Below are 57,671 nucleotides of genomic sequence, written 5' to 3'. Positions count from 1 at the left end.
CCAACCACCCATTTTTATGCGCAAATTCTTATTATTCCTATCAAAAACCGATACTTCAGTTATTGAAAAATGCAATGAAGCTACCAAAAATAGTCAAGCATCTTTAGGCTTTTTTGTGCTGTTAACTGGCGTTTTGGCTTTTATTTCGGGTAGTTTGGCTGTGTCTAATCTGTTTATTAATGCCGATGCAATAACTGGCAAACCGCAAATGGCAGTTGTTGGTTGGTTATTTTCTGGCATCATCGGTTTGGTGTATGCAACCTTAATAATGGCTATTGACAGAGAAATTGTGGCTGCCTCTACTAAATGGGCAGTGGTATTAAGAATTCCTTTGGCAATTATCATCAGTTTAGTCATTTCGGTGCCAATTGAATTACAATTGTTCGATGCCAGAATTACCAAGCGGTTGGTAGACAATATGCGTATTGAAAACAAACAAATGGCTGAAAAAGTACACCAAAAAATGGTGCCTTTTGAAAGTCGAAGAGATACTTTACAATCCATAAAAAATGCTGCATTAAGAGACCGTACCAATTGGGGTAATATTATGGATATTGAAGTGGTGGGCACTTTACGTGATGGTAAACAAAGACCAGCAGGTAAAGGCAACGCCTATAATTCTGCCAAAAGCAACAAGGAAGCAGCCGAAATTTTAATCAATAGAACGGATAGTGAATTGGTAAAAATTCAGCAACAAATTGCAGGGCTACAAACGCAAACTGATTCTACGGTAAAAGTGGATAGAATTGGCCAATCGTATGATTTATTATCAAAATACACTGCTTTGCAGGAAGTAAAAATGGTTGATAAAACTGGTGCTGCTAGTACGATGAGTTTGGGCATAACCTTATTATTTCTGCTATTTGAACTTATTCCTTCTATCATGAAATTGTTGCTGCCAAAATCAGAATATGATATTTTAATAGACATTAGACGAAATCTAAATATCAATACTGCCAATAAAATATTTAACGAAGCCAATGCAGAATACAACGGCTTAAATATTGATAGCATTACTGCAAGAAATCCTGTAATTATCAAAAAAGTGTTTCAATCGCAAGGCGATGTTGCGCCAAACGATTTACCAAAGGAAAAAGCAGCAACATCGGTCTAGTATTCTTTGTCTCATGCATCATTCTGTTCAAATACTCAATCTTATCGTAAGTCTATCGTTATCATTGCATAAAATTGAGTATTTCTGCGTAAAGCTATCGTCATATTGCTAGGTTGTTGTTTTGTTTGGCTAAATATAAATGCCCAATTATCTAACCTTACCACCAAAAAAATTGCAGCAAAAGGTGTGGTTAAAATTGATAATAAAACCATTGTACCTAATTCGGTTTTTATCAAAAATATTGATACTTCTTTCTATACTCTCAATGTGCAAAAAGGGGAATTAATTTGGCGTAAGAGCGTTGCTTCCGATAGTGTAACCATCACCTACAGAACTTTGTCATTGGCTTTTAATAGTACCGCAAGCAGGTTTAATTACGATAGTGTAAAAAACAATTTTTTAGCACCACAACCATTTATTTTCAATAAAAATAACCAGCAAAAAAATGGTAATGGTTTGTTCGATTTTGGCACCGTAAACTATAACGGTAGCTTCGGTAGAAGTTTAAGTTTTGGTAATAATCAGGATGCGGTTTTTAACTCGCAGTTGAATTTACAAATTAGTGGGTTTATAGGCGATAGCATACAAATTGCAGCTGCCATTACCGACAATAATATTCCCATACAGCCCGATGGTACAACGCAGCAATTAAATGAATTTGACCGTATTTTATTACAGTTTAAAAAACGTGATTGGGAACTGAATTTAGGCGATATTGATATCAGACAAACAAGTGCTTATTATCTTAATTTTTACAAACGCTTACAAGGCGTATCATATGCGCAAACAAGTAAAATAAGTAAACAAAGCACTAATAAATTACTAGTGAGCGCCGCCATTGCCAAAGGGAAATTTACACGTAACGTTTTTCAAGGGCAAGAAGGTAACCAAGGGCCGTACCGGCTTACAGGGGCCAATAACGAGCTATATTTTGTGGTTTTGGCAAATACAGAACGGATATTTATTGATGGTGAATTAATGCAACGCGGCGAAGATCAAGATTATATTATTAATTATAATACCGCTGAAATAACATTTACACCCAAGCGGATGATTACCAAAGACAAGCGCATTCAAATAGAGTTTGAGTATGCGGATAGAAACTATTTAAACTCGCTGCTTTATGCTAATGATGAATTTGAGTGGCAAAAAAAATTAAAGGTAAATATTGGAGTATACAGCAATAACGATGCAAAAAATTCGCCCATCAACCAAACCCTTGATACCAAACAAATACAGTTTTTAGCTAACCTTGGTGATAGTGTCCAAAATGCTTTTTATCCAGTAGCAAGCATTGATACTTTTTCGGCGTCTAAAATTTTATACGCCCGCATTAAACTTAGTGGTAGCAACGATTCTATCTATTATTATTCTACTAATAAAGATAGCGCCAAATACAGTTTAAACTTTATAGACGTAGGTACAAACAAAGGTAATTATATACCATTGCTAAATAATATTAATGGCAAAGCCTATCAATATATAGCACCAATTAATGGCATACCACAAGGCAATTATGAGCCTGCAACCTTTTTGATAACACCCAAAAAGCAGCAATTGGTTAATCTCTCTACACAGTATCAGTTGAACGACAAAACGGTGTTGAAAACCGATATGGCTTTGAGTAATTACGACGTTAACACCTACTCACAAAAAGATAAAAACAATAATACTGGCTACGCTACAAAATTTCAACTAGAGCGAAAAGGTGTGTGGCATATTGTGAATAAAAAAGTACAACTCAATACTAAACTTGGCTACGAATACAACGATGCCAATTTTAAGCCACTTGAGCGATTAAGAACCGTAGAATTTACAAGAGATTGGGGACTAAATTTGCTCAATAATGCTGCTTCAGAAAGTTTGCCATCGGCAACAATAGAAATAAAAGATGATAGTAGTAATACGCTAAAATACACCGCTGCTGGTTATTTTCGGGGGGATGGTTATAGTGGTTTTAGGCAATCACTTTTGCATCAACATAACATTAAAGGCTGGCAAATTACTAGTAATTTTAATTTAACCAACAATAATACTGCTATAAGCAAAGGCTTTTTTTTGAGACCAAGTATTGCTCTCAATAAATTAATACCTCACTTTAAAAATTTTCAAATTGGTGGCAGCTATGCATTGGAACATAATTTGCAAAAAAGTACTACCAGTGATACTGTGAATGCGGCAAGTTTTGCATTTGAAACGATTGCCGCATATATAAAAAGTGATCAGCAAAAAAATAATCGTTGGACGTTATCATATAATACACGTAATAATAAATTACCCTATAATCAAACCTTATTAGCTACAGATAGAAGTCATAATTACAATTTGCTAATAGAACTTTTACAAAATAAAAAGCATCAATTTAAAGGTAATATTACCTATCGGCAGTTGCAAGTAATCAACGAAAAAATCACTAATCTCAAGGCAGATAATAGCTTGCTAGGAAGAGTAGAGTATATCATTAACGAATGGAATGGTTTTGTAACTGGTAATACTTTGTACGAAATTGGTGCTGGGCAAGAACAGAAAAAAGATTTTTCTTATATAGAAGTACAAGCTGGCAGGGGGCAGTATACATGGAATGATTATAATGGCGATGGTATTCAACAATTAAATGAATTTGAAATTGCCCAGTTCCCAGACCAAGCGAAGTTTATACGAGTATTTACGCCTACGAATGTGTTTGTGAAGGCTAATTATACCCAGTTTAATTATAGTCTTTTATTGAGCCCGCGCGCATTGACAAATACCATAAAAAATAAGCACTTTAAAAATATCATTACGCGTTTTAGTGCACAATCTGCTTTGCAGGCGAGTAAAAAAATATTGGCGCAAGGCAATCCAGAGTTCAATCCATTTACAGGTAAAATTGCTGATACGGCTTTAATTAGCTTGTCGCAAGTATTCACCAATACACTATCGTTCAATCGCTTTAGCAGCAGTTGGGGTATTGATATAAGTAATACATCTAATTATTCAAAAAGCCTTTTAACCTATGGCTTCGAGAGCCGACAACTGAACGAGTGGACATTTAGAGGTAGGGTGAACATCAAACGGACCTATACAATAGAAATACTACAAAAAGTAGGTAGCAACAATTTGCTAACGCCCAATTTTGCCAATAGAAACTACGCCTTGAATACGTTTAGTAGCGAACCTAAATTTACTTATATTAATAGTACTAAATATCGTTTGCAAACAAGTTATCAATATTTGCAAAAAACCAATAGCGTTTTATATGGGGGCGAAAAATCTGTTACAAACTCACTTAATATAGAAGGTAAATACAATGCTGTGCAAAACACTAGCCTGACCGCCAAATTCACTTACAGCAATATCTCTTATTTAGGCGCAACCAATACTACTGTTAGCTACATTATGCTAGATGGATTATTGCCTGGTAAAAACTATTTGTGGAATATTGAATTTACCAAACGGTTGATTAATAACCTAGAAATAAGTTTTAGTTACGAGGGTAGGAAGCCTGGTGAAACACGCACTATTAATACTGGTAGAGCATCTATCAGAGCACTTTTATAATTATTTTTTGGGTGGTGCTTGGTACTCCAAAATCACTTTTGCATTTTTTTTATCATCTGAAGTGATGTTCACTTCATAACGCTTTTTCCCAGCAGTAATTACCATCAAGGCCGTATTCGGAGGCGTGTCGCCAAGGTTTTCAGCCACTGTAATCAGCTCGTATTTTGGGTTTTGCTCGTCTAAATGAACCATTAAAGTGAGTGGTTTTGTATCTAATCTACCTCTGTTTATAAGCACTTGGTTATTATGATAAACAGTAATGGTATCATTATCCACCTGACCATTGTCGTAGTAATCAATTCTCACTTCTTGTTGGTCTACAATCAAGGTTTTTTGGAGATTGTTTTCTCTTTCTAATAAAACTTTTGGCACTTTAGCAGCGGGTTCTATTTTTTTATTTTGCGGTATTATTGGCGCTACTACGCTTGGTTTAACAACCGTATCTACTGTTACAGATTTCTGAGTCGCTTTCAGAGTATCATTTTTAGCAATGACAAATCCTTCCGCGCCTGGTTTTATTTTGGGTAAACCCGATTGTGTACCATTTTTAAGTTCAACTTTAGTGGTTGTTTTTGGTGTAGTAGGCAAGTTACCAGATAATCCTTTTTTACCGTTTGCTGATGCGACTTCTGTTGATTTTTTTGTAGTAGCTGACGGTTCCTTTTTCTTCAATAAAAAAGGTTCTTTTTCAAATTCTGTGGTGGTAACTTTTTCTAAAAAAACAGTGCCAGAACCGCAATCTGTATTTTTTTCACTAATGCTGGTGTAAGTGCCTGTTAAAGTTTCTTTGCCATTCGTTTCTGAGTAATCTAAATAGCAAGTCATTAAACAGGGAGCGGTATTATTAGTAACTTTAAGTTCTAACATTTTCACCTCTTTTACAATGAGGTTCTTTGTTTTTTTGGTGTAAATGCCTTGTAATGCTGCTTTACCGTAAAATACGGTTGTTTTATACGAATAGGTAACCCCTTCAATACCATTATTGGCAAGATTATTTATTTGTATTTCATATTTATATCGATCTTCAGTAGGCCTGCCTTTAATAAGATCAAAATCCTTTTGGATAAAATGGCCACGCCAAATTCCAGTAAGATTTTGAGTCTTACCGGAAAAAAATGACAGTAAAAAAATGAGTGAAGTAAAAATTAATCTCATATACTTATTCGATGGTGCAAATTACATATCTGTTACATTAAAGAAGCGTTAAAGATTGTTAAAACATCGAAAAGTATGGGTAATTGGAAATAATATCATAATTCGTGTATTAAAAATTAAGTTGCCTTTTGTACAACTGTACCGCATTTTCATAACCCATGTACAAGGCATCGCACACCAACGCATGACCAATACTTACCTCATCAAGCCAAGGTATTGTTTTAGCAAAATATTGTAGGTTATGTAAGTCTAAATCGTGGCCGGCGTTTAAACCTAAACCTAACTCTTTGGCTTTTAATGCTGCCGATAAATAGGGTTCAATTACTTGTTGCCTTGTATCCAAGGTAGCTGCTTCGAAGCCTTTTGCATAGCCTTCTGTGTACAATTCAATTCTATCGGTACCGGTTTGCGCAGCGCCTTCAACCATTTCAATTATCGGGTCTACAAAAATGGAAACTCTGATACCTGCATTTTTAAAAACGTTTACAATATTTATTAAATAGTTTTTATGTGTAATGGTGTTCCAGCCGTGGTTACTCGTTATTTGCCCCAATGCATCTGGTACAAGCGTTACTTGATGAGGTTTTACAGCAAGTACTAGGTCTACAAATTTTTGCTCTGTAGGATTACCTTCTATGTTAAATTCTGTGGTGATGATGGGCATAATATCGTGCACATCTTGATAAGTAATATGTCGTTCATCGGGTCTAGGGTGTACCGTTACCCCATCTGCACCAAAGCGCTGTGCGTCTATGGCAGCTTGCTTTACATTAGGATTATTACCACCGCGACTGTTACGTATGGTCGCAAATTTGTTGATATTTACACTCAGCTTCGTCATGCTGCAAATGTACTATGCAAAACGTTTCTAGTTCTTGCTTGCCATTTACTAACTGAGATATTTATGCCGTACGCTACTTGATGCAGGTCGGGCTGTTCGTTTTAAACCCTCACACAAAGCTTTAAAAATTTCCTACCTACCCAAGTCAAATTTGCTGCTTAGGAAAATAATTTTCCTAGGCAGCAAATTATCTTTTCCTACGTAGCAAATTTTAGATCTTAGTAATACCCTTATTTTTCATCTACGCAGCTTAGCTTTGATGCCCAACTATTTGTCTAAAAAGCTGTTAATTATTACATGTCGTATTCATCTCTAGAATCTTGCTTACTCGATTTAGAAAAAAACAACCAACTCGTTCGCATCAAAGAAGAAGTGGATCCATTTTTAGAAATGGCAGCTATTCATCTGCGCCTGTACGAGGCAAAAGGACCCGCTATTTTATTTGAAAATGTAAAAGGCTCAAAATTTAGAGCTGCGTCTAATATTTTTGGTACGCTAGACAGAAGCAAATTTATTTTTAGAGATACATTTAAATTGGTGCAGCAGCTTATCGATTTAAAAGGCCATCCAATGGAAGCCTTGAAGCACCCATTTGCAAATATTGCCACAGGTTTGGCTGCTTTAAAAGCCTTGCCTTTGAAAAATCCTATTAGCAAACCAGTACTGTATCAGCAAATTAATATTTCCGATTTACCATTGATTCACCATTGGCCAATGGATGGTGGCGCTTTTGTAACATTACCACAAGTATATACGGAAGATGCCGACAAACCAGGTATCATGCAATCGAATCTTGGTATGTATCGGATTCAATTAACTGGTAATAATTATGAATCAAACAAGGAAATTGGCTTGCATTACCAACTGCATCGTGGTATTGGTATTCATCAAACAAAAGCCAATAAAAAGGGTTTGCCCCTGAAAGTAAGTTGTTTTGTAGGGGGGCCGCCATCACATACGTTGTCGGCTGTAATGCCTTTGCCAGAGGGCATTAGCGAAATGACTTTTGCAGGTGTTATTGGTGGTAGAAGATTTAGATATACGTATGAGGATGGATTTGCAGTAAGTACCGATGCTGATTTTGTAATTACAGGCGAGGTTTATCCGAACGAGAACAAACCTGAAGGTCCTTTTGGTGACCATCTAGGCTATTATTCGCTGCAGCATGATTTTCCATTAATGAGGGTACATAAAGTATATGCTAGAAAGAATGCGATTTGGCCATTTACAGTGGTTGGTAAGCCACCACAAGAAGATACCAGTTTTGGTGAACTCATACATGAATTGACAGGCGCTGCTATACCACAAGAAGTGCCGGGCTTAAAAGAAGTTCATGCGGTAGATGCTGCAGGTGTGCATCCATTGCTGCTAGCTATTGGTAGCGAACGCTATACACCTTACACTCCAACCAAGCAACCTGCTGAAATCTTAACCATTGCCAATCATGTGCTTGGTACAGGGCAATTGAGTTTGGCGAAGTTTTTATTCATTACAGCAGATGATACCAACCAATTAACCACCCATAATGTACAGCACTTTATGGAGTATTTGTTAGAACGAATAGACCTTACTAGAGATGTGCATTTTTACACCAATACGACTATTGATACACTTGACTACAGCGGTACAGGCTTAAACACAGGCAGTAAAGTAGTGTTTGCCGCCTACGGCGAAAAATTGAGAGAATTGTGTAAAGATGTACCGCAATGCTTGAAAGAATTACGAGGCTTCGAGAATCCAAAATTGGCGATGCCAGGTGTGATTGCTTTGCAGACAAATAAGTTTACCACTTACGAAGCCGCCCATGACGAAATGGAAACCTTAAACCAACAACTCGCAACTTACAACTCACAACTCACTAATACGCCTTTTATCGTCATATGCGATGATAGCAGTTTTGTCGCCGAACGTATTGGTAATTATTTGTGGGTAGCTTATACCCGTTGTAATCCAAGTCACGATATTTATGGTATTAATGCTTTTACAGAAAACAAACATTGGGGCTGTCGCGGACCACTCTTAATTGATGCGAGAATAAAACCTCACCATGCACCACCTGTAGAAAAAGTGCCTGAAATTGAGAAAAAAGTAGATAGACTTTTTGAAAAAGGTGGTAGTTTATATGGTGTGTTATAATTGTTAAACTTTTGTGTTCAAGTACCAAAATATACCATTCACACGTTTGATGCCTATATTCGCTCCTCTTAAAACAATATCAACGTCGTCTGCCTATAGCCAAATAATTTACTTAAAGTTATCAAGAACATGCAGATACAGGATTTTACAAAATGGGGGTTGTTAGCTTTTGTAATGGCATTTACTTTCAACCGAGCAGCCATTTCTTCAACCGAAAACCACACAACAGTACTCGCTACTACGTACATTAAACCCGATTCTACACAGTGGTTTTTGTATGATAGTTTGCAGTTAAACCTCAAAGGCTTATCTAAAGAAGCGTACAATTATGCGTTATCGGGCTACAATAAACTCTTACAAGCAGGTAAAATTAAAAACGACCAAACGCTTACCATCATCGATTTTAGTTTGCCGTCTACCGCCAAAAGATTGTTTGTTATCGACCTTAAGCTAGGTGAGGTATTATTTAACACCCTAGTATCGCATGGCAAAAACTCAGGTAAAGCCATTGCTTCTCAGTTTTCTAATAAGGCCAATAGTTACAAAAGCAGCTTAGGCTTTTATATTACTAGTAATACTTACATTGGTAAACATGGCTTATCGCTGCGCTTAGAAGGCGAGGAAAAAGGTATTAACGACAATGCATTACATCGAGGTATCGTCATGCATTGCGCCGATTATGTTACAGAGGATTTAATTAATTCACAAGGCTATATAGGTAGAAGCGAGGGCTGCCCCGCAGTACCGCCACAAGAACACGAAGCTATTATTAACACTATAAAAGAGGGTAGTTGCTTATTTATTTACTGCCCAGTTAAGCAATACCTTGCGAAATCTAGATTGATAGAAGGCTAGAAGCCCGCCAAACATATTATTGCCACAAGTACGCAAGACAAGATTTATCTATATCTGAGCATGCTTGTGGCAATGTCTATTGTGGGATGTTCTGTTTAGTTGACTTCTACCCAAGTATGGTCTGCCAATAAACGCACCGAAGCTAAAAACTGCTTGAACGGCCCCGCGCCACCCCATTCTTTTGGGGACACCAACGATAGCATATGTGTACCATCTTTTTTCTCGTATAAATGATACACATGACCAATTTGTGGTTTAAAACGCAACATCGCTTCGTATATCATTAAACTCAGTTCTTTGCGTTTATTTATTTCCTGCGCTTGCCTTGCTAGTAGTTCTATTTGTTGCTTTATTTGGTCAAGCTGCATATTGGTTTGCTCTTCCATCGCACTCAGCGCTTTGTGCTTAATCACGCCTTCTTTGGTAGGTCGTATCGCCACGCTGCCAGCGCTCGATGCGTAAGGCAACACGCTCATTTGCTTATGGTAAATCTCAATATTGGTAAATGGTTCGCCGTTTTCAAAACCCTTGTGCGTTACTTTCATGTAGCCGTTAGCCAATATCTCATTGGTTACAGCCAACACCAATGTATCATCTTTAAAAAACTGTGTTTCTATGGTAGAGGCGTTGGTAATATCAGCCACAATGGTATCCGCCAAATCTTGGTTATCAAAAGGTTGCTTTTCACCGTTAGGGTTTACGGTGTATTGCGCATAAAACGCATCATTCGTTACCGACACCCAATTGGTACTAATGCTTAATTCCTTGCCATTGTTTACACTATCTATTTTATAATTACCACTTTTAGGTGCTACACCAAATTGAAAATCACACTTTTCAGGAAACAACTGCCACGATGCCAAAAAATTATACGCTTGTACCATAATGCTTGTAATAACGCTAAACGCTAATAAAGGTTGAGAGAAGCCACAAAGGAACAAACATTGCAAAATAGATAGGTGAGATTTTTTTGGTAACCAGTGTTAGTGCTACTATGATGCTTTAGTGAAGCCTGTGCTGAGTTTACGAAGCATCTACACTTGTACAGCTTGTTCGTTGCGTGGCTTCATCAGCTATATTTTATGGCCATTTAAACCAATTGTAAGCTACAAATTCTTTCATTTGTTTATTATACAGTTGTATTTGAATTCTGTAATCTTCATATTCCTTTTTCAAAAAGCCGATAAATTGCTTTGCTTTTATGTAGTCACCTTTCTTTAAAAAAGGTGCATCAATTGGAAAGTAAACTAAAAAGTATTGACCATATTTTATCATAATTGCAAAATTGGAACTATCAACTTCATAAACTGATACAACGCTACCCTCATGAATAGAAAATACAGAATCCTGTTTATCAGATATAAAAGCTGTAGATGGATTAAATTGATACATACAAACGTTCTTTGAATTTTTGCTATTATCTATCACTTTTGTAAAATGCTTTACAGGCAAAGGCAATTTACCACGGCAACTTTCAAAAGCTTTTGTAGAATCTATTTGTGCTTGCAATGTATTTGCCGCAAATGCTAGAATGATAAAAAAGAGAGCGTTCCTCATTGTTCAAATATAAATAAATTTATTATAGTATTTAAATGTGCATAGCCTTTAACTCGTGGCTATTATTTTCCCCTTCTCAACATTATCACTGTGGTAAATGTTATTGCTTTGCAATAATCAATATTTTTACACCGTTCTACCAGCTTTATAAATACGTTTCAATGATTGAATTACCTGTTGTACCACAAGCATCTACCGCAGATACGATACTAAAAAAACCAAATTGGCTACGTGTAAAACTGCCTATTGGAGAGAGTTACAAACACGTTCGTGGTTTGGTGGATGACCATAAATTACACACCATTTGCGAAAGCGGCAATTGCCCTAATATGGGCGAATGTTGGGGTGCTGGTACGGCTACCTTTATGATTTTGGGTAATATATGTACACGCAGTTGTGCGTTTTGTGCTGTGGCTACTGGTAGACCAGATGCGGTAGACTGGGACGAGCCGCAACGTGTGGCAGAAGCTATTAATTTAATGAAAGTAAAGCACGCCGTGATTACAAGTGTAGATAGAGACGAACTGAAAGATGGCGGTTCTATTATTTGGTACAATACCATTAAGGCGGTAAAAGCATTAAATCCAGATACCACTTTAGAAACTTTGGTGCCAGATTTCAGAGGTATTGAGGAGCAGATTCAACGCATTATAGACGCAGCACCAGAAGTGGTAAGCCACAATATGGAAACGGTAGAACGTAATACCAGAAAAGTACGTATTCAAGCTAAATACCACCGCAGTTTAGAAGTGTTACGCTTGCTAAAAGTGGGTGGGATGCGCACCAAAACCGGCATGATGCTTGGCATTGGCGAAACCAAAGAAGAAGTAATTGAAACGATGAAACACTTGGTAGATGTGGGTTGCGATGTATTAACACTTGGTCAATATTTACAGCCAACTAAAAAGCACTTACCAGTATTACGCTATGTACACCCAGACGAGTTCGCAGAACTAAGAGAAATAGGTTACGAATTGGGCTTTGATTATGTAGAAAGTGGGCCATTGGTACGTAGTTCTTACCACAGCGAGATGCATGTAGTAAAAGGTTATGGCCGCAACAAATGGCAAGAAGAAAAAGCATTATTAGCGACTGTATAGTGTTTGCCACATAGGCACTGAAACACAGAATTTTATTTGAAATATAGTTTAAAAAGCCACTGAAACACAGATATATCTTTATGTTTCAGTGGCTTTTTTTGTGTTTTAACGTCTGAGCTTCTGTGTTTCAACGGCTTTTTTGTGTCTTTACTTCTGTGTTTCTGTGCTTCAGTGGCAAAAAAATTAAAAACTAGGAAAGGCATCTAGCATTTTACAGTTATCCTTAACATGCCACCCAAAAATGGATTCACCATTGGTAATAAATAAGTAGGCAACAGGGATTGCCATATTGTAGCGCAGCACTTGCTGCAATACACTTTCGGTTAAGGCTACATCCACGGCTTTACATTCAATCATTAGCCAGGGTTGGTGTTGCTGATTGTACACCAAAATGTCAAACCGTTTTTTTAATTCACCCAATTTTAATGCTTTTTCTACTGCTATCAAGCTAGCAGGGTAGTGCAGGCTTTGTAGTAAATATTGAATGGTATTTTGTCGTACCCATTCTTCGGGGGTTAGTGTTACCCACTGCTTTCTTATTTCGTCGAATATAATTTCCTTACCCGCTTCTGTTTTTATTTTAAAGTTAAACTTAGGGTAATCAACTTTTATCATCGTATAAAAGTAAAAACTTTATCTTTACAAAAGCCCTTTTTTAAACGTAAATAAAAATATATAAATATGAAAACAAAAGAAGAAATCGTTAATAACTGGTTGCCCCGTTACACAGGTGAGGTTTTAGAAAATTTTGGTGACTATATTTTGTTGACCAATTTCAGCAATTATGTACAAATGTTTGCTGATTGGAATCATGTAGAAGTGATAGGAAAAGACAGGCCCTTTCAATGCGCTACTGCTGAAGGTATTACCATTATTAACTTTGGTATGGGTAGCCCAGGTGCAGCTACCGTGATGGATTTGTTAAGTGCGATTAAGCCAAAAGCGGTCTTATTTTTAGGTAAATGTGGTGGCTTAAAAAAACGCAACAAAATTGGAGATTTAATATTGCCAATTGCAGCGATAAGAGGGGAAGGTACTAGTAACGATTATTTTCCACCAGAAGTGCCAGCCATGCCAGCTTTTGCCTTGCAAAAAGCGATATCTACTACCATACGTGATTACAAAACCGATTATTGGACGGGAACCGTTTACACTACCAACCGTCGTGTGTGGGAACATGATGAACAATTTAAAGAACACTTACAGCGAGTTAGAGCGTATGCCATAGATATGGAAACAGCTACCATATTTATGGTTGGTTTTTATAACCATATACCAACTGGTGCGTTATTATTAGTAAGCGATAGCCCAATGGTACCTGAAGGTGTGAAAACAGAAGCGAGCGATAAAAAAGTAACCTCAAAATTTGTAGAAAGCCATTTGAAAATTGGTATCGATTCGTTGAAACAGTTGATAAATAATGGTGCTACAGTAAGGCATTTGAAATTTTAAAGCATTTGCCTTGCTGAATTTTGGAACATAAATAAGTAAGGCAATGACTAATTTCTTAACGGCAGAATGGCGCAAATTAATTATGGCTAACTATGCTGTAGACCCAAATATTCTCCTTCCTCTCTTGCCAAAAGGTACTGAACTAGATATTTTTGAAGGTAAAGCCTACGTAAGTTTAGTAGGTTTTATGTTTATAAACAGTCGCATTTTTGGTGTGCCTATACCTTTAATGGGCAGTTTTGAAGAAGTGAACCTACGCTTTTACGTAAAAAGATGGGTAAATGGTGAATGGCGGAGAGGTGTTGTTTTTGTAAATGAAACCGTGCCTTTTAAAGTGGTGGCAGTTATTGCCAATTGGTTGTACAAGGAACATTATACAGCGATACCTACTAAACATGAGTGGTTTATGAATGATACCAAGCAAGCCATTCATTACTATTGGAAAAAGCAAGGCATATGGAACGAACTGACAATTGAAGCTAGTGCTACTAGCCAGAAAATGAAAGCAGGGAGTGTGGAAGAATTTATTTTTGAACACTACTATGGTTACACAAAAGTGGATGCTATAAATACCATAGAATACAACATTGCGCATCCAAGTTGGGAGATTTATCCAGTAAAAAAGGTGACAATTAATTGTGATTTTGGTGCAATGTATGGTGCTGCGTTTGCACACTTAAGTCATTTAAAACCCGATTCTATTATGCTTGCCGAAGGTTCAAATATTGCTGTAAAGTGGAAACGTAATAAGTTGTAATAGTTTGGTTTGCAATTATTTTGCTAAGTAGCGCTTAATTTCTTTTTGGGTGTCCCTTTCTTTTAAGGTTTCTCTTTTATCGTGTACTTTTTTACCTCTACCAAGGCCAATTTCCACTTTTACAAATTGGTCATCTGTAAAAAATATTTTTAATGGAACGATGGTATACCCACGTTCTTTCATTCTGGCTTCTAGCTTCTTTAATTCTTTTTTGTGTAGTAATAATTTTCGGTCGTGTACGGCGATGTGATTATTAGCGGTACCAAGTTTGTATTCTGCAATATACACACCACGCATCCACAATTCATGTTTTTCAAATAGGCAGAAAGCGTCATTAAAGCTTACTTTACCTTCACGGATGCTTTTCACTTCAGTACCCATTAAAGCTACACCAGCAACATATTTGTCTTCTATGGCATAGTTAAAATAAGCCTGCCTATTGTTCATTTCTTTTGCCATGCCCTTAACCCCAAAATGGGCGTTTGATAAATTGCTTTGAGACTAATTCTTAAATAACGTAATCAATTGGCTTAAACGATCTTTTAATGTCTTTCTGTCAACAATAAAATCTAAGAAGCCATGTTCTACTAAAAATTCACTGCGTTGAAAGCCCGGTGGTAAATCTTTCTTGATGGTTTCTTTAATAACTCGCGGACCTGCAAAACCAATTAATGCACCTGGTTCTGCAATATTTAAATCGCCTAGCATGCCAAAGCTTGCTGAAATACCACCAAATGTTGGATCGGTTAATAAAGAGAAATAAGGCAATTTAGCGTCACTAAGTTGCGATAATTTTCCACTTGTTTTTGCCAATTGCATTAAGCTGAATGCACTTTCCATCATTCTAGCACCCCCACTTTTACTAATAACTAAGTATGGTAATTTATGTTCAATGCAATAGTCAACCGCCCTGCTGAATTTTTCGCCCATCACACTACCCAAACTACCACCAATAAATTCAAAATCCATACAAGCTATTACCAATGCTTCACCATTAACCTTACCCACAGCTACACGCATAGAGTCTTTTAAATCGGTTTTAGAATGTATATCGTCAAGACGCTTTTGGTAATTTTTTAAATCGGTGAAGTTTAAAAAATCTTTACTACGGATATTATCAAATAGCTCGGTAAATTCTTGGTTATCATAAATAATGTCGTAGTATTCATCGCTACCAATGCGGTGATGGTAGTTACATTTTGAACACACAAACAAATTCTCTCTCAAATCTGATGTGGTAGATATGAAATTACACTCAGGGCATTTGTTCCAAAGGCCTTCTGGCGTTTCTTTTTTATCGGCAGAGGCCGTTAAAATACCTTTCTTTCTGCGTTTAAACCAACTTCTGCGTCCTGATTCCTCTAATTGCTTTTCCTCTTCACCTGTAAGATTTGTTTCAATATCTAATTCTAAGTCTTTTTTCATCTCTCAATAATGTTCGTTTGGCTGTTTATATCAGCTAAACAAATGGTTTTAAGTAGTTAATAAACAAATAGCTTCGCTGTGAAATCCCTCTCTAACGGGCGGTGAAGATAATGATAATTTGATTTTGCACATCTTCTAAAAAAGAATGACAACCTAAAGGGGTTGTCATTCTTGATATAAAGTTATAATTGCTTATGCGTTACGGTTAATACAGTTCAAATCTTCAAACGCAACTTCTAAACGTTTGCTAAAGTTTTCTTCTGCCTTACGTAACCAAACACGTGGATCGTAATATTTTTTGTTAGGGCTGTCAGCACCTGTTGGGTTACCCAATTGACCTTGCAAGTAAGCCTCATTCTTAGTGTAAAATTGTTGAATTCCTTCCCAGAAACTCCATTGTAAGTCTGTATCAATATTCATTTTAATAGCGCCGTACCCAATGGCTTCTCTAATTTGGTGTTGAGGCGAGCCACTACCACCATGGAACACGAAGTAAACAGGTTTTTCAGCTGTACCATGTTTCGCTTGAATATAGTCTTGGCTATTTTTCAAAATTTCTGGTCTTAATTCTACATTGCCTGGTTTGTACACACCATGTACATTACCAAATGCAGCTGCTACGGTGAATAAATTACCTACTTTACCTAATTCTTCATAAGCGTAAGCAACGTCAGCGGGTTGGGTATATAATTTATCGTTTTCTACGTCGCTGTTATCTACACCATCTTCTTCGCCACCAGTTACGCCAAGTTCAATTTCAATGGCCATGCCAAGCGGTTTCATTCTTTTGTAAAATTCTACAGAGGTATGGATATTTTCTTCAATTGGTTCTTCGCTCAAGTCTAGCATGTGAGAGCTAAACAAAGGCTGACCTTTTTCTTTGTAAAATTGTTCGCCAGCATCTATCAAACCACTTACCCAAGGCAACCATTTTTTGGCTGCATGGTCAGTGTGTAATACAACCGGTACACCATACGCTTTTGCGACATTATGAATGTGCAATGCACCAGAAATACCACCTAAAATATTACCTTGTAGGTGATCGTTTGGCATGCCTTTACCAGCTATAAACTGTGCACCACCGTTAGAAAATTGTATAATAACAGGTGAATTTACTTTTGCTGCTGTTTCTAACACCGCATTGATCGTGTTAGTGCCAATGGTGTTCACCGCCGGCAATGCAAATTGATTTTCTTTTGCATCCTTTAACAAGGCTTCCAATTCTTCGCCGAACAATACACCTGGTTGGTATTTTTTCATAATGTAAAATAGTTTTGTGATGAATGAGGTCGCAATATAATCTAACTTTCAACTTATTACCACCCCAAATGCCAGAATTCAGCCATTTTTTAAACAATAGCCCATTGCAATCGTTTGCTTTTGGTAACTAACTGCGATTTTTTAATGCAGCCTTGTCGCAAGTTTAGCGATAGCAGCGCGAAGTGTTTACTGCATGCGCGGAATATGCTTTTCAACTTTAATGCAAGCGTATTGTTTCCTGTAAGGTTTTAAAATAGGAAGCGGCTGCTATTAATCGGCTGCCATACCAGCTAAACATTTCGCCATCAACCAATACAATTTTTATCCTTGGCAAAGCTGCTTGCAACGCTTCAATATGTTGTTGCTTGAAAGGGTAGGGCTCGCTTGATAATAACAAGAGGTCGCATTTTTTCTCTGTAATTTGTTCTATTGTAATGGCGGGATAGCGTTTTTCATTGGCAAAAACATTCTCAAAACCAGCATACTGAAGCATATCGTTAATATAAGTATCGCCACCAACTGTCATATAAGGCTTGCGCCAAATGAGGTAAGCGGTTTTAAGTGTGGTGTTAGTCGTTTTAAGTTGATTGAAACCACTATTTATCTCTTTGATTAAATGCTGGGCTTTTTGGTTAGTATTGGTGATGTTTCCAATGGCTTCAATCATCGCTAAAGCATCTTTTAAATGATTCACATCGCTTACCCAAACAGGTGCAATGGCTTCTAATGCTTCAATTTGTTCTTTTACGTTTTCTTCTTTATTGGCAATAATTAAATCTGGTTGCAAGGCTTTTACGGCATCCATCTTTACATTTTTAGTACCACCAATGCTTGGTTTATTGTTAAACCATTCAGTTGGGTGTATGCAAAATTTTGTAATACCAACCACTTCATTTTCTAAGCCCAAATCATGCAATAATTCCGTTTGCGATGGCACTAACGATACAATGTGTTTTGGTCTGTTTTCAAAGCTGTGTTTTCTGCCTAATTGGTCAATACTTTCAAACATATACTAAAGATAAGTCGTGATTACTATTTACAAACACAACTAAAAAAGTGGTAAAATATCATATTGCATCTGCTAAACTATTATTTTCATTTTAAAATTGAACATGAAGAAACTATTGATGATGTGCTTGTTGTTGCAAGCAAAAGGTTTTGCACAATCAACCTATTGGCAACAAGATGTACAGTACAAAATTGATGTGGCATTGAATGATCAAGATAAAGTGTTAACTGCCTCAGAAACCATTGTTTATAAAAACAATTCGCCAGAAACACTCAATTTTATTTGGTTTCATATTTGGCCTAATGCTTACAAAAACATTAACACTGCTTTGTTTCAGCAGTTAAGCACCGATGAAGAACGTAAGAAAAAGCTTGAGAAAATAAGCTTTGGCTATATTGATGGTTTATCTTTTACCATTAATGGCAAGCCTGCTACCATAGAAGCGCATCCTAACCCAACTTATATCGACATTATCAAACTGGTATTGCTAGAACCTTTAAAGCCGGGCGAGTCAATTACCATTGCTACGCCTTTTAAAGTGCAATTGCCTTCCTATTTTTCTCGCTCAGGCTTTGCCGATAATGAAATAATGGCTTGCCAATGGTATCCTAAACCTGCGGTGTTTGACAAAGATGGCTGGCATGAGTTTCCTTACCTTGACTATGGCGAATTTTACAGCGAATATGGTACCTATAAGGTAAATATTACCGTACCTACTGACTATGTTGTGGGTGCTACTGGCGTGCTGCAAACTGCAAGCGAGCTAAACCAATATAAAACCCTTGGCAGGGCTAATGCGCTTATTAGAAACAACAAACCCCAACTATACAAAGCTGATAATACCGCAGCTACTAAAACCTTAACTTATGTGCAAGATAATGTGCCAGATTTTGGCTGGTTTGCCGATAAAGATTTGGTTATTCAATACGATACGGTACAATTGGCTTCGGGTAAAATTGTAGATGCTTTTAGCTATTACCACAACAAGAAAAATACGCTTTGGGTAAATAGTATAGACTATATAAAAGATGGCACTAGAAAGTACAGCGAATGGATTGGCGAATACGCTTACCCTGTGGTACAAGCCATTGAAGGGCCAAAAAACAATTCAAGCGGTGGTATGGAATACCCAACTATTACGCTGATTACAAGTCCTGATGCTAAAAAAGAAACCCTTGATGGCGTGATTGCACATGAAGTAGGGCATAACTGGTTTATGAGTATGCTAGGCAGCAATGAGCGTGCCCATACATGGCAAGATGAAGGCTTAAACTCCTACTTTCAGTTTAGGTACGAAGCCGAAAAATACCGTATCAATTCAATATTTGGTAGCTCGTTGCCGCCTGCTTTAAAAGAAAAAAATGCAGACGATTTTTTAGCTGCTATCTACATGGGCTTATCTAGAATACCGATGGAACCAGCGATAGAAACCCCCGCCGATAAATTTGCCAATAGCCAAGATTATGGCTTGGTATCGTATGTAAAAGCCGCTTTATGGATGTATATTATTGAAGCTTCAACCTCAAGAGAGGTGGTAGACAGAGCCTTTCATATTTACTTTGATAAATGGAAATTTAAGCACCCACAGCCAAGCGATTTAAAAGCCGCCTTTGAAGAAGCGTCGGGCAAAAAGATGAACAACTTGTTTGACTTGTTGAATAAAACAGGGTCCTTTCAATAAGTTTATTTCATGCAAAGACTGTTAAATAACAAAAGTTCTTACTCAAATAGCTTTAGGGCTTGTTTGGGTAAGAACCTTTATTATGTTCATATTAAGATACATGAGAACTTTCAAATTAGTATCAATTTTCTTTTCTACAGCCTTGTAAATACCTTCAATTCGTTTGTATACTTCTTCTAGTGCCTTGTTTTTATTTACTAGTGCTTTGATTTATATTTTGAGTGGGTTGTTTTGTCATTCGAGTGGCTTAAATTATCTTTCTATTGTGTTGAACTTTGTGTCGAGTGTATTGAAACTTATTGCTAGTGCCTTGTATGTCGCTTCTATTGGCTTGACTTAAGTTTCTATTGGCTTTTAAGTAGCTACTACTCTTTTGTTTTTGTTTGCGGTTCTGTTGTTGGTTTTGCGCTAGCTTGTACTGTTTTTACAATACCAGTAAAACTAAATAATGCTTTTTTGGGTGATTTTTTCTTGGTATAAAAATCTAATACTAGCTTAGAAAAATTGCTTACAACGGCTGAATACGTATTGTTGAGTGCTATTACACCTTCGGCAGTCACTTCTTTACTCTTTACTTTATAGGTTTCTTGGCTAATGTTTTTATGTTGTAGGGTATCTGCAAATCCTACCAAGGTATCTACCACAGTCGCTTTAATATCTTTGCTAGCGGTTATTTCTGCTTTTACATCAGCAGTCATATATTTTTTAAACCTGGCTAATAATTCAATCAAAGCTATTTGGTCTCTCGTTTGGGCTTTTTTAGCAAATGCAGCAAAACCAAGTTGGGTGAGTAATTCAGTACGTCTAGCTGCGTCTTTTACGGCTACACCAAGGCGCAAGCTAAAGGTAGATAATAATGGTATAGCTTCTGCCTGTATAGATTTAATGAAGGCTGTGGCTTCGCGTTGGTCTTTCTTAGGATCAATGCCTAAAATATCTTCAAAATCTTTATCCACCTGCGCATTTAAAGCAGTTACTAAGGCCGTATTCCAATTCTCGTTTTCGTCAGTTAGTTCGGCAATATTGTCTGCTGCATTGTTTAAGATAATAGATAAAACGGTCAGCATTACGGCATCTTTAGCGCTATAAAGGCGTTTTGGACTCTCTTGGGGCATATTTATATGTTTATATGCCAAATTTAAAAAATACGTTTCATATTAGCAAAATTATCTGCCAATAATTATCTTAATATTTTAGGCGTTTTGTGGACTGTGTAATTCTACTATGTAACTGTAAGCTATAAATAAATACCACACACCATTTCTTCTGCCTTAGCTGCACAATCTATGAGCAATACTGTTACTTCGCCAAGCTTTGTATCACGTCGTATTTGGTCACAATGTGGTAATTGCCACTATCGTCTTTCGCTAATACCGCACCGTTTTCTTTGGTAATTAAGCTGCCTAGTTTTTCTACAGGGGTTAAAAAATCTACAATGGCTGGTGCTGCTTCCATCACACTAGCTACGGTTGCGTATTTAATGTCGGGATTACTAAATATTTTCTGAAACAAACCGCCTTCACTTACACTACCTACAAGTTCGTGGTTGTGCAATACTGGTATTTGTTCAATATCGTACTTCTTCATGAGTTCTACTGCTTCGGCCACGGTATTGGTAGGTTCTACTGTGATAAGCTTTTTGCCAGCACGGCCACTAACGATGTCTTTAAAGGTTTTTACTTCCAAAAAGCCTCTTTCCATCATCCATTGGTCGTTATAAATTTTACCTACATAGCGGCTGCCGTGGTCGTGAAAAATACATACCACCACATCGTCTTTCGTAAGGCTAGCTTTTAACTGCATGAGGCCTTGTATACAGCTACCAGCGCTATAACCACAAAATAATCCCTCTTCTTTGGCTATTTTTCTAGCCATTACCGCACCGTCTTTATCGGTAACTTGTACAAACTCGTCTATCACGCTCATATCGTAGTTCTGCGGTACAAAATCTTCCCCAAAACCTTCAGAAATATAGGGGTGCACAAAGCTCATATCTATATTACCAGTTTTAAAATAATTGGTTAGCAACGAGCCATACACGTCCACCGCCCACACTTTAATATTGGGATTTTTTTCTTTTAAATACATAGCCGTGCCAGTGATAGTGCCACCTGTACCAGCCGTGCAAACAAGATGCGTAATTTTCCCCTCAGTTTGTGCCCATATTTCAGGACCAGTACTTTCGTAATGCGCTTGACGGTTGGCCAAATTATCGTACTGATTCATGTACATACTGTTGGGCACTTCTTTGCCCAAACGCTTAGCCACACTGTAATAACTTCGTGGATCTTCAGGCAATACATTGGTAGGGCATACAATTACTTCGGCACCCACAGCCTTTAAAATGTCCGCCTTTTCTTTGCTTTGTTTATCAGTAGTTACAAAAATGCATTTGTAGCCTTTTACACATGCTGCCAATGCCAAACCCATGCCCGTGTTGCCACTTGTGCCTTCTATGATGGTGCCGCCTGGTTTTAGTTTGCCTTCTTGCTCGGCAACTTCTACCATTTTTAAAGCCATACGGTCTTTTATAGAATTGCCAGGGTTGAAATAGTCCACTTTAGCCAAAACAGTTGCAGGAATATCTTTGGTAATTTTATTTAACTTAATGAGAGGCGTGTTGCCGATTGTTTCTAGCACATTATTCAACCACATAAAAACTAACGTTTGTTTGTTGCAAATGTAGGCTTTTGGCTATGCCAATAATAAAGCCTCCTCATATTTATACGTAGCAAAAACTTAATTTCATAGTAAGCTAACTAAAGGTTACTTTCAGCCATTGTGCAATACCTGATATAATTACATATTGGGGTAAAATGGGTTAATAACAAGGATTATGACGTTTAAAGTGTTTAGCGAATTGAGTTACCAAGTGTACATGCCTAGTACCTTTTTATTCAATATTGAGGCTGCACAAACCAATGGCCAAACCATCATAGAAGAACAATTAACCACCAATATTGCCTGCGAATTAGAAACATTGATATCGCCGTCGGGCACAAGATTTATACGAACTACGATTAATGAACCACAGAATTTTAAAGTAACTTATACTGCCACAGTAACAACCCACCACCAATTAATAGACGAACATGTTACCAATAGTGTTACTGCCTTAAGTAATATTCAGGCTGACATATTGCCCTATTTATTTCCAAGTAGGTATTGCCAAAGCGATAAACTACAACGCTTTGCTAGCCAAATGTTTGGCAATTTAGTAGGCGATTATGCAAAAGTGGTAGGCATCTGCGATTGGATATATCACAATATTGAGTATTTGTTGGGTAGCAGTAATTCGTATACTTCTGCAGTAGATACAATGAGCGAAAGGGCAGGGGTTTGTAGAGATTTTGCACATTTAGGCATTGCTTTATGTCGTGCTAGTGGCATACCTGCTAGATATTTTACGGGTTATGCTTATCAATTGCAACCCGCAGATTTTCATGCTTGCTTTGAGGCTTATATAAACGGTACTTGGTTATTTTTTGATGCTACTAGAATGATACCTAGCAATGGGTTGGTAAAAATTGCCAATGGGTTAGATGCCGCCGACACCGCTGTAACAAATATTTTTGGTAATACTTATTGCAATTATATTACGGTGGGTTGCCATTTGGTTGATGGAAAAACCTTTAAACCATTAAATGCCTGGGAAAACAAGGATTTGGCTTTGAGTTATGGTTAAGTGTAGTATGTACCGACTAATTTTGAGCCGTTTCAAACAAAGCTTTCATTTTGCCACAAAGATCCGTTTGAAGCATTTTTTCTGCAAGGTCTATCATATTCTTAAATGCTAGTGCAGAGCTAATACCATGACCAATAATCACTGGTTTTGCCACGCCAAGTACAGGCGAACCACCATAGTTTTCGTAGTGAAAACGGTTAAAATATGCGTCTTTACCAAAACCTCTACTTTCGGCTACTTCATATAAGGTTTCGGCCATTTTAAGTATAATATTACCTGTAAAGCCATCACATACCATTACATCGGCTTTGTCGTTAAAAAAGTCTCTACCTTCAACGTTACCAATAAAATTGATGGCGGTATTGTCTTTTAGAAGTGGATAGGTTGCTTGCGATAAAATATTGCCTTTGCCTTCTTCTTCACCTACATTCATTAAACCAACTTTTGGATTGGCGATATTTAAAATGTGTTGCGAATAAAGGCTACCTAAAATAGCAAATTGATTCAATTGTTCAGGTTTGCAATCTGCATTTAAACCTACATCTAGCAATAAACCCGTTTTACCACTTAGTTTAGGTACAATCGTAGATACTGTAGGACGTAGCACACCTGGCAATGCTTTAATGCTATACATAGCGCCTACAAGCATCGCACCAGTGTTGCCTGCGCTGATAAAAGCATCTATTTTGCCTGAAGCAAGCATATAAAAGCCAATTGCAATAGAGCTTTTTTGCTTTTCTTTTAGTGCTTTGGTAGGATGTTCATGGTAGCCAATAACTTCTGGTGCGTGGACTACATGCAAATAAGGCGATGAAACAAGTTGCTCCTCTATAAGAGGTTTCACAATTGCTTCATCACCTATACAAAATATATTAGCTTCAATAAATTTAGACTGCAAATACAGTTGGATACCCTTTACCACTTCAAGAGGCGCTAAATCGCCACCCATCATGTCTAATCCTATATTCATGCGTCGAAGCTAAGAAATTTAAGCTAAAGGTTAGGCTTTTAAAGGCGCTTTTTCAGCTACTAATTTTCCTTTGTAGAATAATTTGCCTTCGCTTACATGCGCACGATGACGTACATGTAATTCACCAGTTGTGGTGTCTTTGCTTAAAGTAACTTCTTGTGCAACATAGTGTGTTCTTCTTTTTGCACTGCGTTGTTGCGAATGTCTACGCTTTGGATTTGGCATAACGTCAAATTTATAAAATCAAAAAAATATTTATTCTAAACCTTTAATATTGTCTAATCCTTTCCACAAAGGGTTTGCTTGTTTGGCAACATCGTCTTCCATTTTTTTTAACATGGCAAGCACTTCATTGTTACACTGAGGACCACCCATTTCTTTTTCATCACACATTTTCTGCATTGGTATGGATAAGTTGATAAATTCATAAATCCAATCAGAAATATGTAGGTGACTTTCTGTTTTACTGATGTAATAAATGTCAGAGTCTTCTTCGGAGGCATTAGCCGCTTCAGGGTCATCTACAATTTTTACAATAATGTTGAATTCGTCCCACAATTGTTTTTTCAAACCATTACCACATCTATCACAATCTACATCTGCAACGCCATCTATGTCAAACTTTAGCTGCAAGAATCCATTTTTTTTGTCTAAGGTCAACTTAATATTGGCACTTAAATTTGTAAAATCTTGCTCGCCAAAAGGTACAAAGAACTTATCTTCAATTTTGTATTCAAATTCATGAACCCCAGGTCTTAAACCAACAAACGCTATTTCAAATTCTCTCCGGTTGCTCATCTCGGCTTTTTTGGGTTGGCAAAAGTAAGGTATATGGGTGTAACAGCAAAAATTAGATGCGTTATTGTTAAAAAGTTGATTCTTTGTAAAACTTATGAAAGTTACTCACACATCTACATTGCAAAGATACAAGTCAAATATAACTTGGATAATTCCACTTGTATTTGCGATATTTTTGTTTGTTATTTCTTTATTCCCAGCCTTTATTGAAAAATATTACAGCAATAATTATTATATTCAAATAAGTGAATTACAGCGAATTATCACCCATTGGGTGCCTTTTAGTGTTGGTGATATTGGATATTTTATACTAATATTGTATATTATTTTTTGTGTTGTAAAATTTGTAATACGCCTTATTACAAGGCAATTATCTTGGCGAATTATTGGAAGAAATTTGCTAAAATGTAGTAAATTTTTGCTATGGGTATACGTTTTTTTTAATCTTTTTTGGGGATTAAATTATACAAGACTGGGGATCGCTTATCAATTACAACTATCAAATAGTAAATATTCTACACAAGAATTACATGATTTTACCTGTGAAATTTTAGACAAGTTAAACGATTCGAGGCTTGCTTTAGGCGATAGCAACTATCAATATCCTAGTAATAATATTATTTATAGCCAAGCTTTTGATGCTTATCAAGCTACCAAACAAACCTTTCATTTTATAAATTACAAGCATTTTTCGGTTAAGCCATCTTTACTTAGCACAATGGTAAGTTATGCTGGCTACTCTGGCTACTACAATCCTTTTAGTGGTGAAGCGCAATTAAATACGGATTTGCCCAAATTTATAACGCCCTTTGTTACTTGCCACGAAATGGCGCATCAATTGGGTTATGCAAGCGAAAGTGAGGCAAATTTTGTAGGATTTTTAGCGGCTACACACAGCAACAATCCTTTGTTCGTATACTCTGCCTATTTCGATATGTTCATGAGTGCCAATGGCGCGTTGTTTGAGCAAGATTTTTATGGGGCTTATTTAAACCTAAAGCAATTAAACAGTCTTACCAAGCGCGACCGAAAAGCTTATCGAGATTATGTTTTAGGTAAGCAAAATAACATACAACCAGTGATGTCTAAAATTTATGATCAATATTTAAAAGCTAATCAACAAAAAAGCGGTATTAAGAGTTATAACGAGGTGATTGATTGGTTAATTGCATATAAAAAGAAATATGGAACGTTCTAATATTATAAAAGCCATCAATTCCATTGCATTGACAGTAGGTTTGGGTGCCGCTTCTGGTTATGTTACTGTGCGAGAAATACCTACTTGGTATGCAACGCTTAACAAGCCTAGTTTCAATCCGCCCAATTATTTATTTGGTCCGGTGTGGACGATTTTATACATCTTAATGGGCATTAGCGTTTATCTTATTTGGAAACTGCCGCCGAGCCCTCATCGTAAAAAAGCCATTAATTTGTATTTGCTTCAGTTTGTTCTTAATTTAGCTTGGAGCATAATTTTCTTTAATCAACACCAAATATTTTTGGCACTAATTGAAATTATTGTAATGTGGTTTGGTATTCTACTTACAATTTTTGCATTTAGTAAGTTTAGTAAACTAGCAGCTTGGCTTCTAGTTCCGTACATTAGTTGGGTAAGTTTCGCAATAATTTTGAATACAGCTATTTGGCTCCTTAATCGCTAACTAAAACTTGTTTTTCCACATCATACTTTCTACTGGACGGTTTGGTTGACCACTATATTTGGCATTCTTTTTTTGATTGTATTTTACTTCAATTTCACCATCTACAGGAAAATAAATCAACTGACCAATCGGCATACCCGCATAAACCCGAACAGGTTGCTTGCACGAAATCTCAAGCGTCCAATTACCACAAAAGCCCACATCGCCTTTACCCGCCGTTGCGTGAATATCAATGCCCAAGCGGCCTGTAGAGGATTTGCCTTCTAAAAATGGCACATGTGCATGTGTCTCAGTATATTCTTCTGTTACGCCAAGATACAGTACATTTGGTTGTAGTACAAAGCCTTCTTCTGGTATTTCAAAATGGGTAATTTCGTTGTGTTTTTTCGCATCTAAAACAACGTCTACGTAGGTGGCCAAATGTTTGCCTAAGTGAACGTCGTAACTATTACTGCCTAGGCAATCGCGTAAATAAGGTTCAATTTTGATAGTGCCAGTGGCAATTTCTTCTAAAATTCGTTTGTCAGATAAAATCATTGTTCTTGTATTTGTGTAACCAGCTTTTGTATTCTTATTTAGAGCGTCTATTATATCACTTGTTTATTTTTTGTAGGCATCCCGGTATTACATTGAATCTGGAATTGTACGATCAAAGCCTTATTTCAATTATCCTTTGCAGCTTAAGAGCTGGTGAATACATATCTATATTAGCTATATATTCAATGTTTCAAACCGCTATTTGCACAAATAAAATTCTTTTTTCTTAATAATCACCCAATTTTGCTGAATGCCTTTGTTTTTTCAAAATATCATTAGCCTAAACACTAAACTAGCTATTTGGCAAATTGAAGAAGACGAATCTTTTTTTCTTGAAAAAGTCTCTTTACAAAGAACCATTACACATCCACACAAACGTCTACAACACTTAGCTGGCCGCTATTTATTGCGCTATTTGTTTGACGATTTTCCCGATGAGGAAATTGAAATCGCATCTACACGCAAGCCCTTTTTGCCAGATGAACAATACCATTTTTCAATCTCGCATTGCGGCAATTTTGCAGCCGCTATTGTAAGTAAAAACGAAAGGGTAGGTATCGATATTGAATTAATAAATGATAAAGTAGCGAAAATAGCCCATAAATTTTTAAATGAAGCTGAAACAGCTTTGGTTAATAGTGAATGGTTAATAGTGACAAATAGCAAGATAAAAGGAATTAGTGAAGTAAACTCAAGCATCGACCAAAGTCTAACCTTATTTTGGTGTGCCAAAGAAACAATCTATAAATGGTGGGGCAACGGGGAGGTTGATTTTAAAAATCATATACATTTACTTGATCTAGATATTGATAGGCCTATATTTAAAGCCGTATTTACCAAGTTACCCGTATCGCAATTTATAACAATTCATTATCAAGTGTTTGCTAATCTGTGTCTTACATTCACCCACAATTATTTTACAAGCCAATAAAAAATAATACAAAGTAAAATGGCAAGCAGAAAAGCGCCTGCTAGTTTATAAGTATCCCAATAATACAGCCGTTTTTGTGTGAGGCGTTGCTGATTAAGAGAGAGGGTTAACGACACATTATTACTGGCAAGCGACAATAAAATGGGGTAAATATTTTCAGCCAAAGGAAAATTCAAATGCCAAACACTGACTTTTAAATCTTTAATTATTTGCTCTTGCAAATGACTACTTCCCTTTTGTATCAATTGTTGATTAGCGTTACTTAGCAATTGTTTAATAAGGCGGTAAAGCATGTCATAATCAATACGATATGGATCTAAAACGTTCATTAAAGTAGCTAATTGCTGCGTTTGCTGCGCAATATATTCTGCTGTAACAATGGCTTCTTGTTCTACTTGTCTGTAAAATTTTTTGTAGTGATATGCTTGACGTTTTTTGGTATCACTCAATGTTTCATACGCCTCTTTTATTTCCAAAAATAAAGGTAGTTGGCGATCATTATTGTCCGCTGTATCTGGATGGTATTGCAAAGCCAATTTTCGATATGCTTTTTTGATATCTACCAAAGTAGCATTTGGAGGAACTCGTAGTATTTCGTAATAATCTTTCAATACCATATGTCATCGAAATTATGGTGGTAAATAGTATCTACCAATTAATAACCCCTATATCAAGTAATAACATAAAAAATCCGTTCAGTTTTTACTGAACGGATTTTTTATGTTATGAAAATTTATTATTAAAATGCAAATTTCTTACCGCTTAACCAAGATAAATTAATTTCATCTGGCACTTTCATACGTTCAGCAATACGTTTGTAACGAGCACCCAAAGTACATAAATATTCTTGTGCTTTTGAAGCACCATCTTTTAAACCTGTTAAATGTTCAATTTTCCAAAGGCTAACCAAGTGATCAATAATGCTTGCATAATCCCAGGTAGTATATACGCCAATTTTTTGTGTAATAGCAGAAAACTCAATAAACAAGTTTGGATTGCTACCGCCTTGATCCATTAATACAGCTGGCATAGTAATCTGCTTCCGCATCATTTGTTCAAATGATTTTAAAGCACCATTGGGATCGATTTCAAAAATTTTACTCATGAATGACTTATAAGCCTTTTCATGTCTCGCTTCATCACCTGCAATTTGCTTACAAATTCTAGATAAATTATTATCGCCAGCTTTATCGGCTAATTTACCTGTGTTAACGTGCGAGATTTTAGTAGCTCTTTCTTGAAATGAAGTATAAACAATTGCGCTATAAGGATCCTGATTTGTATTTGGATCAAAACCATTGTAAATTAGACGGTGGATTGTTTGTTCTACTTCCTTCATATCACAGCGACCACTTAAGTATAAGTATTTGTTTAATAAATCGCCATGCCTGTTTTCTTCGGCTGTCCAAGCTCTAGACCAACGTACCCAACCATTATCGCTCACCAAGCTTTTTTCCTCATTTACCATTAGGTTAAAATAAGTTTGATAGCTAGGCAAAGCTTCTTCTGTAATCATATTACCTACCAATGAGGTAATCACAGTATCAGGAATACCGGCGCTTCTTTCTCTTAAACTTTTAATTTGGTCTAACGCATCTTCCTTTGTTAAATCTGGTAAAAAATCTGTTGGTTGCCAGCAATCGTCTGGGTCTAGCAAGGTCTCGTCAACAGCAGTACCAACATAATCTTTCAACATGCTGATGACTTCCATATTCTTGCCCAACTCATTACTTTCTGCAATACTCATTGCCCGTTTTTTATTAATGAAAAAATTAGGGAACAAAGATAATGCTTGTTCGTTTCTAGAAAGAATATTTAATTAACAAGTCGGAGCCTATGTTTACTAGCTAAGTATTTTTTATGAATTATAGTAGCCATTGTTTCATTTTGGACTTTACTTTCAACCCAAGATATGATATCTAAATAAGCAAACGCCCTTGTTTCAAAACGACTCTTTTCGTATTTTTTAATTTCAGCTAAAAATTTCTCGAACTCTGGTTGCATTTTTCGTGGGGAAACACTAAAGGAGTGGCGCAAAAATTTAAACATTTCTTCTTCTATCACTGTAAGATTCTGCATTTTGGCCATAAAGCGATACACAGATTTAATCAGATACTCTATGATGTCGTGATTGCCAAGTTCATAATGCGCCATCATATGCATCAGCCTCGCATAACATTGCAAATCATTTCTTAACCCTACATTGTGGTTAATAATTTTTTGCAAATAATCTATCGCAGTACTGTAATCGCCACTGCCAAAATAGAGTGTTGCTAGTTTGTAATTAAAAACTAATACGCGATGATAATCAATGTATAACTCGTATTCTGCAAGTTTTTCTTCGATGTAAGGAATTAATTTTAAACCTTCTTTAAAAGTGCCTGTCATTAGGCATTGGTTAATCTTGGCACTATTGATATATACAAACGTGTGTATGCGAAAATTATCGTGGTGGTTGGCAATGGCAGTTTCTCCAAAGGCTTCAAATTCTCTTAATGTAATTTCAAATTTGCTAAAATTTCTTAAATCAAAATGCGCATTTAGCAAATTGTGCATGCCTTTGATGTAGTGACCAGTTTCTACCTCAATCATGCCTGGTTCAGCGGTAAATAAGTCAATCCATTTCTGGCTATAGCGATAGTACATTAAAAAATCTTGTCTAATAAATGCATACCAAACATAGCTTTGATATAGGTATAGTTTTTCGTAAAACCCTGCTTCCGCCTCACTTTTAGGCGGTAGATTTTGTTTAAAAAAGTCACGTACATCTACTTCATCTTCTTCGTTTCGGGCATGACCGTTTTTTACATACCAACTATACAATTGCAATGCTAGGTTAGACAATTTGGTTACACGACTAATACGCTCACTCACCTCAACTGCTTCTATAGCTAAATGTGCCGTTTTTTCTAGCGTACTGCGTGTAATATGTAGTGTTTCAATTTTTTTCTCGAGGGTGATTACTTGTGTTAAAAAACTGAATTTATTGTGTGAGCGAGCAATTTCTTTTACACGCTCTAATATTTTTAAACTTTGTAATTTTAAACCTTTATTGTACAAAATTCGGGCATAATCAAGCTGCTCGTTCAATTGTAAATCAATATTTTCTGTTGATTTTAATAAACGCAAGCTTGCTAAAATTTGCTTATACAAATGTGTTTTTAAATTAGCCAGTTGTGGCTTTTCTATTGTTGGCAGTTTCTTAAGTAAAGTTTTCTCATCGTATTCAGGCAGTTTGTCAAGCGCATCGAATAACTGAATGATTTTTAAATCTTCTTTCGCAGAACTGCGCTTGATGTAAAGCTTAAAACTTCGTTTTTCTGCTTTCTCAAGCGATTTTATTAATAAGAATAATATATCCGTATTTCGGTTAGACATCATTAATTTTTTTATTTAAAAACCAATGCCTGTAAGGGTTTCCGAAATATCCTCAAGTTTTAGAGATGATAAAGTCTACAATAACTTGTGTATACTAGGGTATTACCCTAGTATATATTTGTTGTAGAAACAAGAAGGCTAAATGGTAAGCAATCGTTAGTAGCAAGTTTCGTTAGAGGCCGACATCTTTCTGAAGATGGTTTATCGAGAATCAAGCAAGCTGTTAGACAGCAACACATTAATTCTAAGAATTTTCATATGGCAAGTAATCGTTAGAGGTCGTTCTGTTTCTACGGAATGACCCTTTTTTTCGTTAAGGCTTTGCGAATATATATGAACAGAACATTACCGCAATCATTTTTTAACAAATAATTTCTAGATTTTTTAAAAAAGATAATTATTAAGCTAATTGCGTTCGTTTTGCGTTATATATTTTTTAATTTATTATTTGGTCACTTATTTTTTATCATTTTTGAATTGTTTTTTATAGTTGGGCATCATCATCTTTTTTTGTTAGAATCTACTATTTATAGGTATTGTAGCTGATTTTATTTGGTTTGCGATAATATACTATGTTGGAACTTGTAGATTAGCGTCTGCATCGAAATTCTACATTTGTATAACAAAAGAATAATCGATAGTTGTTAAGCTGTGAATCAGCACAAACTCGATTCTAACTTTTTTTCATATGGCAAGCAATCGTTAGAGGTCGTTCCGTTTCTACGGAATGACCCTTTTTTTTACTAAATAAGTCTTCTTTGTAAAATTCTCCTCCTTTTGTAAAAAGTTATGATTAAAAACTCTCCCAATTTAGTAAATAAGTAACTAGCTATCGGCATCTTATATAAATAACTTTGCAGTACAAATTATTTCAACCATGTCTTTATTGTTCTCGCCTTTAACTATAAAAAGTATCACGCTTAAAAACAGATTGGTTATATCGCCTATGTGTCAGTATTCTGCAGAAGATGGTATGGCAAATGATTGGCATTTGGTGCATTTAGGTAGCCGAGCAGTGGGTGGTGCAAGTTTAATTATGCAAGAAGCTACTGCAGTATCGCCAGAAGGACGCATCACTGCAGGCGATTTAGGTTTGTGGAATCATAAACAGATAGAAAAACTACAAGCTATCACTCGTTTTATAAAAGCGCAAGGTGCTATTGCAGGAATTCAGCTAGCACATGCAGGTAGGAAAGCAAGTTGTGCGGTACCTTGGCTTGGTGGCAATCAAATTGCACAATCAAATGGTGGCTGGCAAACAGTGAGTGCATCTAATTTACCTTTTTATCCCGCGGACGAAGCACCAATAGCACTAACTACTGATGATATTATAAAAGTTGTGAGCGATTTTAAAGCTGCAACAGAAAGAGCATTGGAAGCTGGTTATCAAGTTATAGAAATTCATGCTGCGCATGGTTATTTAATTCACCAATTTTTATCACCATATAGTAATCACCGCACTGATGCCTATGGCGGTAGTTTTGATAACAGAATTCGTTTATTACTAGAAATTGTTGACGCTATAAACACGGTATGGCCCGCAGAATTACCATTTTTCGTAAGGCTTTCTGCAACAGATTGGGTTGAAAATGCGTGGGATGAGCAACAAACAGTACAACTATCTACCATACTTAAAAACAAGAGGGTTGATGTGATTGACTGCTCAACTGGCGGTAATGTGCCTGGTGTTAAAATTCCAATTGAGGCTGGCTATCAAGTACCTTTTGCAAAAGCGGTGAAGCACCAAGCATATATACTTTCTGGTGCGGTAGGTTTAATAACAACCGCTACACAAGCAGAAGCTATTTTACAAAACCAAGAGGCCGATTTAATATTTATTGCGAGAGCCTCTTTACGAAATGCATATTTCGGTTTGGATGCAGCAAAAGCGTTGGGTGAAGAAATTGCGTGGCCAAACCAATATGTAAGGGCGAATTAGTGGAATGTGAATAGTCAAAAGTGAATAGTGAAAGCGAAATCAATATTGAAGCATAAAGAACTTAAATCTTAAAACAAAGAATGCAAAACTTGCAACTACTTCAACTGTTCTTGCATGCGCCTTACTCTATCTTCCAATTTTTCGGACGATAGATTATTTCTATTCAAGCCATCCACTACAATAGGAAAACTAAGCGGTGTTAATCGGTCTGGAAATGTAATAATGATGCGGCTTTGCTGAATGCGTTGCAAAGCAGTACGCAGTCTTGTTTCTTCCATTTGTTGGGTAAAAACTTCGTTGTAAGCTTGGCGCAAGAGTAGGTTAGAAGGGTCGTATTCGTTAAATACTCTAAACAATAAAGAGGCAGATGATTGTAGATGTCTCGCCTTTTTTTGCTCACCCGGCATACCTTGAAAGATTAGCCCGCCGATAACGGCAATATCTCTAAACTTACGAGACGCCATTTCTACACTGTTCACACTTTTTTGAATATCTGCAACCAAATTATCGCTGGTAAGCAATTCATAAATATTGCTATCATCAACGGGTATCGGCTGGTCGCTTAATAATTCAAAACCATAATCGTTCATGGAGATAGAAAATGTGATAGGCGTTATCTGACCAATTCGATAAGCCAATAAAGCACTCATGGCTTCATGCACTTGTCTGCCTTCAAAAGGATATACCAATAAATGAAACCCATCTTTGCCTTCTATTTGTTCAATTAATAATTCTGTAGCTTTTGGTATGTGTGATAGCTGCGCTTGTAAAGCAAATAAGGGTTGAAGGGCAGTGAGTTCGGGGGAAAACGGTCGACGGTCGACGGTCGACAGTCCACGGTCATTTACTATGGTCTGTTGTCTATCGTCTACTGACGCAAGACTAAACGTTTCTCTCAGTACATTACCCAAATTAGCCGTTAAACTCATTCTACCACCCATCCAACTTGGTACAATTGACTTCTTAGAGGTTGATTTTTTTACAAACGCCGTCATCTCTTTGATGCTTACCAATTCTACATTTCTACCTGCCAAAGTAAATACATCACCTGGCTCAAGTCTACTGATAAACCATTCTTCAATAACACCGATATAACCACCACTTGTAAATTTCACCTTCATCATGGCATCGCTTACAATTGTACCTATATGCATGCGATGCCGCATGGCAGTTCTTCGGTTATTGATTTTATAAATGCCATCTATGATTTCCACTTTTTTATACTCATCATATTGCTGTAAAGCTTTGCCGCCAATAGTTATATGCAATAGCACTTCGTTAAATTCATCCTCAGTAATATCGCTAAAGCAATAGGTGCTTTTTATTTCTTGGTAAATGCGCTGCGCAGAAAAACCTTCGCCTACAGCTAATGTGCATAGATACTGTGTTAATACATCAAAGCATAAGAGCATGGGTTCTTTTCCTTCAATGAGGTTTTGTTCAATGGCCGATTTTAAAGCGGCAGCTTCTAATAATTCTAAGGAATGTGTAGGTAAAAAGTAAATCTTACTCACATCGCCTGGTTTGTGGCCGCTTCTGCCTGCACGTTGCAAAAAGCGACTAACACCTTTTGGCGAACCCACTTGAATAACGGTATCTACAGGTCTAAAATCTACACCCAAATCCAAACTAGCTGTACATACCACAGCTTTTAAAGTTTTTGTATGCAAAGCTTCTTCTACCCATAAGCGTAATTCTTGCTCAATACTGCCGTGGTGCAAGGCAATGGCACCAGCCAATTGTGGTGCTACATCTAATAATGTTTGGTACCAACGTTCTGCCATACCACGTGTATTAATAAAAATTAATGTGGTAGTACTTGCTTCAATAATAGGAATAATCTGTTCGGCAAGTTTGATGCCTAAATGACCAGCCCATGGGTATTTTTCTATCTCCTCTGGTATAATAGAATAAATACGAATTTGTTTGTCTAAATTGGCTTTAACAATAACACCGTCTTGTTGTAATGGACTTAGTAAAACATCTTTTGCTTCTTCTAAATTACCAATGGTTGCTGAGATACCCCAGAGGGAGTGCCGTTGACCGTTGACCGTTGACCGTTGGCCGCTAACAGTCTTTAACAATGGGTTATTCGGTTGACGGTCGACAGTCAACTGTTGACAGTTAAGGATTCTCGATATCGCCAATTCAACTTGCACACCTCGTTTGCTACCAATTAGTTCGTGCCATTCGTCAACCGCAATTACTTGAAGGCTTTGCAGACTTTCCGTATAAGATTTTTGAGCTAAGAATAAATGTAAACTTTCTGGTGTAATAATTAATACTTCTGGTATATGACGTTTTTGTTTTTGTCGCTCGGAAGTAGTGGTATCGCCATTACGAATGCCTACTTGCCATTGCATCCCAAGTTCGGTAATCACTTCCTCCATGGCACGGCCGATGTCTTTAGCCAAAGCTCTCAAAGGCGTTATCCAAAGTAATTGTAAGCCATTATTTTTAAGCGATTGATAATCGTTTGGGTGCTGGTTAATAAACTGAATAACAGCCCCTAAATACACAGAAAAGGTTTTGCCACAACCAGTAGGTGCATTAACTAATCCACTATTGCCATCAATAATGTGCTGCCATGTTTCTGTTTGAAACTGAAACGGCTGGAAGTCTTTGTTGGCAAGCCATTGCGAAACGATTTGATAGCCTTTGGTGGTTTGTAATATGTGTGTAGGTGGTGTAATAATAGAAAGTTTAGAATAGGTAAAGTAGGGTTAAAGATAACAGATTGCACTATTGAAGCGAGAATGAACAAAGCGCCGCAGTGTGCGACGCAACGAAGCTAAATAGATGTACCACTGCTGGTATCATAAAGGCTACTACAATGTCTTCAAATACTCAATCACCGCTTTGCGTTCTGCATCTGACAATCTATCGCCAAAAGTGTGGCCTACATTGCGATAGCCGGGTAAATCGGTATTATAAGTAGTACGCTTTTCTGGCTTTGTTACCGTTTCATATTGCCACCCAATATTGTCGTAATCGTAAGTTGGTTGTTTGAAATTGCGCTTCCAATAGCGTGGTCTTTCTTTGCTGTTTAACAAGGCTTGCAAAGTTGGTACAGAGCCATTGTGCAAGTAGGGCGCGGTAATCCAAATGCCATCTAAAGGCGGCGCAATATAGCCTTTATAAGGCTCTAATCTAGCAGGGTTATCACCTTGCGCAAACCAGCTTTTATTAAACCAATCGATAAACTGCGGATTTTGCTGATTGCCTAAATACAACATAGAATCGGTGCGAATAATAGACGCAGGAATTAACAGATTAGGATATTTACCATCATCGCCATAAGTGCCATGGCATTTGCTACAGTTAGTGGTAAATATGGTTTTGCCTTTCGCTGCTAAATTATCGTCAATGGCTTTAGGATATTTAGGCGGATTGATAGATTTGATATATGCTAATACATCACCAAAATGGCTGTTCACTTCTCTTGCCTCGCTGCTATCTTTTACTGTTAATATATTGCTAAGCATTAAAAACTTACCAAAATCACCACGGCCAAAGCCGTTGTAGAACATGGCGTTTTTCTTTTTCAGTAACCACCAAGCAGGTACATCGGTTGGTACCACTTCGTTTGGTATATCTAAAATGGGTGTTGGTAACCATTCTAGTGTTTGCGGGTCACGGTGTGCTACTAATAAAGCGGCTAATCTATCGGCTGCATTAACGCCTTGTACTTCCGTTTGCATATAAGGAGCAATAGCAGAGAATGAAGTGATAATGGCTTTGGTAGAAGGATATTGGTTAGGGGCAAAAGTTTGCATTACTTTGATGGCAGCGCTGTTTAGGTAACTAGATGATTTACCAAAATTGGTAAAATCTTGAAAGGTATTACCTAAGCCCACATACAATTTACCTTCAAATTCTTGTGCATGACATTGCAAACAAGTAGGCACCACAACGTCTATATCGTTCTCGCCTTTAACCACATTAAACCCATAGGCAACCGTGGCGTTTTTGCCAGTACGGTTAAGAAAATTATTCTTGTCTTTGCCTAAAAAAAGTGTGTAAAAATTGTATGGTAGACCACTTTTAAGATAGTCGCCAGTAGTGAGATAATTATAGCCAATAGCGCTGTCACCGCTACGTTGAGCGCTTGGTGGAATGAAGGTAGGTTTATCGTACTCGTCGGCTTTATTAATAAAAGCAACACTTATAGTAATAAATAAACAAATGATGATAACTGTAAAATATTGCCTGCGAACCATATTAATACTTGCTAAAGATGTAAGGTACATAACAGATAACACAGCTAAAAGTTACATCATTACTTAAAATGGTTCAAAAATGGTTTTTCAGCGTTAGATTTAGTTTAAAAAATTATAAATTGCAGTTACTTTTTAAAATGTATAATTATGAATTATAATGCAACTAGAGATCAAATTCATCAACTAATTGATAGTGCAAATGATAGCCAACTTGATGCTGTGTTGCACATATTAAAGCCCGCAACAGAAAGGTACACACAAGTTGAGTTAGATAGTTTTTATGAGCGTGTTAGATTGCTTGAGAATAATAGCGATAAAGGACTTTCTGTGGAAGCATCTCATATGCTTGTACGTGAAAAATTTGGCAAGAATGGTCTATAATCTTGTTATTTCTTCATTTGCGCAGCAAGATACTTATGATGCTTTTGAATGGTATGAGTTACAACGTAGCGGTTTAGGTGAAGAATTATTAAAAGAACTTGAATTGGCTTATTGTAAAATAGCAGCCCATCCTGAACATTATGGTTTTATTGATGGTAGAAAAGATTTACGTGATTTTCTGTTACGACGTTTTCCTTTTTTAATTGTGTATCGTATAAAGGGAAATTTGATTGATGTAGTTGCTGTTCATCATGCTAAAAAGCATCCTCTAAAAAAACGTGGGTCTAACATCTAACGCTTTAGTTACTATCCTTTTTATTGCCATAAATGCGTAGCATATTTTTCAAATCATCTAAAGTGTTTATTTCATCTGCTTTTTTATCTTTTCGCCAGCGGTTCATACGTGGGAAACGCAATGCTACACCGCTTTTGTGCCTTGCGCTAGCCGCAATACCTTCGAAAGCAATTTCAAAAACGAGTGCTGGTTTTACCGTTCGTACTGGGCCAAATTTTTCAATTGAATTGGCTTTTACAAAAGCATCTACCTCGTTAAATTCTTTATCGGTTAGTCCACTGTAGGCTTTGGTAAATGTTACCAATTTGTCGCCCTCTTTTACCGCAAAAGTATAATCTGTGTATAAGTTGCTTCTTCTACCATGACCCTTTTGAGCATAAATTAACACCGCATCTATCACCATCGGCTCTATTTTCCACTTCCACCAATCGCCCACTTTTCGGCCTACTTGGTAAGGGGATGCTTTGCGTTTTAACATCAAACCCTCGCTTCCCATATCTCTAGAATCTTGTCTCAGTGCTATTAATTCGTCCCAACCACTTGCTTGTATTGTGGGTGATAATTGAATAATATTGGCTATATGTGGTTGATTCGTCAATAGCTGGTGAATCATGTTTTCAAGCAGTTCTCGCCGTTCTTCCAAGGGCTTCGTGCGGATATCAATGGTATTATATTCTAATAAATCATATGCAAAAAAGCTAATGGGTGCTTCTTGTAATTGTTTTTTTGTAATTGTTTTTCTACCAATTCTTGTTTGTAATAAACTAAATGGTAATGGCTTTAAATGTTGTGTTGGTAATATTTCCCCATCAATCACCATACCATCTGGCAATACTGTTTTAAGTATTTGATACTCAGGAAATTTATCCGTCATTAATTCTTCGCCGCGGCTCCAAACATACAATTCGCCATTGCGTTTTATCATTTGACCACGAATACCATCCCATTTCCATTCAGCTTGCCAGTCTGTAATATCGCCCAAACTTTGTGGTGCATCTTCTAAAGCATAGGCCAAATAAAAAGGGTAGGGCTTACTATCATCTTTACCAGCAGTATCTTGACTCATTAAGTCGTTAAACCGAATCGTGGATGGATCCCAATTGCCACTAATTAAATGGGCAATAGTAGAAGCCTCGATTTTCGTGGTTTTCGCCAAAGCATTGACCATCATTTTCTGTGATACACCAATACGAAAGCCGCCAGTAATCAATTTATTGAATACAAAACGCTCTTCCTGATTGAGTTGCATCCAGGTAGAAATAATGAAATCTTTCTTAACAGATTCTTCTTGCTTCTCTAAAACAATAAATTGTTCTAAGTAATAAGACAATGTATATAATTCCCCTTTAGGGGTTAAGGGTGTTGTTGGGGGCGGCAATAACAAAGCGATAGTTTCTGCTAAATCGCCCACTGTATGATAAGATTCTTCAAATAGCCATAATGGCAAATCAATTAATGCTATACACCATTGTTGTAATGTGGTGGAGTTAACAATGCGTTTAGGTCTACGACCGCTAAAAATTGCAATTACCCAAACCTTGTCTTTGTCGCTTGCAGTAGAAAAGTAGTGTTGTAAAGCGTTTAGTTTTTCTGTGTTTTTGGTAGATGTGCCAAGAATATTAACGAGTGATGAAAATAAAGAGAAGCCATCAACAATTTCGCCCCCAGCCCCTAAAGGAGCGTTTTCGAAAGTTGTCTTATTTTCAATATCCATAGCGTTTCGTTTTATTTCCCTTTAGGGATTAGGGGCTTATTCCTCTTCAGAGGCTTTAGGCATTAATGGCATGTTAATTTCGTAGGCTTCAATACCTGTTTCTGTTAAGTATCTACTAAGTGCGGCTTGAAAACCATGTGTTACCAATACCCGTTCTGCTTTTGTCGCTTTAATGGCTTGTAATAAACCTGGCCAATCAGCATGGTCGCTTAGGCTAAAACCTGCATCTACATTGCGTCTTCTTGCATTCCCTCTTACTTGCATCCAGCCACTGCATACACCTACTTTGTAAGGTTGAAACTTTTTCATCCAAGGTGTCCCATCTGCGCTCGGTGGGGCAATGATAACAGCATTTTTTAGTTCGGCTTTTGTGGTTTCTGTGGTCACTCTTTTTACAGTGGGTAAATGAATACCCATACTTAACAAAGTTTCATGTGTGTTCCAAATAGCGCCATGTACATAAATATTGTCGGTAACAGCAGATGCTGCTTCAATAACACGTTGGGCTTTGCCAAGACTATAAGCTATTAGTACTGAACTCGTATTATTGGCTTGATTGTCGATAATCCATTGCTGAATTTGTTGGTAAATCATGGCTTGTGGCTGCCATTTATAAATTGGTAAACCAAAGGTACTTTCAGTGATAAATGTGTGGCATTGTATGGCTTCAAATGCACCACTTAAACCATCGTTCTCGGTTTTATAATCACCGCTAACTACCCAAACCTCGCCGTTATATTCAATCCGTATTTGTGATGAGCCAATAATATGCCCTGCGGGATGTAATGAAATTTTTACGCCATTGATATATACCGCTTCGCCCCAAGCGATACTTTGGTAATTATTATTACCCAAACGTAGTTGCAGCAAAGGTTTGGTAAGATGATGGCATAAATAATGTTGGCTACCCCAACGTGCATGATCGCTATGCGCATGGGTAATAATGGCTTTATCGACTGCTCCCCAAGGATCAATATAAAAGCCGCCTTGCTGGCAATACAAACCTTTATCGGTATAGGTGAGCAGTTGCCTCCTAACAATGCCCCCGCCTCCTAAAGGGGCGTCTTGTAAAGAATCGGTATTAAAATTATTGTCTAGCATGGTTACTTATTTTAATTCCCCTTTAGGGCTTTGGGGCTTGCTATTTCTACATTTATCACTGCAATATTTGACTTCTTCCCAATTTTTAGCCCATTTTTTGCGCCAAGTGAATGGTCGGTTACAAACAAGGCAAAGCTTTGTAGGAAGATACGATTTATTGGGATTGCTTTTAGGCATGGTAAAGTTTGTATTACTTACAAACTAGTAATGTCTTAGTTCGATACTAACATGGTTAGGCGTATTAATCATCTGTTGTTATCACCATCCTGCCAAGGTTGCTTTATATAAGTCAGATGCTGATTGACTGGTATCAAGCATTATTATAATTTCATGCATTAAGTTGCTATTTATTTCCTTAAGTTTATGACTGTGGATTTCATATTCATCTCATACACTCCTCATACACTATCCATACTTCGGGTATAGCTCAAGTATACCTTAGCCATACTTTAAGTACGAAGGATGAACGAAGGATGGCTGCTTCAATGATGCCTATTACTTGCTTCGTTGTACCTAGATATTCTCATCAAGGCGATATAGTGAAAGGCACCTATATTTGGTGAAAGAAAAGAAATTTGGCAATAAAGGGTGCTGGAAAGCATGACGTATCGAGTCAAGATGATGAACGATATGATTACACGGCAATAGATATTTTAAAATTTATACTAATGAACGAGTTTAAAATTACATTAAAGCAACAATTGCGGCTGCTTGCTAATGCCTTTATTGTCCCTTTTTTATTGACGATTTTCGTTTTATATTTCAATTTAATTACCTTTTTTATTATAATACCTTTTCTTGTTTTCTTTATTATAGATACACTTCCAACTATTCTTTTACATATAAACTATTTTCGAGAGAATAAGAATTGTATCTTAATAATCGATAAGGAAAAAGGTGTGCTTAGTTTTAATAAGAAAGGCAAAGATACTATTAATAAAATAAGCGACATTTCCTGTCTTTGTACTATAAAGTCAACTGTATATAATTCCGGGAAACATTCTTTTGGTCAATACCGGTTTTGTAAAATAGTGTTTGTTGATAGTACTGAAATCACTGTAACATGCTTAATGGTTTATGATATTGAAAATACTCTGAAATACTTATTAGATGTGCAACCAATCAATCGCTCAAAACTGTTTTGCTTTGTGGATTAAAAGAAAGCAAAAAATTATATTTATATATAGCTTATTCATTTAAAAATCCCATATCCGTGAGCTTGGTTCGAAACTACCATTTAGTGGATGAATTATCTTGATCTAACCTCATCTAAAATGATTGCAAATCCCCTCTAATTCAACTTTAAAAAAGCTGCTATCTGTGTGTTTAAAAATTTAGCATCGGCGGGGTTGCTGGCAGCGCCAGCAGTATGCCCCCATAATGAGGGAATGGGCAATAAGGTACCTGTATGCATAAAACCCGCTTCGTATTTGGCATCGCTCAAAGGAAAGTACAAATCTGTTTCAGAAGGCATGTACAAAAACGGCACTTTTATGGCTGCTAATGCTTTTTCTACGTTGCCATCAAAGCCGGGCGTAGCACCAATATCGTGGTGCTGCCAAGTGCGCATTTGCAAAATCAAATCATTGGCATCTGCACCGGGTATAAAGTTGGTGCGGTAGCGATTGAGCACTTGTTCAAACGTAGTGCCTGCGGGTGCATTGGTTTTCCAAAGCTCTTTGCGCCACCATTCTTGAGAGTACAACCAACCCGTCCACACTACTGAAAATGCTTCAATCCCTTTTTTGGGTGGGGCGGTATAATCGCCATTTTTAAACGCCTCATCTGCTGTTAATGCGGCAATTTGGCCTTCTAGTCGCACCACACCATGCCCATAGGTTTTAGACGTACCCGAAGTGGCTACAATTTTACTAGCAAAATCTGGATAGCTCACTGCCCACTGAAATGCCTGTTGCGCCCCCATCGAAAAGCCTATAATGGCTTTCAGATGGGTAATATGTAATTCCTCTACCAATAGTTGGTGTACCGCTGCTACATTGTCACGAATCGTCATCATGGGGAAACGTGGACCATGAAAAGGTTCGGGTGTATTACTTGGCGACGAACTGCGGCCATTGCCAAACAATTCGGTAGCCACCAAAAACAATTGGGTAGTATCTAAGGCTTTGCCAGGGCCTATTAGCCATTCGTAGCCACGGTAAGTGGCCATATAGTGGGATGGTAGCAATACCACATTGTCTTTAGCAGCATTCAGATGCCCATAAGTGCCATAAATAATATGTGCCTGCGGCAAAATAGTACCGCTTTCTGTTTTAAAGTTGCTAATGATATATTCCCTTTTGGTAGAGGTTGGTACGTCTTTGGGTGCTTGCGCCAAAGCTTGCTGGCAGATTAAGAGTAGTAATAGCAGTTGTTTCATGCTTTAAAGAAAGCCAAATTTTTGAACATAGCAAGCGCCACTTGTCAATTTGCTAGCACAACGATTAGGTTTAGCAGGTTTTGTTAATTGCTTAGGAGATAGAGCAAGCTTTTGATTAAACCAATTAGCAGTATCAATCCTTTTTGGCGGTTAGTTTTGGTCTGATTGATCGATTGAATAGTTTAGCTTTTAGGTGCTTGCGTCAGCCTCAATTTTGAAATAGCGACCCAAAAAAGTACGTAACATATTGAACGTATTATTTATTTATTATCCAAAACTAAAACGTCTGTTGGTGGCGAGGTTAAAAGTAAAGACTTGTGCCAATTGCATCACAAAAGCGTTACAGTAACTTAAATATTCCTTAACCTGAACCAAGGAAATAGGATAGGTTATACCGCTAGTTTTACCGCATGAAACAAGTAATAATCGCCTTCTTTTCTTTTTGTTTACTACAATCTGTATCGGTAACCATTAAAGCGCAGCAACCTACTCAAGCAAAGAACCTCATCATTTTTGTAATGGACGGGTATCGCTGGAAAGAGCTTTATCAGGGAGCAGATTCTAGTATTTTATTTAACAGAAAGTATAATCGCGGCGATTATAATTGGACTATCACCAAATATTGGGCTGCCAATGCTGAAGAAAGGCGCAAAAAATTGATGCCTTTTACATGGCAAACCATTGCGAGTGAAGGACAATTGTATGGTAATAGAGACTATGGTAACTATGTTAATGTGCAAAATTCATACTGGTTCTCTTATCCTGGTAGAAATGAGATTTTTACTGGTTATTGCGATACGGCCATCAATTCCAACGACTATCCCGACAATCCAAATACGAATGTGCTTGAATTTATTAATGCACAGCCTGATTTTACTGGCAAAATTGCCACTTTTGCTTCATGGGATGCGGTTGCTCGCATACTTAATCGGAATCGTAACCATATGCCAGTAAACATTGATAGAGAAGATGTTATGGGCAATCAGCTTACTCCGCTTCAACAGGAAGCCAATACCTGGCAGCACTTGCTTCCAGATGTATTTGGCAAAGGTGAGCGACTAGATGTTGGTACGTATATGCTTGCTAAAGCTTATTTATTGGCCAACCATCCAAGGATTTTGTATATAGACCTTGGTGATAATGATGATTTTGCACATGCTGGCGAATATGGCGATTATCTTGATGCGGCCCACTATGCAGACGCCATGATTGCTGATATTTGGAAAACCATTCAGGCAGACCCTTTTTACAAAGGTAAAACGGATATGTTGGTAATGCCAGACCATGGTAGAGGCAATGGTACTGAGTGGACCAACCACGGCGCTCGCACCGCACACTCTGACGAAACCTATTTGATGGCTATAGGGCCTGATATTGCGGCAAAAGGTGAAATGAAAGATGCCAGTCAAATTTATCAACAGCAATATGCCCAAACCATTGCTGCTTTGCTAGGTTTTACTTTTACCGCCAATCACCCGATTGCGGCTCCTGTAAAGCAAATTTTAGTGCATAAATAGGGATTATTCAGACGAAAGTCTGTTAAATCCCTCGCACAGTGTTTTATTAATCGATACCATCTATTTTGCAAGCCATTCTTCTAGCGATAATACTTCAGCTTGGCGTGGAAAAACCTTGGTAGTGAGTAGGTGGTGCACGGCTTCATCGCCATCTGCGCAGCCATTAGACAATACGGTCAACTGGTAATCCTTATCGGCAGCTTCTCGTACAGTAGACAAAACCACGCCGCTGGTAGCAATGCCCGTAAGCACTAGGTGCTGTATGCCTTGCGCCCTTAATACCACTTCTAAGTCGCTACCAGTAAAAGCACTCACACGGCGCTTGGTGACTACAATATCGCTTTCTACAGGCGCTACTGCTGGGTGTATGGTGGTAAAAGCGCCCATATCGGTGTTTGCAAAGCGGTCTTTATTAGCAGCAAATCCTTTATTAAAGCTACTTATTTCTGGGGTACCCTGTCTAAAGCCCACCACTACGTAAATCACAGGTATGTTTTGGCTACGTGCATGGGCTATTGCCGCCGCTACATTATCTAGAATAGTGCTTGTATTTGGTAGCATGCCCAAGATGGCCGTTTGCATATCCATGACTAAAAGGGCGGTATGGTGTGTGTTGTTTGCCATCGTTCATTCATTTATTAGTCAAAAATACCCATTTACAAAACAATTGATTGCCAATCGGTCACTTTTGCTTTGTTATTATTTACGGTCTATGGTTGATGATACATTTATAAAATAGTTATACCATCATTTCGGTAGTTGTTGGTTGTTGTTGGTTTCTTGTTTGTTGTAAATACCAATACAACATGCCCGCTATTACCAATGCGATGATGCCTTGGCCTAGCATGGTGTTATCGGCGCCAATTTTTTGGGATACTGCGCCAATAATCAAACTCCCTAAGGGTAGCATGCCAAAATAGGCCATTGCTACATAACTCATCACTCTGCCCCGCATCACTTCGTCTGTATGCATTTGTATGATGGTGAGGCAAATTGTATTTTGTGACATGCCTCCAAAGCCAGACAAAGCCGCAAACAACATCGCTATAGGAAAATAAGCGATATGGGAGAACAATATCAAACCCACACCCAAAAGCGTAATATTTACCCACAGTGCTTTTTGTTGGCTTTTGCTAGTTTGTTTAAACGAAGCTAGAAATAAAGTAGCAACAATAGCCCCTAGACCAATAAAACTGCTGATAAAACCAAAAGTGGTGGCACCGCCATTAAAGACCACTTTGGCAAACACAGGTAGTAAGGTATCATAAGGCAATACTAGCAAGCTAACCAATGAGATGAGTACAATTACTACGGCAATTTGGGGCGTTTTTTTTAAGTAATTAATGCCTTCTACAAATTGGGATTGCATATTGGTTTGCACCACCTTTTTTTGATAAGGGGGCAGTTTGATTAATAATAATGAGAGAATGACTGCCACAAAACTGACAGCATTTAGTAAAAAGCAAATACCTGCCCCAAAACTGCCAAGTACGATACCCGACAGCGCAGGCCCTACAAGCCTTGCAATATTCACCATCGAAAAATTGAGTGCTAGGGCATTGGGTACATCTTCTTTATTGCTTACCAACTCATGTATTAAAGGTTGTCTCGCAGGCACGTCAAACGAATTGATGATACCTAGTAACACACTGAGGGCTAAAATTTGCCATACGGCAGCATGGTTGGTAAGGGTTAAAACGGCGAGTAAAACCGCCTGCAGCATGGAAGCTGTTTGGGTAATTAATAATATTTTGTAGCGGTGATATCTATCAGATACAATGCCGCCAAGTAATGAAAAAACAAGGGATGGAAATTGCGATGCAAAGATGGACAAACCCAACATCAGCGCAGAATGTGTTAAGGAATAGATAAGCCAACTTACGGCTGTTCGCTGCATCCAAGTGCCTATTAAAGACAAAGATTGGCCGCAAAAAAATAGGGTATAGTTTCGGCTGCGAAAAGCTCGAAAAGTATGGTTCCATCTGTTTGTTTTCATAAGTATCGTAGGCGGTTGCGTGATTGATTATGTTAGCGCTTAGCGCTCAAAATGTGATTTTAAAAGTGGTTTACCACAGATATTATATTGGATGAGAATATCACGCTTCTATTTTTTAGGTTGCTAGGAATAGGAATTGAATTTAACTATCAAATATTTATAACAGTTATTATCAATAATGGTTGATGATGATGGCTGATTGCATGTAAAAATGGGGTGGTACTTGGTACTAAGTATGCATGTATGGGTTTATAAAATAATGATGGTGTTATGGAAAAGTGTGGTAAACTGGTTGGCTTGTAACCATGATTCGCTAGTGAATAGCAAATGCCAATTTAATTTATGTTCGAAAATGCAAGAAAGCTAGTAAAAGCTTAGCAAAGCCTCATGTAAAGAGAGGCAGAGCAACTGCGCTAGCTTTCTTTACCCCAATCTTGCTACTCCTTCATAGGCGTCATGGTTCTTATTTCTGGAAAATCTTTGTTCCATTCACGGGTGATGGGCTTGGTGGTAGGGGTAATAAATATTTCTAAAATTAAGGAGACGGTTGCTTCTTTTAAATGACCACCATATAGTTTATAGTCTGGACCTGCCAACGCAATATGGCTGTGTACAATGGGTTTGTTCTCAAAATATCCCAAATTGCCTGTTAAAGAGATCACTTCCATGGATGGGTTGAACGTTTGGTATACGTATCGCTTTTCGTCGATATTGTAGTAGGCTACTGTTACCGCTTTCACAGCGCCAATAGCAGTAATGCTGGCACCTGGTAGTTTTTCTTTGGCCATGAATGCGTTTAAACTTGCAATTACTGGCTGTCCGCTCTTTAAAACCAATAAATAACCATTGCCATCCTTACGATAGTCTAATTCGGTATCTACTTCTTTATTGATTGGTTGTTTAAGGGTGTCTTGGGCTGTCACTCGATTAACAGTGCAAGTTAGAATGAGTAAAAAGCATAAGTACTTGATAGGCATTATTGTCGTTTAAGAATTGAAATTACAGCTAAATTCACAAAACATTTGTTGGCTGCTTCGTTGATGTGGTATTTTTGGGGACAGTCCTTAAGTTTGAGCGGAAATGGGTTGTGAGGATAACAACTTAGGTGGCGGTAAACTAACTGATAAGGCGTATATTCATTTTATACTTCAATCATAAAGGGGCCACGACCAAAAACACTTTAAGATTTGTATTGGTACTATTTGGATTTTTTAAGATTTTGCTTGTAATAATCTTGCATATTAGGAAGTTTGCTAAGAGGATCAATACCTCTACAATATCTAATGTAGCAGTCTTGTATATGTACATCATGAACCAACTTTTTAAACACCCCTTTTTTCGAGTTTGATTTTTTAATAAAGCGGTAAGATTATGAAAAACTTGCCGAAACACTCGCGTATATCATTGCCTTTATAGATGATGAAGGCACCGATATTGCCAAATTTGTAGATGACATGCTGCTTTTCTGGGACGATATCACAGCAGGCAACATTAAACATGTCTGCCACGGCCTTTGGTTCTTGTTAAATGAAAATTTGTAGCCTTAAATGAGGAATAATTCTACAACTTACTATTTTCGATTGGCAACTTGCATATATATATGTAAATTCATTACTTTTAACGCTGTTTAGTTTACTTTGTACACAAATACCATACTATTACCACAATTAACTTTCTTTCTGTGCTCATCAATCAGTCAATAATACCAGATATAAAAGCAATTATTGCCAATGCACAAGACAAGGCAATTAGAGCGGTTGATACAGAAAGAACTTTGATGTATTGGAACATTGGCAAACGTATTTTTGAAGAAGAGCAACAAGGAAAAGATAGAGCCGAATATGGTGAATACCTAACAAAATATATTGCCCAACAATTAGAACCCGACTATGGTAGTGGTTATTCCAAACGCCAAATAGAACTATTTCGCCAGTTTTATCGCACATTTCCAATTGCGAACGCACTGCGTTCGCAATTGAGTTGGACACAATACAAAACACTTATACGCCTTGATAATCAAGACCAAAGACAATTTTATATAGCCGAAGCAGTAAAAAACAATTGGACAACTCGACAATTAGAACGCCAAATCAATAGCAGTCTATACGAAAGGCTTTTATTGAGCAACGATAAAGAAAGTGTTTTAGCTGTAGCAAAAAATGAGAAACTACCATCCGATGCTAAAGAGATAATCAAAGACCCAATGTATTTAGAGTTTATGGGTTTAAAACGAGAGGCATCTTACTACGAAAAAGATTTAGAACAAGCCATTATCACACACCTTCAAGATTTTCTATTAGAAATAGGCAATGGCTTTTCATTCGTGGCACGCCAAAAAAGAATACATATCGAGGGTGATGAGTTTTTTGTGGACTTAGTTTTTTATAATCGGTTGCTACAATGCTTTGTAATTATCGAAATTAAAACTACCAAGCTAACACATCAAGATATAGGTCAATTACAGATGTATGTAAACTATTACGATAGAATAGAAAAATTACCAACCGAAAATTCAACAATTGGTATTCTATTATGTGCCGATAAAAACGATGCTGTAGTAAAATTTACATTACCAGAAAATGCAAAAAACATAATAGCAAGCCAATACAAATTATATTTACCAACGGAGCAACAATTGCTTGAAGAAGTTAATAAGGAGTTAGAAAAAAGAGAGGATAGTTATTTTACTAATGAAAAAAATTAAAAGTTATTTTACAGCATTAAGAATTAATATTTTATGAATTTGATTTTAACTAACCCTTATAGAATTTTAGGTCTACTTGCTGGTGCTTCTGCAAGGGAGCAGCAACGCCAAACTACAAGGTTGATACAGTTTATTGGTGCAGAACAAGAACCAGATGATGACTTTAGTTTACCAATACTTGGAAAGTTAAGTAGAACAGTTTCTAGCGTTGAGGATGCAGCTTCAAAGCTTAATTTAGAAAGCGACAAAATAAATGCTGCATTATTTTGGTTTATTAATGGCAATGAAATAACCGACGAGCCAGCTTTCGATGCTTTAAAAGATGATAATCCTTTAGATGCATTAAACATTTGGTCAAAGCTTACTGATGTAAACGATGTTACAAATAAAAATTACTCAGCTTTTATAAATGCCTCTACTTATAAATTAAAAATTGCATTTTCAAGAGTTCCCTATGTTATAAGTGCATTAGAAGAAGGCATTGTTTTAAAATTAAAATTTCTCGAAAGTGATTTGCTCAATGAATTTGTTAAAAAAATAGTAGGGATAACATACAAACCTAAAAAAGAGGATTTACAAAAATATTTCTTATCTCAAATTCAATTTGAATTAGAAAAAACAGAACAATACTCTTTCGATAAATTTTTAGACATCATTAGTAAAATTGAGTTTTCTGGCAAAGAAGATTTCTTAAAAGAGCTTGCACAAAAGCCAATTCAACAAATTGAAAAAAAGATTGATGAAGCAAGAGAGCAACGAAAAGCAAATAAAGCAGCAGCAAATGATATAGGTATTTCATTATTTCAGGAATGCTCTGTTAGTTTAGCACAACTAAAGTCCACATTAGGGTTAAGCAATTCAAAATTTGCTGCCATATCAGATAAGGTTTCTGAAGAGGTATTGCAATGTGGTATTGATTATTTTACTTATTACAGAGAAAAAAGTACCGACCCAAGCAATGCTTCAATGAGTTTATTTAGAAAAGCTAAATCTTTAGCTGTGGGTAGCTTTGCAAAACAACGTTGTGAAGAAAATACCAACAATTTACAAGAATGGATTGATGAAAAGCCAGAGAGAGATAAGCTGAATCAAATTAAGGCTGACCTAGAATCACTGGTAGCAGTTTTTGAGGAATTTGATAATAAACAAGAAACTATTGAAAATGCTCAATCTTTGATAAATCGTTGTAGATACAAGTTAAATAATATTAAAGACGTATTGGGAAATTCTGATGAACTTTATTTGAAACTATCAACAAGAGTGGCATCACAAGCCCAAAGCTATATAATAGAAGAAGTAAATCGGGTACAGGATTTTATTCTTAAAAAAGTTCAAACTGTGTATTCCCAACATGAAAAAAGGGTCTGTTTTGATGTTCTGAAGATGAAACTAAAAGAAGCTTGGGATGTAAGTAATTCGATAGGCACTCTAGATATGGAGTATGATTTTAGAATTAACCGCTATAACAAAAACAAAGAGTCATTACGTGGGCTTTGTGACCAATTACAGGTCAGCACTTCATCTTATTCCGCACCATCTAATTCAGGTAGCACATCAAGCACAAATAAATCTTCTACAAGTCAAAGCAAAACAAATCGGCAGAGCGATTTTAATTTTGGTGATAATGCTTGGTGGATTTTAGGTTTAGTAGGTTTGGTGATAGGTGCAGCTGCTGGCGAAGGTGGTGGTGCTGTAGTTGGTGCTATCATAGGTGCAGTTATTGGTTCAAAATTTAAAGACTAAAACAATGAAAATAACAACAACATTACTATTTGCATTTGTGTCACTTAGTGTTTTTTCTCAAAGTGTTGACACCTTAAAAAGTATCAAAGCATTAGAAACAAAGTTAAAGTCGCTAAATGCAGAGCTTACAAATCGTATAGAAACGGTAAGTAAAGTAACTCAGCTAAACGCATCTTTAATTGATAGTTTACAAAAGCAAACAGTAGTAAACAGCAATGAAATTGCAGGAGCTAATCGGCAGTTAGGGATAAAAATCAGCAATACCGAAAGCAGTATAAATCAAAAAATTCAAACTTTAGACAACTCGTTAAGCAAAAGCACTCTTTATTGGGTTATTGCTTTTTTAGCTACAGTTTTACTCTCTGGCGTTGTTTATTTTCTTTTAGGCAAACGCATTAAAACAGGCAAATCAGATGTTGAAGAACAAATTTCTAAAACAAAAAAAGTCCTTGAAGAAGAGGGAATAAAACTTGATACCAAATTAACTGAAGTTTTAGAAACACAATTGAAAATAGTACAAGCAGAACGAAACACAGCAGCAGCAAGTAATACAGAAGAAGCCGACCATTCATTAGCACTAAAAGTAGCAGATGAAATAATGAGAATTAATAAAAACCTTTCTAATATGGATGCAAATACCAAAGGCTTAAAACAGCTTGGTGCATCAGTTAAGAGAATAGAAGACAACTTTGCTGCAAATGGCTATGAGATGCCTGAATTATTAAACAAGCCTTTTGATAAGAGAGATAAAATGATTGCCAATATGGTAGAAGATGACAATCTTGAGAAAGGAAAAGAAATGATCACTAAAATCATTAAACCACAAGTAAATTTCAGAGGCATTATGATACAAGCTGCCCAAGTTGAAGTTTCGGTAGGTACTAAATAAAAAAAATATTTAAAAAAATGCGTACAAAAATTGACTACGGTATTGATTTAGGGACAACTAATTCTGCTATTGCAAGAATAGAAAATGGCAAAGCGATAATTAAAAAATCAGATACATTAAAAGATACCATACCTTCTTGTGTGAGTGTAAATAAAAAACAAGACATTCTAGTTGGTGACCCCGCTTATAATACTCTAAAAATGGATAAGCTTCGGGCTTTAAAATCGCAAAAGCAAGAATCTACAAATTCTTATTTGGAGTTTAAGCGTACAATGGGCACAGATACTTCGTATTACAGTTCCAATATGAACAGAAATTTTAGTTCAGAAGAGTTATCTGCTGAAGTAGTTATGAAACTAAAATCATTTATAACAGATGAAAGTATAAAATCTATTGTTATTACAGTTCCTGCAAAGTTTACAATGGTTCAAAAAGATGCTACAATAAAGGCAGGTAAATTAGCTGGCTTTGAACATATAGAATTATTGCAAGAACCAATAGCTGCATCAATGGCTTACGGTATTGATGCTGTTAATAAAGACGGCATTTGGCTTGTTTTCGATTTTGGTGGTGGAACTTTTGATGCAGCTTTAGTAAAGGTGGAGGATGGAATAATGAAGGTAATTGATACTGAGGGCGACAATTGGTTAGGGGGTAAAAACATTGATGAGGCTATATTGGATGAAATTATTCTACCTTATTTAGAGTCAAATTTTTCTATCAATGATATTTTATCTGATACTTCAAAAAAGGAGATCTTAAGGAACTCTGTTAAATTTTATGCCGAAGATTGTAAGATCCAAATGTCTTTTAAAGAATCGTACAACATTTTAACAAATTTAGGGGAATTGCCATTTGAAGATGAAAATGGCGAAGAGCCTTCCTTGGATATAAATATTACTCAGGAAACGATGCAAAATGTAGTCGGTCCCATTTTTCAAAAAGCAATTAATATTTGCAAAGACCTATTAAAACGTAACAATTTAAAAGGTTCTCAGCTTACAACATTGCTTCTTGTTGGTGGCCCTACTTACTCACCAGTATTAAGAAAAATGCTGAAAGAACAAATAACTGATAAGGTTAATACTTCTATAGACCCAATAACTTGCGTAGCTACTGGTGCAGCTTCTTTTGCATCTACAATTAGTATTTCTGAACAAGTAATTGAACAAACAAGAGATAAAACAAAAATTCAATTAGATGTTAAGTATGAAGCTACAACAGTTGAATTGGATGAAATGGTTAGCTTAAAAATTTTAAAAGATAAAACAATAGGAACTATACCTGATAAGGTTTTTGCAATTATTTCACGTGGTGATAAAGCTTGGGCAAGTGGTAAAAAACAAATAACTGAAAGAGCAACCTTATTCGATGTACAACTAAATGCTGGTGCTTCTAATTCTTTTGAAATTTCTATTTATGACGAACAAGGGAACAATTTAGATAGTCAGCCAAATACATTTAATATTTTACAAGGTTTCAATGTTGGGCAAGCCACATTGCCTTACTACATAGGCATTGAAATATTTGATAGTGTTTTAGAACAGGATGTTTTTATGCCCATTAATGGTCTTGAAAAAAACAAAGAAATCCCACCAAATGGCTTAACGGGTGTATATAATTCTTTAAAAACACAAAAGCCCATCAGACCAGGTATTGCAGCAGATAGTATAGTTATCCCTATCTATCAGGGTGACTATAATGCAAAGCATACAAGGGCAATTTATAGCGAACATATTTTTGATGTAATTATTAGTGGAGAAGATATTCCTGCTTTATTGCCAGAAGGAAGTGATGTTGAAATTACTTTAAAAATCAACAGGTCAGAGGGTGCAACGCTATCTGCATTTTTTCCTTACCTGAATCATACAGAAGAAATTCCTGTTAAGTTTGAAACTAAATCAGCATTAGATGCAAATAGTATTCGTAATGAAATTGTAAAAGCAAAACGCCAAGCCGAAAAAGTTAATGCCCAGCAAATCAAAGCGGAGTTAAAAGTAGTTGAAGAAAAATTAGAAAATAAAGGTGGTAGTGATGCTGGTAGGCTTGAAGTATTAAGTAATTTAAGAGAGCAATTAAGACATTTAGATAAAGTAACAGAAGAAACAGAATGGTCAAGAGTAGAAAAAGAATTAAAAGAAAACTATTATAGATTAGAAGATTTGATTGATAGAGTCAAAGCAAATGATGAAGATGAAAGAATTAACTGGAATATGGTTAATGCAAACAAAGAGGAATTAAACGGAAAGATTGAAAAATTGGTTAAAAACCCCGATGTATATGAGGGGAAAGCTGTTTTAGACGACTTAAATGGGCTAATACATACTTTAATAAGAATTGCAGCAGGTGCAGCACTATTAATGCGATGGATTAAAGAGTTTGATGATGAGTTCAATGATATTCAATGGAAAGACAGAAATAAAGCAAGAACCATTATAAATAAAGGATTACAGATGATTCCTAATAATCCATCAGAGGAGCAATTAGAGAATGTATTAAGCCAAGTCAGAGATGAAATGGCAACAACACCTGAAAACGAAGAAAGAAAAATGAAATTAACTAACAGATAAATTTTATAATGAGTACAACAGGAAATAAACAGCTTGATAATATACTACAAACATCGGATGAGTTTTATATGTGTGAAGCAATGCAGCGGTTAATCGCACACGAGTATGGAGAAAATTGTTTTCAATTAGTTTGTTATGATATGTCTTGTGGTTGTGAACAAGTTGATAGGTGCGACTTAAACGAAGGAGAAACTATTAAAAGCCTTTACCCAGAGGCTATTGAAATTTCTTTGGATGACTTTAAGGCTCAATTTATTGCTTGCGTTAATAAGCGTAATAATTTATAATAATTACACAAGGAATTATCTATGCAAAGTACATTAACTAAATCACAGGTTGTAAATGGTTACACCGTTGTACTTTTCATTAAGCAAGCTATTAATGCAGAAACTTATAGAGTGAAAGGTAATGATGGGAAACTTTATTTTCTAAAGTTATTCAATTATTCAAAACTTCATAGAACTGCATTTGATGGAGACGGTAATTTGTTAGAAATAGAAATACTTAAAACAATATCACATCCAAACATTGTAGCTTATAAAGACAGTGGTGAGTTAATTATAGACAACAAAAAATTTAGCTATCTTGTTCTAAACTTTATTGCTGGCGAAACACTAGCAGAAAGAATAGCAAGAGAAAATATTTCATCGTTGTATGATGCTAAATTATTTGTGTCAGGTATTTTAAATGCTTTAAAATATTTGCATTCTCAAAAAGAACCAGTAATACATAATGAAGTTACACTTCAAAATGTTATGCTTGATTTATCAAGCATAACACCAATCCCTAAACTCATTGACTTTGGTTATGCTCGTTTGTTTCATCAATCCTCTAAAACATTCAATAAAGAAGGGCTTAATCATTGGTACATAGCAACTGAATGTTTCAATAATATTTACTCACCACAATCCGATTTGTTTTCTGTTGGTGTGCTACTGTATCATTTGTTATTTCAATTACTACCTTGGTATAAAGATTTAGCTAAGTATCAAGCAGCCAAATTAAAAATAGAAGAAGTCATTATAGAACAAAGAAAAAAGCCTTTATCTTTTAAAGATATAGAAGATAAAATATTTGATTATGAACCCTACATTAATAATGTAATTAAGAAAGCATTACATCCTAATACAGAAATTAGATTTAAGTCAGCAGATGAATTTTTACAAGCATTAAACGGTGATATAGAAATTGAAGATGTTGATAAAGTCGAAATTCAAAAATCAGATAAAGAAGATGCTAATACCAAACAATTTTCTGTTAAACCAAAAGGAAAAGGATTTGACGCAATTGCAGGAATGAAAGAACTAAAAGACCAATTACAGCTTGATGTAATCGATGCTTTGCGTAATCCAAAAGAATATGAAAGATATGGAATATCCATACCCAATGGTATGTTGCTTTATGGCCCCCCTGGTTGTGGTAAAACTTTTTTCTCAAAAAGATTATCCGAAGAAGTTGGTTTCAATTTCATTGATATAAAACCATCAAGTTTGCAAAGCAAATTTGTAAATGCAACGCAAGAAAATATTGCTGCTATGTTTAAAGAGGCAGAAGAAAAAGCACCTACTATAATTTTTATAGATGAATTAGATGCTTTAGTGCCAAGCAGAGAAGGAGACCTACACCAAATGCACGCCAATGCTGTTAATGAATTTCTTGCACAAATGAATGACTGTGGTGCAAAAGGAATTTTTATTATAGGGGCTTCCAATCGTCCTGAAAAAATAGACCCAGCTATACTTAGAGCAGGTAGATTAGACAAAAAAGTTTATTTGCCACCACCAGACTTTGAAGCAAGAAAATCTATGTTTGAAATGTACCTTAAACAACGCAAAGAGGTACTAGATTTTGGTATTGATTATGATAAATTAGGACAACTTACAGAAAATTTTGTTTCTGCTGACATAGAGTTATTAGTTAATGAAGCATCAAGAAAAGCATTGAAGGATAAAAGCAGAATTTCTATGGAAACATTAGAATACACCATTAAAAACAACAAGCCAACAGTAAACTTATCTGAACTGAAAAAATATGAAACATTAAAAACTGTTATGGAATCTGGTGAAGATGTTTTTAATAAAAGAAATCCTATTGGGTTTAAACGTTAAAATTATACATTATGGACACAATAACACTTGATAAATTATTACTCAATACAGCATTTTGTTGTATGGCTTGTGATGGCAATATTGACCCCAAAGAAATTGAACTAATAAAATCTATGTGTTCAAATTCCCCCTTTTTGTTGTTTATAACTTTCGAGATGAAATAAACTCTTTAGTAACTCAATTAAATACAGGCGGCAAGGAATTTCTGTAAGCTCCCCTGAATCTCGCTCATTTAAAAGTTGACAAAAATGTTAACTTTAAATGACCGATAT

50 protein-coding genes are annotated in these 57,671 nt (G+C 36.5%); 23 read left to right on the top strand and 27 right to left on the bottom strand.

The features are described from left to right. The first annotated feature begins 16 nt into the window (after positions 1-16). Both ACFOW1_RS12465 and ACFOW1_RS12460 read left to right on the top strand, forming a co-directional pair. Complete coding sequence (locus tag ACFOW1_RS12465) at positions 17-1,114, top strand: DUF4407 domain-containing protein (protein ID WP_379014672.1); 1,098 nt, start codon at positions 17-19, stop codon at positions 1,112-1,114. Positions 1,115-1,219: 105 nt separating this feature from the next. Continuing rightward, entirely contained in the window at positions 1,220-4,654 is a 3,435-nt protein-coding gene (locus ACFOW1_RS12460) for a hypothetical protein (protein WP_379014671.1), read from the top strand. Here ACFOW1_RS12460 and ACFOW1_RS12455 read toward each other — a convergent pair whose 3' ends face one another. Both ACFOW1_RS12455 and ACFOW1_RS12450 read right to left on the bottom strand, forming a co-directional pair. Then, complete coding sequence (locus ACFOW1_RS12455; protein WP_379014670.1) at positions 4,655-5,809, bottom strand: hypothetical protein; 1,155 nt, start codon at positions 5,807-5,809, stop codon at positions 4,655-4,657. It abuts the gene before it with no gap. A 109-nt stretch (positions 5,810-5,918) separates the two neighbouring features. Beyond that, positions 5,919-6,650, bottom strand: a complete 732-nt coding sequence (locus tag ACFOW1_RS12450) for a pyridoxine 5'-phosphate synthase (RefSeq protein ID WP_379014669.1) — start codon at positions 6,648-6,650, stop codon at positions 5,919-5,921. Positions 6,651-6,947: 297 nt separating this feature from the next. Between ACFOW1_RS12450 and ACFOW1_RS12445 the strand changes: the two genes are divergently transcribed. Next, on the top strand, positions 6,948-8,786 hold the full coding sequence (locus ACFOW1_RS12445; RefSeq protein ID WP_379014668.1) for a UbiD family decarboxylase: 1,839 nt from the start codon (positions 6,948-6,950) through the stop codon (positions 8,784-8,786). Positions 8,787-8,915: 129 nt separating this feature from the next. Beyond that, complete coding sequence (locus ACFOW1_RS12440; RefSeq protein WP_379014666.1) at positions 8,916-9,641, top strand: murein L,D-transpeptidase catalytic domain family protein; 726 nt, start codon at positions 8,916-8,918, stop codon at positions 9,639-9,641. Between the two features lie 95 nt (positions 9,642-9,736). On the opposite strand, the gene ACFOW1_RS12435 is transcribed toward ACFOW1_RS12440, so the two are convergent. Then, the gene (locus tag ACFOW1_RS12435) at positions 9,737-10,525 is read right to left on the bottom strand and encodes a DUF2452 domain-containing protein (RefSeq protein ID WP_379014665.1); all 789 of its coding nucleotides are present in this window, start codon (positions 10,523-10,525) and stop codon (positions 9,737-9,739) included. Positions 10,526-10,721: 196 nt separating this feature from the next. Continuing rightward, entirely contained in the window at positions 10,722-11,198 is a 477-nt protein-coding gene (locus ACFOW1_RS12430; RefSeq protein ID WP_379014664.1) for a hypothetical protein, read from the bottom strand. A 161-nt stretch (positions 11,199-11,359) separates the two neighbouring features. Here ACFOW1_RS12430 and lipA point away from each other — a divergent pair, with 161 nt between their 5' ends. After that, positions 11,360-12,298 (top strand): lipoyl synthase, encoded by a 939-nt coding sequence (lipA, locus tag ACFOW1_RS12425; RefSeq protein ID WP_379014662.1) that lies wholly within the window; start codon positions 11,360-11,362, stop codon positions 12,296-12,298. 183 nt (positions 12,299-12,481) lie between these two features. Here the strand turns inward: lipA and ACFOW1_RS12420 are convergent, their stop codons facing one another. After that, positions 12,482-12,913 carry a type I restriction enzyme HsdR N-terminal domain-containing protein gene (locus ACFOW1_RS12420; RefSeq protein ID WP_379014661.1) on the bottom strand — a complete coding sequence of 144 codons (432 nt, stop codon included), beginning with the start codon at positions 12,911-12,913 and terminating at the stop codon, positions 12,482-12,484. Positions 12,914-12,979: 66 nt separating this feature from the next. Here ACFOW1_RS12420 and ACFOW1_RS12415 point away from each other — a divergent pair, with 66 nt between their 5' ends. Both ACFOW1_RS12415 and ACFOW1_RS12410 read left to right on the top strand, forming a co-directional pair. Further along, a complete protein-coding gene (locus ACFOW1_RS12415; RefSeq protein ID WP_379014659.1) occupies positions 12,980-13,750 on the top strand; it encodes an AMP nucleosidase in 771 nt (256 codons plus the stop codon). Between the two features lie 43 nt (positions 13,751-13,793). Next, positions 13,794-14,507, top strand: a complete 714-nt coding sequence (locus tag ACFOW1_RS12410; protein ID WP_379014658.1) for a YqjF family protein — start codon at positions 13,794-13,796, stop codon at positions 14,505-14,507. Positions 14,508-14,522: 15 nt separating this feature from the next. Here ACFOW1_RS12410 and smpB read toward each other — a convergent pair whose 3' ends face one another. The 4 genes from smpB to ACFOW1_RS12390 all read right to left on the bottom strand — a co-directional run bounded on the left by smpB (position 14,523) and on the right by ACFOW1_RS12390 (position 18,201). Further along, the gene (smpB, locus tag ACFOW1_RS12405; RefSeq protein ID WP_379014657.1) at positions 14,523-14,966 is read right to left on the bottom strand and encodes an SsrA-binding protein SmpB; all 444 of its coding nucleotides are present in this window, start codon (positions 14,964-14,966) and stop codon (positions 14,523-14,525) included. Between the two features lie 42 nt (positions 14,967-15,008). After that, positions 15,009-15,932 carry an acetyl-CoA carboxylase, carboxyltransferase subunit beta gene (accD, locus tag ACFOW1_RS12400; RefSeq protein WP_379014656.1) on the bottom strand — a complete coding sequence of 308 codons (924 nt, stop codon included), beginning with the start codon at positions 15,930-15,932 and terminating at the stop codon, positions 15,009-15,011. Between the two features lie 192 nt (positions 15,933-16,124). Continuing rightward, the gene (fbaA, locus tag ACFOW1_RS12395) at positions 16,125-17,192 is read right to left on the bottom strand and encodes a class II fructose-bisphosphate aldolase (RefSeq protein WP_379014654.1); all 1,068 of its coding nucleotides are present in this window, start codon (positions 17,190-17,192) and stop codon (positions 16,125-16,127) included. A 217-nt stretch (positions 17,193-17,409) separates the two neighbouring features. Beyond that, positions 17,410-18,201, bottom strand: coding sequence for an ABC transporter substrate-binding protein (locus ACFOW1_RS12390; RefSeq protein WP_379014652.1), 792 nt, complete (start codon positions 18,199-18,201; stop codon positions 17,410-17,412). 103 nt (positions 18,202-18,304) lie between these two features. Between ACFOW1_RS12390 and ACFOW1_RS12385 the strand changes: the two genes are divergently transcribed. Then, positions 18,305-19,882 (top strand): M1 family metallopeptidase, encoded by a 1,578-nt coding sequence (locus ACFOW1_RS12385; protein ID WP_379014651.1) that lies wholly within the window; start codon positions 18,305-18,307, stop codon positions 19,880-19,882. Between the two features lie 365 nt (positions 19,883-20,247). On the opposite strand, the gene ACFOW1_RS12380 is transcribed toward ACFOW1_RS12385, so the two are convergent. Together ACFOW1_RS12380 and ACFOW1_RS12375 are read right to left on the bottom strand one after the other, a co-directional pair. Beyond that, positions 20,248-20,997, bottom strand: a complete 750-nt coding sequence (locus ACFOW1_RS12380) for a hypothetical protein (protein WP_379014650.1) — start codon at positions 20,995-20,997, stop codon at positions 20,248-20,250. Between the two features lie 184 nt (positions 20,998-21,181). After that, positions 21,182-22,537: a pyridoxal-phosphate dependent enzyme gene (locus ACFOW1_RS12375; RefSeq protein WP_379014648.1), complete on the bottom strand. Its 1,356-nt coding sequence runs from the start codon at positions 22,535-22,537 to the stop codon at positions 21,182-21,184. 181 nt (positions 22,538-22,718) lie between these two features. Between ACFOW1_RS12375 and ACFOW1_RS12370 the strand changes: the two genes are divergently transcribed. Then, positions 22,719-23,567, top strand: a complete 849-nt coding sequence (locus ACFOW1_RS12370) for a transglutaminase-like domain-containing protein (protein WP_379014646.1) — start codon at positions 22,719-22,721, stop codon at positions 23,565-23,567. A 16-nt stretch (positions 23,568-23,583) separates the two neighbouring features. Here the strand turns inward: ACFOW1_RS12370 and plsX are convergent, their stop codons facing one another. The 3 genes from plsX to ACFOW1_RS12355 are packed head-to-tail and all read right to left on the bottom strand — an operon-like array spanning position 23,584 to position 25,335. Then, positions 23,584-24,537: a phosphate acyltransferase PlsX gene (gene plsX, locus ACFOW1_RS12365; RefSeq protein WP_379014645.1), complete on the bottom strand. Its 954-nt coding sequence runs from the start codon at positions 24,535-24,537 to the stop codon at positions 23,584-23,586. 30 nt (positions 24,538-24,567) lie between these two features. After that, positions 24,568-24,762, bottom strand: a complete 195-nt coding sequence (gene rpmF / locus ACFOW1_RS12360; RefSeq protein WP_379014643.1) for a 50S ribosomal protein L32 — start codon at positions 24,760-24,762, stop codon at positions 24,568-24,570. 30 nt (positions 24,763-24,792) lie between these two features. Continuing rightward, entirely contained in the window at positions 24,793-25,335 is a 543-nt protein-coding gene (locus ACFOW1_RS12355) for a YceD family protein (protein ID WP_379014641.1), read from the bottom strand. A gap of 94 nt (positions 25,336-25,429) precedes the next feature. On the opposite strand from ACFOW1_RS12355, the gene ACFOW1_RS12350 reads away from it, so the two are divergent. After that, complete coding sequence (locus tag ACFOW1_RS12350) at positions 25,430-26,533, top strand: DUF3810 domain-containing protein (RefSeq protein ID WP_379014640.1); 1,104 nt, start codon at positions 25,430-25,432, stop codon at positions 26,531-26,533. Continuing rightward, positions 26,520-26,996, top strand: a complete 477-nt coding sequence (locus ACFOW1_RS12345; protein WP_379014638.1) for a TspO/MBR family protein — start codon at positions 26,520-26,522, stop codon at positions 26,994-26,996. The genes ACFOW1_RS12350 and ACFOW1_RS12345 overlap by 14 nt, the downstream gene beginning before the upstream one ends. On the opposite strand, the gene dcd is transcribed toward ACFOW1_RS12345, so the two are convergent. Beyond that, positions 26,997-27,533 carry a dCTP deaminase gene (gene dcd / locus ACFOW1_RS12340; RefSeq protein ID WP_379014637.1) on the bottom strand — a complete coding sequence of 179 codons (537 nt, stop codon included), beginning with the start codon at positions 27,531-27,533 and terminating at the stop codon, positions 26,997-26,999. A 250-nt stretch (positions 27,534-27,783) separates the two neighbouring features. Here dcd and ACFOW1_RS12335 point away from each other — a divergent pair, with 250 nt between their 5' ends. After that, positions 27,784-28,464, top strand: coding sequence for a 4'-phosphopantetheinyl transferase family protein (locus ACFOW1_RS12335; RefSeq protein WP_379014636.1), 681 nt, complete (start codon positions 27,784-27,786; stop codon positions 28,462-28,464). Here the strand turns inward: ACFOW1_RS12335 and ACFOW1_RS12330 are convergent. The 3 genes from ACFOW1_RS12330 to ACFOW1_RS12320 all read right to left on the bottom strand — a co-directional run bounded on the left by ACFOW1_RS12330 (position 28,446) and on the right by ACFOW1_RS12320 (position 31,842). Further along, entirely contained in the window at positions 28,446-29,081 is a 636-nt protein-coding gene (locus ACFOW1_RS12330) for a J domain-containing protein (protein ID WP_379014634.1), read from the bottom strand. The genes ACFOW1_RS12335 and ACFOW1_RS12330 overlap by 19 nt on opposite strands. Positions 29,082-29,203: 122 nt before the next feature. Then, on the bottom strand, positions 29,204-30,211 hold the full coding sequence (locus ACFOW1_RS12325; protein WP_379014633.1) for an acyl-ACP desaturase: 1,008 nt from the start codon (positions 30,209-30,211) through the stop codon (positions 29,204-29,206). 68 nt (positions 30,212-30,279) lie between these two features. Next, a complete protein-coding gene (locus ACFOW1_RS12320; RefSeq protein ID WP_379014631.1) occupies positions 30,280-31,842 on the bottom strand; it encodes a hypothetical protein in 1,563 nt (520 codons plus the stop codon). Positions 31,843-32,719: 877 nt separating this feature from the next. Between ACFOW1_RS12320 and ACFOW1_RS12315 the strand changes: the two genes are divergently transcribed. Continuing rightward, complete coding sequence (locus ACFOW1_RS12315; RefSeq protein ID WP_379014630.1) at positions 32,720-33,781, top strand: NADH:flavin oxidoreductase/NADH oxidase; 1,062 nt, start codon at positions 32,720-32,722, stop codon at positions 33,779-33,781. Between the two features lie 95 nt (positions 33,782-33,876). Here the strand turns inward: ACFOW1_RS12315 and ACFOW1_RS12310 are convergent, their stop codons facing one another. Beyond that, positions 33,877-36,456: a ligase-associated DNA damage response DEXH box helicase gene (locus ACFOW1_RS12310; protein ID WP_379014680.1), complete on the bottom strand. Its 2,580-nt coding sequence runs from the start codon at positions 36,454-36,456 to the stop codon at positions 33,877-33,879. A gap of 153 nt (positions 36,457-36,609) precedes the next feature. Further along, the gene (locus ACFOW1_RS12305; RefSeq protein WP_379014628.1) at positions 36,610-38,031 is read right to left on the bottom strand and encodes a c-type cytochrome; all 1,422 of its coding nucleotides are present in this window, start codon (positions 38,029-38,031) and stop codon (positions 36,610-36,612) included. Between the two features lie 117 nt (positions 38,032-38,148). Here ACFOW1_RS12305 and ACFOW1_RS12300 point away from each other — a divergent pair, with 117 nt between their 5' ends. Continuing rightward, positions 38,149-38,382: a hypothetical protein gene (locus ACFOW1_RS12300; RefSeq protein ID WP_379014627.1), complete on the top strand. Its 234-nt coding sequence runs from the start codon at positions 38,149-38,151 to the stop codon at positions 38,380-38,382. Beyond that, positions 38,372-38,677: a type II toxin-antitoxin system RelE/ParE family toxin gene (locus ACFOW1_RS12295; RefSeq protein ID WP_379014625.1), complete on the top strand. Its 306-nt coding sequence runs from the start codon at positions 38,372-38,374 to the stop codon at positions 38,675-38,677. Before ACFOW1_RS12300 ends, ACFOW1_RS12295 begins: the two co-directional genes overlap by 11 nt. A gap of 4 nt (positions 38,678-38,681) precedes the next feature. Here ACFOW1_RS12295 and ACFOW1_RS12290 read toward each other — a convergent pair whose 3' ends face one another. The 3 genes from ACFOW1_RS12290 to ACFOW1_RS12280 are packed head-to-tail and all read right to left on the bottom strand — an operon-like array spanning position 38,682 to position 41,669. Continuing rightward, positions 38,682-40,391, bottom strand: coding sequence for an ATP-dependent DNA ligase (locus ACFOW1_RS12290; RefSeq protein WP_379014624.1), 1,710 nt, complete (start codon positions 40,389-40,391; stop codon positions 38,682-38,684). 36 nt (positions 40,392-40,427) lie between these two features. Beyond that, a complete protein-coding gene (locus ACFOW1_RS12285) occupies positions 40,428-41,492 on the bottom strand; it encodes a ligase-associated DNA damage response exonuclease (RefSeq protein WP_379014623.1) in 1,065 nt (354 codons plus the stop codon). 6 nt (positions 41,493-41,498) lie between these two features. Continuing rightward, complete coding sequence (locus ACFOW1_RS12280; protein WP_379014622.1) at positions 41,499-41,669, bottom strand: DUF2256 domain-containing protein; 171 nt, start codon at positions 41,667-41,669, stop codon at positions 41,499-41,501. A 491-nt stretch (positions 41,670-42,160) separates the two neighbouring features. Between ACFOW1_RS12280 and ACFOW1_RS12275 the strand changes: the two genes are divergently transcribed. Beyond that, a complete protein-coding gene (locus tag ACFOW1_RS12275; RefSeq protein WP_379014620.1) occupies positions 42,161-42,649 on the top strand; it encodes a hypothetical protein in 489 nt (162 codons plus the stop codon). 134 nt (positions 42,650-42,783) lie between these two features. On the opposite strand, the gene ACFOW1_RS12270 is transcribed toward ACFOW1_RS12275, so the two are convergent. Continuing rightward, positions 42,784-43,872 (bottom strand): alpha/beta fold hydrolase, encoded by a 1,089-nt coding sequence (locus tag ACFOW1_RS12270; RefSeq protein WP_379014618.1) that lies wholly within the window; start codon positions 43,870-43,872, stop codon positions 42,784-42,786. Between the two features lie 410 nt (positions 43,873-44,282). Here ACFOW1_RS12270 and ACFOW1_RS12265 point away from each other — a divergent pair, with 410 nt between their 5' ends. Then, positions 44,283-45,389 (top strand): hypothetical protein, encoded by a 1,107-nt coding sequence (locus ACFOW1_RS12265; protein ID WP_379014616.1) that lies wholly within the window; start codon positions 44,283-44,285, stop codon positions 45,387-45,389. 60 nt (positions 45,390-45,449) lie between these two features. On the opposite strand, the gene ACFOW1_RS12260 is transcribed toward ACFOW1_RS12265, so the two are convergent. From ACFOW1_RS12260 to ACFOW1_RS12250, 3 genes are all read right to left on the bottom strand, one after another. After that, complete coding sequence (locus tag ACFOW1_RS12260; RefSeq protein WP_379014615.1) at positions 45,450-46,013, bottom strand: isochorismatase family cysteine hydrolase; 564 nt, start codon at positions 46,011-46,013, stop codon at positions 45,450-45,452. A 115-nt stretch (positions 46,014-46,128) separates the two neighbouring features. Next, positions 46,129-47,385 carry an MFS transporter gene (locus ACFOW1_RS12255; RefSeq protein WP_379014613.1) on the bottom strand — a complete coding sequence of 419 codons (1,257 nt, stop codon included), beginning with the start codon at positions 47,383-47,385 and terminating at the stop codon, positions 46,129-46,131. Between the two features lie 437 nt (positions 47,386-47,822). Beyond that, the gene (locus ACFOW1_RS12250; protein WP_379014612.1) at positions 47,823-48,362 is read right to left on the bottom strand and encodes a PPC domain-containing DNA-binding protein; all 540 of its coding nucleotides are present in this window, start codon (positions 48,360-48,362) and stop codon (positions 47,823-47,825) included. Between the two features lie 704 nt (positions 48,363-49,066). On the opposite strand from ACFOW1_RS12250, the gene ACFOW1_RS12245 reads away from it, so the two are divergent. The 6 genes from ACFOW1_RS12245 to ACFOW1_RS12220 are packed head-to-tail and all read left to right on the top strand — an operon-like array spanning position 49,067 to position 57,399. Next, positions 49,067-50,089 carry a PDDEXK nuclease domain-containing protein gene (locus tag ACFOW1_RS12245; protein WP_379014610.1) on the top strand — a complete coding sequence of 341 codons (1,023 nt, stop codon included), beginning with the start codon at positions 49,067-49,069 and terminating at the stop codon, positions 50,087-50,089. A 33-nt stretch (positions 50,090-50,122) separates the two neighbouring features. Beyond that, positions 50,123-51,832 carry a hypothetical protein gene (locus ACFOW1_RS12240; RefSeq protein ID WP_379014609.1) on the top strand — a complete coding sequence of 570 codons (1,710 nt, stop codon included), beginning with the start codon at positions 50,123-50,125 and terminating at the stop codon, positions 51,830-51,832. 4 nt (positions 51,833-51,836) lie between these two features. Then, on the top strand, positions 51,837-52,721 hold the full coding sequence (locus ACFOW1_RS12235; RefSeq protein WP_379014608.1) for a hypothetical protein: 885 nt from the start codon (positions 51,837-51,839) through the stop codon (positions 52,719-52,721). A 17-nt stretch (positions 52,722-52,738) separates the two neighbouring features. Continuing rightward, complete coding sequence (locus ACFOW1_RS12230; RefSeq protein ID WP_379014607.1) at positions 52,739-55,291, top strand: Hsp70 family protein; 2,553 nt, start codon at positions 52,739-52,741, stop codon at positions 55,289-55,291. Between the two features lie 8 nt (positions 55,292-55,299). Beyond that, the gene (locus ACFOW1_RS12225) at positions 55,300-55,578 is read left to right on the top strand and encodes a hypothetical protein (protein WP_379014606.1); all 279 of its coding nucleotides are present in this window, start codon (positions 55,300-55,302) and stop codon (positions 55,576-55,578) included. Positions 55,579-55,599: 21 nt separating this feature from the next. After that, positions 55,600-57,399, top strand: coding sequence for an AAA family ATPase (locus ACFOW1_RS12220; RefSeq protein WP_379014605.1), 1,800 nt, complete (start codon positions 55,600-55,602; stop codon positions 57,397-57,399). The last annotated feature ends 272 nt before the right edge of the window (positions 57,400-57,671 follow it).

It is taken from the genome of Parasediminibacterium paludis, from assembly GCF_042651445.1.
Classification (GTDB): Bacteria; Bacteroidota; Bacteroidia; order Chitinophagales; family Chitinophagaceae; genus Parasediminibacterium; species Parasediminibacterium paludis.
Note: the sequence above shows the minus strand (reverse complement) of the source record. Positions and strands in the feature narration are given on the sequence as shown.

Excerpts from the sequence above, each read along its gene's own strand:
- ACFOW1_RS12465 (WP_379014672.1), top strand. The coding sequence starts at position 17 with ATGCGCAAATTCTTATTATTCCTATCAAAAACCGATACTTCAGTTATT.
- ACFOW1_RS12455 (WP_379014670.1), bottom strand. The coding sequence starts at position 5,809 with ATGAGATTAATTTTTACTTCACTCATTTTTTTACTGTCATTTTTTTCC.
- ACFOW1_RS12450 (WP_379014669.1), bottom strand. The coding sequence starts at position 6,650 with ATGACGAAGCTGAGTGTAAATATCAACAAATTTGCGACCATACGTAAC.
- ACFOW1_RS12445 (WP_379014668.1), top strand. The coding sequence starts at position 6,948 with ATGTCGTATTCATCTCTAGAATCTTGCTTACTCGATTTAGAAAAAAAC.
- ACFOW1_RS12440 (WP_379014666.1), top strand. The coding sequence starts at position 8,916 with ATGCAGATACAGGATTTTACAAAATGGGGGTTGTTAGCTTTTGTAATG.
- ACFOW1_RS12435 (WP_379014665.1), bottom strand. The coding sequence starts at position 10,525 with ATGGTACAAGCGTATAATTTTTTGGCATCGTGGCAGTTGTTTCCTGAA.
- ACFOW1_RS12430 (WP_379014664.1), bottom strand. The coding sequence starts at position 11,198 with ATGAGGAACGCTCTCTTTTTTATCATTCTAGCATTTGCGGCAAATACA.
- lipA (WP_379014662.1), top strand. The coding sequence starts at position 11,360 with ATGATTGAATTACCTGTTGTACCACAAGCATCTACCGCAGATACGATA.
- ACFOW1_RS12420 (WP_379014661.1), bottom strand. The coding sequence starts at position 12,913 with ATGATAAAAGTTGATTACCCTAAGTTTAACTTTAAAATAAAAACAGAA.
- ACFOW1_RS12415 (WP_379014659.1), top strand. The coding sequence starts at position 12,980 with ATGAAAACAAAAGAAGAAATCGTTAATAACTGGTTGCCCCGTTACACA.
- ACFOW1_RS12410 (WP_379014658.1), top strand. The coding sequence starts at position 13,794 with ATGACTAATTTCTTAACGGCAGAATGGCGCAAATTAATTATGGCTAAC.
- smpB (WP_379014657.1), bottom strand. The coding sequence starts at position 14,966 with ATGGCAAAAGAAATGAACAATAGGCAGGCTTATTTTAACTATGCCATA.
- accD (WP_379014656.1), bottom strand. The coding sequence starts at position 15,932 with ATGAAAAAAGACTTAGAATTAGATATTGAAACAAATCTTACAGGTGAA.
- fbaA (WP_379014654.1), bottom strand. The coding sequence starts at position 17,192 with ATGAAAAAATACCAACCAGGTGTATTGTTCGGCGAAGAATTGGAAGCC.
- ACFOW1_RS12390 (WP_379014652.1), bottom strand. The coding sequence starts at position 18,201 with ATGTTTGAAAGTATTGACCAATTAGGCAGAAAACACAGCTTTGAAAAC.
- ACFOW1_RS12385 (WP_379014651.1), top strand. The coding sequence starts at position 18,305 with ATGAAGAAACTATTGATGATGTGCTTGTTGTTGCAAGCAAAAGGTTTT.
- ACFOW1_RS12380 (WP_379014650.1), bottom strand. The coding sequence starts at position 20,997 with ATGCCCCAAGAGAGTCCAAAACGCCTTTATAGCGCTAAAGATGCCGTA.
- ACFOW1_RS12375 (WP_379014648.1), bottom strand. The coding sequence starts at position 22,537 with ATGTGGTTGAATAATGTGCTAGAAACAATCGGCAACACGCCTCTCATT.
- ACFOW1_RS12370 (WP_379014646.1), top strand. The coding sequence starts at position 22,719 with ATGACGTTTAAAGTGTTTAGCGAATTGAGTTACCAAGTGTACATGCCT.
- plsX (WP_379014645.1), bottom strand. The coding sequence starts at position 24,537 with ATGAATATAGGATTAGACATGATGGGTGGCGATTTAGCGCCTCTTGAA.
- rpmF (WP_379014643.1), bottom strand. The coding sequence starts at position 24,762 with ATGCCAAATCCAAAGCGTAGACATTCGCAACAACGCAGTGCAAAAAGA.
- ACFOW1_RS12355 (WP_379014641.1), bottom strand. The coding sequence starts at position 25,335 with ATGAGCAACCGGAGAGAATTTGAAATAGCGTTTGTTGGTTTAAGACCT.
- ACFOW1_RS12350 (WP_379014640.1), top strand. The coding sequence starts at position 25,430 with ATGAAAGTTACTCACACATCTACATTGCAAAGATACAAGTCAAATATA.
- ACFOW1_RS12345 (WP_379014638.1), top strand. The coding sequence starts at position 26,520 with ATGGAACGTTCTAATATTATAAAAGCCATCAATTCCATTGCATTGACA.
- dcd (WP_379014637.1), bottom strand. The coding sequence starts at position 27,533 with ATGATTTTATCTGACAAACGAATTTTAGAAGAAATTGCCACTGGCACT.
- ACFOW1_RS12335 (WP_379014636.1), top strand. The coding sequence starts at position 27,784 with ATGCCTTTGTTTTTTCAAAATATCATTAGCCTAAACACTAAACTAGCT.
- ACFOW1_RS12330 (WP_379014634.1), bottom strand. The coding sequence starts at position 29,081 with ATGGTATTGAAAGATTATTACGAAATACTACGAGTTCCTCCAAATGCT.
- ACFOW1_RS12325 (WP_379014633.1), bottom strand. The coding sequence starts at position 30,211 with ATGAGTATTGCAGAAAGTAATGAGTTGGGCAAGAATATGGAAGTCATC.
- ACFOW1_RS12320 (WP_379014631.1), bottom strand. The coding sequence starts at position 31,842 with ATGTCTAACCGAAATACGGATATATTATTCTTATTAATAAAATCGCTT.
- ACFOW1_RS12315 (WP_379014630.1), top strand. The coding sequence starts at position 32,720 with ATGTCTTTATTGTTCTCGCCTTTAACTATAAAAAGTATCACGCTTAAA.
- ACFOW1_RS12305 (WP_379014628.1), bottom strand. The coding sequence starts at position 38,031 with ATGTACCTTACATCTTTAGCAAGTATTAATATGGTTCGCAGGCAATAT.
- ACFOW1_RS12300 (WP_379014627.1), top strand. The coding sequence starts at position 38,149 with ATGAATTATAATGCAACTAGAGATCAAATTCATCAACTAATTGATAGT.
- ACFOW1_RS12295 (WP_379014625.1), top strand. The coding sequence starts at position 38,372 with ATGGTCTATAATCTTGTTATTTCTTCATTTGCGCAGCAAGATACTTAT.
- ACFOW1_RS12290 (WP_379014624.1), bottom strand. The coding sequence starts at position 40,391 with ATGGATATTGAAAATAAGACAACTTTCGAAAACGCTCCTTTAGGGGCT.
- ACFOW1_RS12285 (WP_379014623.1), bottom strand. The coding sequence starts at position 41,492 with ATGCTAGACAATAATTTTAATACCGATTCTTTACAAGACGCCCCTTTA.
- ACFOW1_RS12280 (WP_379014622.1), bottom strand. The coding sequence starts at position 41,669 with ATGCCTAAAAGCAATCCCAATAAATCGTATCTTCCTACAAAGCTTTGC.
- ACFOW1_RS12275 (WP_379014620.1), top strand. The coding sequence starts at position 42,161 with ATGAACGAGTTTAAAATTACATTAAAGCAACAATTGCGGCTGCTTGCT.
- ACFOW1_RS12270 (WP_379014618.1), bottom strand. The coding sequence starts at position 43,872 with ATGAAACAACTGCTATTACTACTCTTAATCTGCCAGCAAGCTTTGGCG.
- ACFOW1_RS12265 (WP_379014616.1), top strand. The coding sequence starts at position 44,283 with ATGAAACAAGTAATAATCGCCTTCTTTTCTTTTTGTTTACTACAATCT.
- ACFOW1_RS12260 (WP_379014615.1), bottom strand. The coding sequence starts at position 46,013 with ATGGCAAACAACACACACCATACCGCCCTTTTAGTCATGGATATGCAA.
- ACFOW1_RS12255 (WP_379014613.1), bottom strand. The coding sequence starts at position 47,385 with ATGAAAACAAACAGATGGAACCATACTTTTCGAGCTTTTCGCAGCCGA.
- ACFOW1_RS12250 (WP_379014612.1), bottom strand. The coding sequence starts at position 48,362 with ATGCCTATCAAGTACTTATGCTTTTTACTCATTCTAACTTGCACTGTT.
- ACFOW1_RS12240 (WP_379014609.1), top strand. The coding sequence starts at position 50,123 with ATGAATTTGATTTTAACTAACCCTTATAGAATTTTAGGTCTACTTGCT.
- ACFOW1_RS12235 (WP_379014608.1), top strand. The coding sequence starts at position 51,837 with ATGAAAATAACAACAACATTACTATTTGCATTTGTGTCACTTAGTGTT.
- ACFOW1_RS12230 (WP_379014607.1), top strand. The coding sequence starts at position 52,739 with ATGCGTACAAAAATTGACTACGGTATTGATTTAGGGACAACTAATTCT.
- ACFOW1_RS12225 (WP_379014606.1), top strand. The coding sequence starts at position 55,300 with ATGAGTACAACAGGAAATAAACAGCTTGATAATATACTACAAACATCG.
- ACFOW1_RS12220 (WP_379014605.1), top strand. The coding sequence starts at position 55,600 with ATGCAAAGTACATTAACTAAATCACAGGTTGTAAATGGTTACACCGTT.